This window comes from Streptomyces sp. NPDC002499, assembly GCF_053595415.1.
Genome location: NZ_JBSFXO010000003.1, coordinates 1 through 57671 on the forward strand (window position 1 = coordinate 1; position 57671 = coordinate 57671).

A 57671-nucleotide genomic window follows, 5' to 3' on the forward strand; every position below is an offset into this window, starting at 1 on the left:
GCCCGGTTACATTCCGAACCCGGAAGCTAAGCCTTACAGCGCCGATGGTACTGCAGGGGGGACCCTGTGGGAGAGTAGGACACCGCCGAACAATTATTCAAAGGGTTGGACCCGGAACTTTGGTTCCGGGTCCAACCCTTTTTTGTTGTGCGTTACTTGAAGTTCACGTTGCGCAACAACCATCCGAAGCATGGGTACTGCTGCAATGCTCAGGGCCGCCGGTGTCGGACTCGGTGACGAAGTCGTGGTGCCGGCCTTCGGGAACGTCGAGGTCGCCGAGGCCGTTGCGATGGCCGGAGCGCTGCCGGTGTTCGCCGACATACATCCGGTGACGTACTGCCTCGATGCGTCCGCTGTGGAGGCGGCCGTCACATCGCGGACGGCGGCGATCGTCGTCGTACACCGCTTCGGACGGCCGGCCGACATCGCGCGGCTGCATGGGATCGGGCAGCGGCACGGGCTGTTGGTGCTGGAGCAGGGGGAGTCCGAGGCGCCGTACGACGAGATTGCTCAGCGGCGGGAGCGGGCCTCCTATCTCGATGCGAAGCTGCGGGGGGTGCGCACGCCTGATGGTGGGGACGGGCACACCTACCAGCAGTACGTCGTGCGGGTGCCGGGGAACGGGCGGCCGGATCGGGACGCCTTCGCTCGGGCCGTGCGGGGCAGGGGAGTTGAGTGCCGGGTGCCGGTGAAGACGCCTGTGCATCGGCTGCCGGAGTTCCGGCGGTGCGTGGCTCTGCCGGAGACCGAGCGGGCCGCTGATGAGACGCTCGCGCTGCCCGTGGACGCCTCGTTGACCAAGCGCGAGATGCAGCGGATCGTGTCCGCGTGCAATGCGCTCGGGGGACTGTTGCAGCCCGCTTTCTGACCGAGTCGGGGGCGGACGGCGGCGGTTGGGCGCACGGGCCTGCTCGGGGTATGATCTGTTTCGTCGCCGCGAGGGAAACCTCGAAAAGGTGACAGGCCCTCTTAGCTCAGTCGGTAGAGCGTCTCCATGGTAAGGAGAAGGTCAACGGTTCGATTCCGTTAGAGGGCTCCAGTCAGCAGAAGGCCCCGCCCAATTGGGCGGGGCCTTCTGCGTGTTCGGGGTCAGTCCTTCTGGAGGCCCGGGACGCGCATCGCGAGGATCGCCATGTCGTCGGACGGGGCGTCCGACGCGAAGCGTTCCACCGCGCGCATGATGCGGGCGGCGACCGCGCCGGCTGTGAGGCCCGTGCAGGTCGTGAGGACGTCGGTGAGGCCGTCGTCGCCCAACATGCGGGTGCCTTCTCGGCGTTCGGTGACGCCGTCGGTGACGCAGAGGAGGACGTCGCCCGGGTCGAGGGTGACCGTCTGCTCGTAGAGCTCCAGGTCCTCCATGACGCCGAGGAGCGGCTGGGGTTCGGCGGCCGGTTCGACCGTGCCGTCCTGGCGGAGGCGGAGCGGGAGGGGATGGCCGGCGCAGACCACCTTCAGTTCCGCGCTGCCGTCGGCCTGGGGTCGCAGCTCGCCGTACAAGAGTGTCAGGAAGCGGCTGCGGGCGCCCTCGTCGAGGATCGCGGAGTTGAGGCGCTCCAGGACCGCCGGGCCGCCGAAGCCCTCCCTGGCGAGGAGGCGGAGGGCGTGGCGGGCCAGGCCGGTGACCGCGGCCGCCTCCGGACCCGTACCGCAGACATCGCCGATGGCGAAGCCGTAGACGCCGTCGCTGATCGGGAAGAGGTCGTAGAAGTCGCCGCCGACCTCGTTGCCCTCGCCGGCCGCGCGGTAGATGACCTCGACCTCGACGCCGCCGATCTCGGGCAGCTCGGGCGGCAGGAGGCTGCGCTGGAGGGACTGGCTGATGGCCGTGCGCTCTGAGTAGAGACGGGCGTTGTCGAGGGCGAGGGCGGCCCGGCGGCTCAAGTCCTCGGCCAGTTCCAGGATTTCCTGGCGGAAGTGTTCGTCGGTGGGCTTGCCGAGGGTCAGCATGCCGATGACGCGGTTGCGGGCCACGAGGGGCAGGACGACCGTCTCGCCGCCGACCGCGGAGGCCGTCGCCAGGGTCGGGCCGATGCCCGAGGCGACCTGGCGGTTCGGGCCGCCGTTGAGGCCGAGGCTGCGCATGGAACTGCGCAGGGCGGCCTGGTGGGCGACCTCTCCGGGCTTCGACCAGACGCGTGCACCCGGGGTCGGTACCGGGTCGGGCGGAGAGATCTTCGACAGCAACGACTTGATGCCGTCGATGAGTTCCTCGTCCTCGTGCAGGACGTACGAGAGATACGGCTCGGAGGCCTGGTCCGCGATCGTGTAGACGGCGCACCAGGTGGCCAGGGTCGGGACCGTCATCTGGGCCATCAGCGCGAGGGTCTGGTCGCGGTCCAGGGTGCCGGCGAGGAGGTCGGAGGCCTCGACGAGGAAGCTCAGGGAGCCTCGGCGCAGGCGTTCGAGTTCGCCGAGGCGGGCCGACTCGACGGCCAACGCGATGCGGTCGGCGGCGAATTGGAGGCGCAAGGCCTCTTCGTTGGAGTATCTGCCGGGCGACTCGGCGGCCACGCCGAGGGAGCCGGTGAGGCGGCCTTCGACCTTGAGGGGAACGGTGACGACCGAGCGCATCCCGGTGCCGTTGAGGAGCGGGACGGCGCCTGGTACGGCGGTGAGGTCGTCGTGGACGGCCGGCATGCGGGCCGAGCCGTAGCGGCCGGGGCCGGCCTCGACGGGCACGCGCGCGAAGCGCTGGCGGGCGGAGGGCAGGCCGGTGGAGGCGCGGACCTCCAACTCGGTCTCGTCGTCGGTCGCCAGGAGCAGGAAGGCGGAGTCGGCGTCGAGCATGTCGCGGGCGCGTTCCACCGTGCGCTGGAGCAGACCGTCGAGGTCGTCCGGCGCGGGGGAGCCGATGAACACCTCGAAGGGGTCCGTGCTCTGGCCGTCGGGCGAGGTTCCCGAGTCGGAGGAGGGCATGCGCAACGGGGTCTGCAGGACGGCCCGTTCGTGGTCGCGTACCAGGAGGCAGACCGTGGAGGGCTCGCCGCCCGTGTCGCGGACGCGGAGGTGGGAGGCGTAGACAGGGGTGACGCGGCCGTCGGCGCCCCTTATGCCGTAACTGCCTTCCCAGCGCGAGAGTTGGAGTGCCTCCACGATGCCGGTGCTGGTGCCCGGGGTGTGCGGCCAGGCCGCGAGGTCGGTGAGGGGTTTGCCGGTGACCTGGTCGGACGGGTAGCCGAAGAGTTCCTCGGCGTCCTCGCTCCAGGCGGTGATGGCGCCGCCGCGGTCGATCTGGACGACCGCGACGCGGACCCGGCCGTCGGCGAGGGGGAGGAGGTCGGCGGGCAGGGACGGGCCGGCCGCGCGCGTGCCGACCGCGCGTTCGGGCAGGACGAGTTGGAACCAGACCGTCTTGTGGGTGGGCGTGTACTCGACGCCCCACCGGTTGGCGAGGGCCGCGCACAGCTGGAGTCCGCGGCCGCCCTCGCGGTCGGGGCTGCCCATGGTGGAGGGGTGGCCCTGGAGGGGGATCTCGCGTTCGGGATAGTGGTCGGCGACCTCGATGCGTACGCCTTCGTCACTGCGTAGGCACAGGACGTCGGCGGCGGTGCCGGCGTGCACCACGGCGTTGGTCACCAGCTCGCTGGTGAGGACCACGGCGTCGTCGACGATGTCGGCGAAACCCCAGCCCTGGAGGGTGTCGCGGACGAAGGAGCGGGCGGTCGCTACCGATCGACCGACGGGCTCGAAGCTGGCGGCCGCGCGCGCGGTGATCACAGAACTCCTCAGCCGGTTGTCGACGGGCAGGGCTGCGTGGCCGACCGGCTCGTGCCGCTGATGCGGCAGGCCGCCCGTCGGCCTACGGTCCGGGGGCTGTCCCCCGGGGATCAGTCCGGTGGTCATGTGTTGCGGCCGCCCCTCCGATGCCCGCTCGTTGTCGTGCCACCGCCCAGGCCGGACGGACCGGTGCGGCTGGACAGCCGCATGCAAGGTTACTTACCTTCGCCGTCCGGGCGGATGCCGGTCTGCAGTGTTTCCGCCCAGAGGGTGTGCGGACGCTGTGCGAAGCTGCCGAACTGTTATGGCCGGGTTCAGACAGGGTGAAACACTGGGCAGGCTTCATGTGAAGGTACGGGCACGCTGCGTGTCATATCTGTACGGCGGGCAGCAGCCCTTGGTGTGGCCTGATTACATCGGGCAGAGATATGCAGCAGTAACTGGTACGCCGAACAGTAGTACGCGAGCACAGCAGTAACGGTCGACCCCTTCGGGAGGGACACAGTGGAGTCTGGCGCAGCGACGCGGGGCACTAAGACGCGCGCGAAAGGCGGACAGTCCCTGAAGAACCAGCGCAAACCACGCGCCGGGACGACCGAGGTGGACACGGCCACCCTCGATCGGTTGCTGACGGCACTCGTCTCCATGCGGGACGGGAATTTCCGCAAGCGGCTCACGGTGTCCGGCGACGGCGTGATGTCGGAGATCGCCGCCGTTTTCAATGAGGTCGCCGACCGTAATCTCCATTTGACGGGTGAATTGTCGCGTGTAAGGCGCATGGTGGGCCGTGAGGGCAAGCTCACCGAGCGGCTGGAGGCGGGTGCCGGTGAAGGCTCCTGGGCCGCCGCCGTGGACGCCTCGAACGCGCTCGTGGACGATCTCGTACGACCCGTCTCCGAGGTCGGCCGGGTGCTGTCGGCGGTGGCGGAGGGCGATCTGTCGCCCCGCATGGAGCTGCGGACGCAGGCGCCGGACGGGACCGGGCATCCGCTGCGCGGCGAGTTCCTGAAGGTCGGCCGGACCGTCAACAACCTCGTCGACCAGCTCTCCACGTTCACCGACGAGGTCACACGCGTGGCCAGCGAGGTGGGCACCGAGGGCAAGCTGGGCGGCCAGGCACGCGTGCGTGGCATGTCGGGTTCGTGGAAGGACCTCACGGACTCCGTCAACACGATGGCGTACCGGCTGACGGCTCAGGTGCGGGACATCGCGCTGGTGACGACGGCGGTCGCGAAGGGCGACCTGTCGCGCAAGGTCACGGTTCATGTCGCCGGCGAGATGCTGGAGCTCAAGAACACCGTCAACACGATGGTGGACCAGCTGTCGTCCTTCTCCTCCGAGGTGACGCGAGTCGCGCGCGAGGTGGGCACCGAGGGCGAGCTCGGCGGGCAGGCGCAGGTGCCGGGTGTGGCCGGTGTGTGGAAGGACCTCACCGATTCGGTGAACCTCATGGCCGGCAACCTGACGGCCCAGGTGCGCGGGATCGCCCAGGTGACCACGGCGGTCGCCAACGGTGACCTGTCGCAGAAGGTGACCGTGTCGGCGCGCGGTGAGATCGCGCAGCTCGCGGACACCATCAACCAGATGACCGAGACGCTGCGGATCTTCGCGGACGAGGTCACGCGCGTGGCCAACGAGGTCGGTGCCGCGGGGCAGCTGGGCGGCCAGGCGAACGTGCCGGGCGCGGCCGGTACCTGGAAGGACCTGACGGACTCCGTCAACACGGTCTTCCGCAACCTCACCACGCAGGTGCGGGACATCGCCGCGGTGACGACGGCCGTGGCCAGCGGTGACCTGTCCCAGAAGGTCACGGTCGACGTGGCCGGCGAGATGCTGGAGCTGAAGAACACCGTCAACGGGATGGTGGACCAGCTGTCGTCCTTCGGTTCCGAGGTCACGCGCGTGGCGCGCGAGGTCGGTGTCGAGGGTGAGCTGGGCGGCCAGGCACAGGTGCCGGGCGCGGCCGGTACGTGGAAGGACCTGACGGACTCGGTCAACACCGCGTTCCGCAACCTCACCGGGCAGGTGCGCAACATCGCCCAGGTGACGACGGCGGTGGCCAACGGCGATCTGTCGCAGAAGGTCACCGTGGACGTCTCCGGCGAGATGCTCCAGCTGAAGAACACCGTGAACACGATGGTGGACCAGCTGTCGTCCTTCGCCGACCAGGTGACGCGGATGGCCCGGGACGTGGGCACGGAGGGCCGCCTCGGCGGTCAGGCGGTCGTGCCGGGGGTCGCGGGTACGTGGAAGGAGCTCACCGACTCCGTAAACGGTATGGCGGGCAACCTGACGGCCCAGGTGCGCAACATCGCCCAGGTGACCACCGCGGTCGCTCAGGGTGACCTGTCGCAGAAGATCACCGTGGACGCGCGCGGGGAGATCCTGGAGCTGAAGAACACCGTCAACACGATGGTCGACCAGCTCTCCGGGTTCGCCGAGCAGGTGACCCGGGTGGCCCGTGAGGTGGGCACCGAGGGCCGCCTCGGCGGGCAGGCGCAGGTGCCGGGTGTGGCCGGTGTGTGGCGGGACCTGACCGACTCCGTGAACGGCATGGCCGGGAACCTCACGGCTCAGGTGCGCAACATCGCCCAGGTCGCCACCGCGGTCGCGCGGGGTGACCTGTCGCAGAAGATCACCGTGGACGCGCGCGGGGAGATCCAGGAGCTCAAGAACACCCTGAACACGATGGTCGACCAGCTGTCGTCGTTCGCGGAGGAGGTCACCCGGGTCGCCCGCGAGGTGGGCACGGAGGGCCAACTGGGCGGTCAGGCCGAGGTGCAGGGGGTCTCCGGCACCTGGAAGGACCTCACCCAGTCCGTGAACTTCATGGCGAACAACCTGACCATCCAGGTCCGCAACATCGCCGAGGTCACCACCGCGGTCGCCAAGGGCGACCTGTCGAAGAAGGTCACGGTCGACGCGAAGGGCGAGATCCTCGAACTCGTCACCACCGTCAACACGATGGTCGACCAGCTGTCGTCCTTCGCCGAGCAGGTGACCCGGGTGGCGCGCGAGGTGGGCACCGAGGGCATCCTGGGCGGCCAGGCGCACGTGCCCGGCATCACGGGCATCTGGAAGGACCTCAGCGGCAACGTCAACCTGATGGCCAAGAACCTGACCGTGCAGGTGCGGAACATCTCGCAGGTCGCCGCGGCCGTCGCCAACGGCGACCTGACCCGGACGGTGACGATCGAGGCGCGCGGCGAGGTCGCGCAGCTCGCCGACACCATCAACACCATGGTGAAGACGCTGAGTTCGTTCGCCGAACAGGTCACCAAGGTGGCCCGCGAGGTGGGTACGGACGGCATCCTGGGCGGGCAGGCGCGGGTGCCCGGCGTGGCCGGCACGTGGAAGGACCTCACCGAGTCGGTGAACCAGATGGCGTCCAACCTGACCGGCCAGGTGCGCAACATCGCCATGGTCACCACCGCCATCGCCAAGGGCGATCTCACCAAGAAGATCGACATCGACGCGCGCGGGGAGATCCTCGAACTCAAGACGACCATCAACACGATGGTCGACCAGCTGTCCTCCTTCGCGGAGGAGGTCACCCGAGTCGCACGCGAGGTGGGCACCGAGGGGCAACTGGGCGGTCAGGCACGCGTGCGTGACGTCGACGGCACCTGGCGCGACCTCACCGAGTCGGTGAACGAGATGGCCGGGAACCTGACCCGGCAGGTGCGCGCCATCGCGCGCGTGGCGACCGCGGTGACCCGCGGCGACCTGAACCTGAAGATCGACGTGGACGCGTCCGGGGAGATCCAGGAACTCCAGGACTACATCAACAAGATGATCGCCAACCTGCGCGACACCACCATCGCCAACAAGGAGCAGGACTGGCTCAAGGGCAACCTCGCCCGCATCTCCGCGCTGATGCAGGGCCGCCGCGACATGCAGGACGTGGCCTCGCTGATCATGAGCGAGCTGACGCCGGTGGTCTCCGCCCAGCACGGCGCGTTCTTCGTCGCGATGCCCCTGGCGGACGCGGAGGGCGAGGAGGCGTACGAGCTGCGCATGCTCGGGTCGTACGGCTACTCCATGGGGTCCATGCCGACGTCGTTCAGGCCGGGTGAGGCGCTGATCGGGACGGCCGCGCAGGAGAAGCGCACGATCCTCGTGGAGAACGCGCCCAGCGGCTATCTGAAGATCTCCTCGGGGCTCGGTGAGGCGCCGCCCGCGCAGGTGATCGTCCTTCCGGTGCTGTTCGAGGGCCAGGTGCTCGGCGTCATCGAGCTGGCCTCCTTCACGCCCTTCACGCAGATCCAGAAGGACTTCCTCAACCAGATCGCCGAGATGATCGCGACCAGCGTCAACACGATCTCCGTCAACACCAAGACGGAACAGCTGCTGAAGCAGTCGCAGGAGCTGACCGAGCAACTCCGGGAGCGGTCGGCCGAGTTGGAGAACCGGCAGAAGGCCCTCCAGGCGTCCAACGCCGAACTGGAGGACAAGGCCGAGCTGTTGGCCCAGCAGAACCGCGACATCGAGGTGAAGAACACCGAGATCGAGGAGGCGCGGCAGGTCCTGGAGGAGCGCGCCGAGCAACTCGCGGTCTCCATGCGCTACAAGAGCGAGTTCCTGGCCAACATGTCGCACGAGCTGCGTACGCCGCTCAACTCGCTGCTGATCCTGGCCAAGCTGCTCGCCGACAACGCGGACGCCAACCTCACGCCGAAGCAGGTCGAGTTCGCCGAGACCATCCACGGAGCGGGATCCGACCTGCTCCAGCTGATCAACGACATCCTCGACCTCTCCAAGGTCGAGGCGGGCAAGATGGACGTCTCCCCGACGCGCATCGCCCTGGTCCAGCTCGTCGACTACGTGGAGGCCACCTTCCGGCCGTTGACCGCGGAGAAGGGCCTGGATCTGTCGGTGCGGGTCTCGCCGGAGCTGCCGGCCACGCTGCACACCGACGAGCAGCGCCTGCTCCAGGTGTTGCGCAACCTGCTGTCCAACGCGGTGAAGTTCACCGACTCCGGGGCGGTGGAGCTGGTGATCAGGCCGGCCGGCGCGGACACACCGGCGTCGATCCGGGAGCAGTTGCTGGAGGCCGGTTCGCTGCGGGACGCGGACGCCGACCTGATCGCGTTCTCGGTGACCGACACCGGGATCGGCATCGCGGCCAGCAAGATGCGGGTGATCTTCGAGGCGTTCAAGCAGGCGGACGGCACGACCAGCCGTAAGTACGGCGGTACGGGCCTGGGGTTGTCGATCTCCCGGGAGATCGCCCAGCTGCTCGGCGGCGAGATCCACGCGCAGAGCGAACCGGGCCGCGGTTCCACGTTCACGCTGTATTTGCCGCTGCACCCCAGCGAACTGCCGCCGCAGGGCTACCAGCAGCCGATGCCGGCCCTCGGGGCCAGCGATCTGGTGGCCGCGGCGGACCTGGCCCAGCTCACCGAGTCGGCGATCGAGACGCCGGCCGAGGTGAAGTCGTACCAGGAGACCCAGAACGGGGCCGCCGCGCTCTTCCGGCGCCGCCGGCGGCCGGGGCTCGACACCGAGTACCGCAACGGCGCCCTGGAGCCGCGTACGGCCCTGGAGCCGAGCGCGGTGCTCCAGCCGCACCGCAACATCCGGTTCGCCGGGCAGAAGGTGCTGATCGTCGACGACGACATCCGCAACGTGTTCGCGTTGACCAGCGTGTTGGAGCAGCACGGGTTGTCGGTGCTGTACGCGGAGAACGGGCGCGAGGGCATCGAGGTGCTCGAGCAGCACGACGACGTGGCGGTCGTCCTGATGGACATCATGATGCCGGAGATGGACGGGTACGCCACGACGAATGCCATCCGGCGGATGCCGCAGTTCGCGGGTCTGCCGATCATCGCGCTGACCGCGAAGGCGATGAAGGGCGACCGGGAGAAGGCCATCGAGTCGGGCGCCTCCGACTACGTCACCAAGCCGGTCGATCCCGATCATCTGCTGGCTGTGATGGATCAGTGGATGCGAGGGGAGTGAGGGGAACCTTTGATGTTCACACGGAGTTGCTGACTCAGTGTGCCCGGAGCGGTGTAGAAGTACGGGAAGCGGGGAACCTTCTGGTCTCCCGCTGCGTTTCTGCTACGTGCACAGTGACATCGCGGTGACAGGGTGTGGCGACAGGCGGGGTACGGCTACGATGACCGGCACAAGGACGGGCGGCGAAAGGGAGTCGTCCCCAGGGGCGGCGCCCGGTGCACATCCGGGGCGAGGAGGGCGGGCCATGGTGCAGAAGGCCAAGATCCTCCTGGTCGATGACCGGCCGGAGAATCTGCTGGCGCTGGAGGCCATCCTCTCCGCGCTCGATCAGACACTGGTGCGGGCATCGTCCGGGGAGGAAGCACTCAAGGCACTGCTCACGGACGACTTCGCGGTCATTCTGCTGGACGTGCAGATGCCGGGTATGGACGGTTTCGAGACGGCCGCGCACATCAAGCGGCGGGAGCGGACCCGGGACATCCCGATCATCTTCCTCACCGCGATCAACCATGGGCCGCACCACACCTTCCGCGGATACGCGGCGGGCGCGGTCGACTACATCTCCAAGCCGTTCGACCCGTGGGTGCTGCGTGCGAAGGTCTCGGTCTTCGTCGAGCTGTACATGAAGAACTGCCAACTGCGGGAGCAGGCGGCGCTGCTGCGGCTCCAGTTGGAGGGCGGCGGTGGCAAGGCCGCGGTCGGCGACACGAAGGAGCCGGCGTCTCTGCTCGCCGAGCTGTCGGCGCGGCTCGCGGCGGTCGAGGAGCAGGCCGAGGCGCTGTCCAAGCAGCTCGACGACGAGTCGGCGGACGCGGCGGCGGTGGCCACGGCGGCCCATCTCGAACGCAAACTCACCGGTCTGCGGCGGGCGCTGGACGCCCTGGAGCCGGGTGCCGGGAACACGTCGACGGTGCCTTCGCAGAACTGACGCCGCGCGGGGCACAGTTGCGGATGAGGACGCGTCAGTTCCGAGTATCCCCAAGGGCGACACGAACGGGTGAAGCAGTGGGCACACGTGTCCCTTGTCGTCTCCGACGGTAACCTCACACCTATGGCCTCACGTCCCTCCGCTGCCAAGAAGCAGCCCGCGAAGAAGGCGGCGGCTCCGGCGAAGAAGGCCGCTGCGAAGAAGCCCCCGGCGAAGAAGGCGCCCGCCAGGAAGGCGGCGGCCAAGAAAGCCGCGCCCCCGAAGCCCGCGCCCAGCCCGACCGGGGGCATCTACAAGCTCGTACGCGCCGTCTGGCTGGGCCTGGCGCACTCCGTGGGCGCGGTGTTCCGCGGCATAGGGAACGGCGCGAAGAACCTCGACCCGGCGCACCGCAAGGACGGGGTCGCGCTGCTGCTGCTCGGTATCGCCCTGATCGTCGCCGCAGGCACCTGGGCCGATCTGCGCGGACCGGTCGGCGACCTCGTCGAGATCCTGGTGACCGGCGCCTTCGGCCGCCTCGACCTGCTCGTGCCGATACTGCTCGCGGTCATCGCGGTGCGGTTCATCCGGCACCCCGAGAAGCCCGATGCCAACGGCCGCATCGTGATCGGCCTGTCCGCGCTCGTCATCGGCGTGCTCGGGCAGGTCCACATCGCGTGCGGCGCGCCCGCGCGCAGCGACGGCATGCAGGCCATAAGGGACGCCGGCGGTCTCATCGGCTGGGGCGCGGCGACCCCGCTGACGTACACCATGGGCGAGGTGCTGGCCGTACCGCTGCTCGTGCTGCTGACCGTCTTCGGGCTGCTCGTGGTGACGGCCACGCCGGTCAACGCCATCCCGCAGCGGCTGCGGCTGCTCGGTGTGAAGCTCGGTGTCGTGCACGCGCCGGAGCTCGAAGAGGACGAGTTCACCGAGGACGACGAGCAGCGCTACGACGAGCAGTGGCGCGAGGCGCTGCCGGCACGCGCGCGTAAGCGCGGTTCCGGCCCGGAGGCGTACGACCCCGACAGCGCGGAGCAGGAGGCACTCTCCAAGCGTCGTGGCCGCCCCAGGCGCTCCGCCGTGCAGCAGCCCGACATGAACCGGCCCATGGACGCCGTGGACGTCGCCGCGGCTGCCGCCGCCGCGCTCGACGGGGCCGTGCTGCACGGGATGCCGCCCTCGCCGATCGTCGCCGACCTCACCCAGGGCGTGCGCGTGGGGGACCGCGAGGAGACGACGCCCACCCCGACGCCGGTGCCGGCCGCGCGGCCCAAGCAGGAGAAGCTGAAGGTCGAGGTCGCCGACCTCACCAAGCCCGCGCCCGAGACCCCGGGCGACCTGCCGCCGCGCGCCGAGCAGCTCCAGCTCTCCGGCGACATCACGTACTCCCTGCCCTCCCTCGACCTCCTCACCCGCGGCGGCCCCGGCAAGGCGCGCTCCGCCGCCAACGACGCGGTCGTCGCCTCGCTCACCAACGTCTTCGCCGAGTTCAAGGTCGACGCGGCCGTCACCGGCTTCACGCGCGGGCCGACGGTCACGCGCTACGAGGTGGAGCTGGGCCCCGCCGTGAAGGTCGAGCGGATCACCGCGCTGACCAAGAACATCGCGTACGCCGTCGCCAGCCCCGACGTCCGGATCATCTCGCCGATCCCCGGCAAGTCCGCGGTCGGCATCGAGATCCCGAACACCGACCGCGAGATGGTCAACCTGGGTGACGTGCTCCGCCTGGCGGCCGCCGCCGAGGACGACCACCCCATGCTGGTGGCGCTCGGCAAGGACGTCGAGGGCGGCTATGTGATGGCCAACCTGGCGAAGATGCCGCACGTCCTGGTCGCCGGAGCCACCGGTTCCGGCAAGTCGTCCTGCATCAACTGCCTGATCACCTCGATCATGGTCCGCGCGACTCCCGAGGACGTCCGCATGGTCCTCGTCGACCCCAAGCGCGTCGAGCTGACCGCGTACGAGGGCATCCCGCACCTGATCACGCCGATCATCACCAACCCGAAGCGGGCCGCCGAGGCGCTCCAGTGGGTCGTACGCGAGATGGACCTGCGCTACGACGACCTCGCGGCGTTCGGGTACCGGCACATCGACGACTTCAACCAGGCCATCCGCGACGGCAAGCTCAAGACGCCCGAGGGCAGCGAGCGGGAGCTCAAGACCTATCCGTACCTGCTGGTGATCGTCGACGAGCTCGCCGACCTGATGATGGTGGCCCCGCGCGACGTCGAGGACTCGATCGTGCGCATCACGCAGCTCGCGCGCGCGGCCGGCATCCACCTGGTGCTCGCGACGCAGCGGCCCTCCGTCGACGTCGTCACCGGTCTGATCAAGGCGAACGTGCCTTCCAGGCTCGCGTTCGCCACCTCCTCGCTCGCCGACAGCCGCGTCATCCTGGACCAGCCGGGCGCCGAGAAGCTCATCGGCAAGGGTGACGGGCTGTATCTGCCGATGGGTCAGAACAAGCCCACGCGTATGCAGGGCGCCTTCGTGACCGAGGAGGAGGTCGCGGTCGTCGTCCAGCACTGCAAGGACCAGATGGCGCCCGTCTTCCGGGACGACGTCACCGTGGGCACCAAGCAGAAGAAGGAGATCGACGAGGAGATCGGCGACGACCTCGACCTGCTGTGCCAGGCGGCCGAGCTGGTGGTCTCCACCCAGTTCGGGTCGACGTCCATGCTCCAGCGCAAGCTGCGCGTCGGCTTCGCCAAGGCCGGGCGGCTCATGGATCTGATGGAGTCCCGGGGGATCGTCGGACCGAGCGAGGGCTCCAAGGCACGTGACGTTCTTGTGAAGGGTGATGAGCTGGATGGTGTGCTCGCGGTGATCCGCGGGGAGGCGTAAGGGGAGTCCGGTACGGGTTCCCGGCCGGGTGCGGTCACCGATGTTCGATCGTGATCCACCCGTAAGGGATCATTGAGCAACCGTTTCCCTTCGGCGTACGTCAAGTTGAGGGAAGCAAGCAGGAAGTACCCCCGCCATCGGCGTGTCCGGCCATACCGATGGGCTACAAAGTCCCACCGCCCGGTTGCCCCACCCTTTCGCACCCCCCCTAGACTGAACCTCCAGCACAGGTGGCTTAAACGCTCGAAAGGCGCCCCCGTGTCCATCGGCAACTCTCCTGAAGACGAGCGTCCGTTCGAAGACGATCGCGAGGAAGCCCGCCCCTCCATCGGCCGCGCCCTTCAGCAGGCGCGCATCGCGGCCGGGCTCACCGTCGACGATGTCAGCAACGCCACCCGAGTCCGTATCGCCATCGTGCACGCCATCGAGGCGGACGACTTCGCCCCCTGTGGCGGAGACGTCTACGCGCGCGGGCACATCCGGACCCTGGCCAAGGCCGTCCACATCGACCCCGCACCGCTGCTCGAGCAGTTCAGCGAGGCGCACGGCGGTGGCCGTCCGGCCCCGACGCCGGCGGCCCCGCTCTTCGAGGCGGAGCGCATCCGCCCCGAGCGGCGCGGGCCCAACTGGACCGCGGCGATGGTCGCCGCGATCGTCGCCGTGATCGGCTTCGTCGGCTTCACCGCCTTCAAGGGCGGCGACGACGACGGTGCCAAGACGCAGGTGGCCGAGGGCTCCACGCCCACGGTCAGCAAGTCGGCTTCGCCCACTCCCAAGAAGACCCCCTCCGAGAACCCCAAGAGCGACCCCTCCGACAGTGCCATCGCGGCCGCGCCCCAGGACAAGGTGACCGTCCAGGTCAGCGCCGCCGACGGACGCAGCTGGATCTCGGCCAAGGACCACAACGGCCGGCTGCTCTTCGACGGCCTGCTGGAGCAGGGCGACTCCAAGACCTTCCAGGACAGCGACAAGATCAACCTCGTCCTCGGTGACGCGGGCGCGATCCAGCTGTTCGTCAACGGCAAGAAGATCGAGGACGACTTCCAGCCGGGCGCGGTGGAGCGCCTGACGTATACGAAGGGCGATCCGCAGGTCGGTTAGAACGGCGGTCCTGCCGTCGAGCGTGACCTGATGCGTGTTCTTGCGGGGCTGGCGATGATCGCCAGCCCCGTCGACGTGGGGTGTCGGTGGGACGAAGTAGTCTTGAGCCCATGCCTGAACGCCGTACCGTCGCACTCGTCACCCTTGGCTGCGCCCGTAACGAGGTGGACTCGGAGGAGCTCGCAGGCCGCTTGGAGGCGGACGGCTGGGACCTCGTCGAGGACGCCGCGGACGCGGACGTGGCCGTCGTCAACACGTGCGGCTTCGTCGACGCCGCCAAGAAGGACTCCGTCGACGCCCTCCTGGAGGCCAACGACCTCAAGGGGCACGGCAGAACCCAGGCCGTGGTGGCGGTGGGCTGCATGGCCGAGCGGTACGGCAAGGACCTCGCCGAAGCCCTCCCCGAGGCCGACGGCGTGCTCGGCTTCGACGACTACGCGGACATCTCCGACCGCCTCCAGACCATCCTGAACGGCGGCATCCACGCCTCCCACACCCCGCGCGACCGCCGCAAGCTGCTCCCGATCAGCCCGGCACAGCGTCAGGAATCGGCCGCCGACGTCGCGCTGCCCGGACACGGCCCGGCCGCGCCGGTGGCCCCCGCCGACCTTCCGGAGGGCCTCGCCCCGGCGTCCGGCCCGCGCGCGCCCCTGCGCCGCCGCCTGGACGGCGCCCCGGTCGCCTCGGTGAAGCTCGCCTCCGGCTGCGACCGGCGCTGCTCCTTCTGCGCCATCCCGTCCTTCCGCGGCTCCTTCATCTCCCGCCGCCCCAGCGACGTGCTCAACGAGACGCGCTGGCTGGCCGAGCAGGGCGTCAAGGAGGTCATGCTGGTCTCCGAGAACAACACGTCGTACGGCAAGGACCTGGGCGACATCCGCCTCCTGGAGTCCCTCCTGCCCGAACTCGCCGAGGTCGACGGCATCGAGCGCGTGCGCGTCAGCTACCTCCAGCCGGCCGAGATGCGGCCCGGCCTCATCGACGTACTGACCTCGACGCCCAAGGTCGCCCCGTACTTCGACCTCTCCTTCCAGCACTCCGCCCCGGGCGTGCTGCGCGCCATGCGCCGCTTCGGCGACACCGACCGCTTCCTGGAGCTGCTCGGCACGATCCGCTCCAAGGCCCCGCAGGCCGGCGTGCGCTCCAACTTCATCGTGGGCTTCCCCGGCGAGTCCGAGGCCGACCTGGCCGAGCTGGAGCGGTTCCTGAACGGCGCGCGGCTGGACGCCATCGGCGTCTTCGGCTACTCCGACGAGGACGGCACGGAGGCCGCCGGCTACGAGAACAAGCTCCACGAGGACGTCGTCGCCGAGCGGCTGGCCCGTGTCTCGCGGCTCGCCGAGGAACTCGTCTCGCAGCGCGCCGAGGAGCGCCTGGGCGAGACCGTGCACGTGCTCGTGGAGTCCGTGGACGACGAGGGCGTGTACGGGCGCGGCACGCACCAGGCGCCCGAGACGGACGGCCAGGTGCTGCTCACGAGCGGCGCGGGGCTGAGCGTCGGCCGTATCGTCGAGGCCAAGGTGGTCGGTACGGAAGGTGTCGACCTCGTGGCCGAGCCGCTGGCGGGCTCGCTCGACTGTAGTGAGGAGGCGGACAGATGACCGGAGTGCCGGCATCGGCGGCGAACGGCTCCTCCGGCGCGCAGGGTGCGCCGGTGAGCGCGGCGTCCGGCGCCCTCTCCGATCCCGAATCCGTGTCCGTCTCCCCATCGGTGCCCGAGTCGCTGCCCGAGGCCGTGGCGTACGCCGTGTCCGACGGCAAGCCCGCGATCGCGTCCGAGACCGGTGCCTCGTCCGAGTCCGACGTGAAGCCGGTGCGGGGCGGGAAGCTGGCCGCCGCGGCCGTCAACGAGGCCAGCGTCTGGAACATCGCCAACCTGTTGACCATGCTCCGGCTGGTCCTCGTCCCCGGCTTCGTCGCCCTGATGCTGGCCGACGGCGGGTACGACCCGGCATGGCGGGCGTTCGCCTGGGCGGCGTTCGCCATCGCCATGATCACCGACCTGTTCGACGGTCACATCGCCCGGACGTACGACCTCGTCACCGACTTCGGGAAGATCGCCGACCCCATCGCCGACAAGGCGATCATGGGGGCGGCGCTGATCTGTCTCTCCTCGCTGGGCGATCTGCCCTGGTGGGTCACGATCGTCATCCTCGGCCGGGAACTCGGGATCACCCTGCTGCGGTTCCTGGTCATCCGCTACGGCGTCATTCCCGCGAGCCGGGGCGGCAAGCTCAAGACCCTCACCCAGGGCGTGGCCGTCGGGATGTACGTCCTCGCGCTGACGGGCTGGCTGGCCACCCTGCGGTTCTGGGTGATGGCCGCGGCGGTCGTCCTGACCGTGGCGACCGGGCTCGACTATGTGAGACAGGCCATTGTGCTGCGCCGGCAGGGAATCGCCGAGCGCAAGGCCGCGTTGGAGGAGGCGGAAGCGTGAGTTCTCCGGCCGCCGACGTGGTGCGACTACTGACAGTGAAGGGCTGGACCCTCGCGGTCGCCGAGTCGCTGACCGGTGGGCTGGTCGCGGCGGACATCACATCCGTCCCCGGAGCGTCCAAGGCCTTCCGCGGCTCGGTGACGGCCTACGCCACCGAGCTGAAGCACGAAGTACTGGGTGTCGACGCCACCCTGCTGGCACAGCGCGGGGCGGTGGATCCGCAGGTCGCGGCCCAGATGGCGGCCGGAGTGCGCAAGGCGCTCGGCGCCGACTGGGGCATCGCGACCACCGGTGTCGCGGGGCCTCAGCCGCAGGACGGCAAGCCCGTCGGGACGGTTTTCGTGGCCGTGGACGGGCCTTTCGCGGACGATTCCGGTTCCGCCGGTGGCGGAAAAGTAGAGGCCCTGCGGTTGAACGGCGACCGTGAGGAAATTCGTAGAGAGAGTGTACGGAGCGTACTCGCACTGCTTCTGGCGGAGCTCGTGAGCGAACACACCGGGAATGAGCGGGCACAGGATACGGAACAGAACGGGGGGTTTTGATGTTTGCAGCCCTGAGTGAACACGACATCGCTCCCCGCACGGCCGCGGCGCAAGGCGGTACGGTGGGGCGTGAAGGATGCGGCTACGCGGTCCGAGGAGGGAGCCACCGATGATTCTGCTCCGTCGCCTGCTGGGTGACGTGCTGCGTCGGCAGCGCCAGCGCCAGGGCCGTACTCTGCGCGAAGTCTCCTCGTCCGCCCGAGTCTCACTCGGCTATCTCTCCGAGGTGGAGCGGGGGCAGAAGGAGGCGTCTTCCGAGCTGCTCTCCGCCATCTGCGACGCGTTGGACGTACGGATGTCCGAACTCATGCGGGAAGTGAGCGACGAGCTCGCTCTCGCCGAACTGGCCCGGTCCGCCGCGGCCCCCGAGCCCGTACCCACGCCGGTTCGCCCGAGGCTGGGTTCCGTCTCGGTGGCGGGTGTGCCACCGGAACGGGTCACCATCAAGGCGCCCGCCGAGGCGGTCGACGTCGTCGCCGCGTGACGCTCGCGCTGGTGCACGGCTGATCAGGCGCTGACCGGCGCCGAAGAAGTGTGCGAGCCCCGACCAGAGGCTTCTCCGGAGAAATTCGGAGAGGCGCGGTCGGGGTTTTCGCGTTTCCGGGATCTGCGCGGTGCTGTGCGCGGCCGTGGCGGTCCGTTTGCCGGGGTGGTCCGGTGCGGTCATGGTTGAGGCGTGTGATGCGTCCGTGTGCCGTCGATGCGCCCTTCTGGCGGGTGGCGGCGCGGGTCTAGCGTCGGGCTGGAGGTGGCGGCCATGGCGGGGCGGATAGTGCGCTGGGGGGCTGCGCTGGGACTCGGCGCGCTGTGGTGGTGGGCCGTGCTGCGGCTCGTGCTGGCGCCCGATGCCGGGGTACTGGAAGGGGCGGTCGCCGCCGGCGGGTGGGGGCTGAGCCTGCTGCCGGTGCACTGTGTGCCCAAGGCGCGGGCCGCGGGAGCGCTCGGGGCGGGCCGGTGGCGGGCGGCCTGGCGGGGAGCTCAGGTCACCACGGCATCGCCACTCCGCCGTTCGGACGCAGGATCTGGCCCGTTGTGAAGGCCGACGCGTCACAGGCCAGGTAGAGCACCGTGTGCGCGACGTCCTCCGCCTCGCCGACCCGGCCGAGCGGCGCCATCCGGGCCATCACGGCCTCGGTCTGCGCCTGTTCCTCGGCCTCGTGGCGCGCGGTCATCGGCGTGCGGATGAAGCCCGGAGCGACCGCGTTGACGCGGATGCCGTGCCGGCCGACCTCGTTGGCGAGGGTCTTCGTCAGCTGGACCACGGCCGCCTTGGCCGCGCCGTAGCAGAGCAGGCCGGGGCGGCCGGTGTCGACGGCGCCCGAGGCCATGGTGACGATGCTGCCGCCGTTCTTCCCGTCGAGCATCCGGCGGGCCGCCTCCTGGCACGCGTACAGCACGCCCTTGAAGTTGACGGCGAGCACGCGGTCGAGATCCTCGTCCAGGGTCTCCAGGACCGTGCTGCTGTGCATGATCCCGGCGATCGCGGCCATCACGTCCAGCCGCTCGCAGGACTCGACGGCCTGCCGCAACTGCGCCCGGTCGGTGACGTCGAGGTGGTGGGTGCGGGCGGTGCCGCCGGCGTCCTTGATCAGGGTCGCCGTCTCGTGCAGGCCGTGTTCGTCACGGTCCGCGCAGTGGACGACGGCGCCCGCCTCGGCGAGCAGCACGGCCGAGGCGCGGCCGATACCGCCGGCGGCCCCGGTGACGAATGCGGTGCGTCCGGTGAGGTCGTACGCCTTGAGGGGCATGAAGGGACGGTACGAGGGTTTCTGACGGGTCGTCAATTGGCTGTGCGGCGTGGAATTCCGCGGGACGCGGTGGCGGTCGGCGCCGGGCCCGTCTGGCAGGTGGGGCACCAGTAGGTGGGGCGCTCGCGGGAGCCGTCGCCCTGGTCAGCCACGCGGACCGAGGTGCCGCAGCGCAGGCAGGGGCGGGGTGCGCGGCCGTAGACGTACAGGTCCTGGCCGCGGCGGCCCGTCGTGCTGCGGACCGGGCGGTCGCGGTTGAACTCAAGCAGCTTCTTGGCGAGCGCGGGGAGCTTCGCGGCGCGGTCGGCGGGCAGCGCGCCGACGGGGAGCCAGGGGGTGGCGCCGAGCAAGAAGCAGAGCTCGCTCTTGTAGACGTTGCCGATGCCGGCGAGATTGCGCTGGTCCAGGAGGGCCTCGCCGAGGGGGCGGGCGGGGTCCGCGAGGAGGTTGGCGAGAGCCAGGTCCGGGTTCCAGTCGGGGCCCAGGAGGTCGGGGCCGAGGTGGCCGACGGCGCGCTGCTCGTCGGCGGTGCGCAGGAGCTCCAGGACGGGGAGGCGGTAGCCGACGGCCGCGTTCTCGGCGGTGCCGAGGATCACGCGGATCTGGTGGGCGGGGCCGCCGCTCCAGCGCCGGCCGTTCTCGAAGACCTTCCAGGAGCCGTCCATCCGCAGGTGCGTGTGGAGGGTCAGGCCGCCTTCGACGCGGGTGAGGAGGTGTTTGCCGCGCGGGGTGACGTCCAGGACGGTACGGCCGGTGAGATCGGCCGTGGCGTACTTGGGGACGCGGAGGTCGCTACGGGTCAGCACCCTGCCCGCGAGGGCGGTGTGCAGCCGCCTCGCGGTCTGCCAGACCGTGTCTCCTTCGGGCATGGGTCCAGGGTGGCACGGGTGCGTGGTGACGGGGCGGGGCGGTGACGGGGAGGGGCCAGGGGTGCGGGTCCGAGTGGGGCTGGGTGATCACGCGCATAGCCGCTGGGGTGTTCACGCGCGGAGGCGCAGGCCGCGTGGGGTCGCGATGAAGCCGGCTCCTTCCAGGAGCGTGCCGATGGGGGAGGTGAGGGCGGAGGCGCCGTTGATCCGCTCCACGGTGACCGTGCCCAGGGAGCCCGCGCGGGCGGCCTCGGCCAGGGCTGTCGCGGCTTGCTGGAGGCGTGGGTCCTCGGTGGCCGTGCCGTCCGGTTCGGTCGGCCAGGCCAGCAGGGTCTTGCCGCCGCGCTCCATGTAGAGCGTCAGCTCGCCGTCGACCAGAACGACCAGGGAACCCGCCTTGCGGCCGGCCTTGTGGCTCGCACCGGTCGGAGGCTCCGGCCAGGGGAGGGCCGCGCCGTACGCGTTCGCGGGGTCGGCGGCGGCCAGGACGACGGCGCGGGAGTCGGGAGCGGCGGGGCGGGAGCGGTGGCCCGGGAAGGCCGATCCGCCTGGGCCGTGCGAGCCGTAGGAGCCCTGTGCGGCGTACGGGGAGCCGGTGCCGCCTCGGGGGCCTCCTGCGCCGGGGGCGGCCAGGTCGCGGGGGGAGACGTACTCGTCGCGGGACCTGGGGGTGGGAGTGGGTGGGAAGGCGAAGTTGTCGTCGAAGCCGTCCTTGCCGCCGTCCTTGCCGCCGTCCTTGGAGTCGGCACTGAAGCCGTCGTCGAGGTCGGAGAGGTCGAAGGCGGCGTCCTGCGCGTCGAAGGGCTGGGGGAAGCCGTCCGACTGCGGTGACTGTGGTGACGGCAGCGACGGTGGCCAGTCCGGGGAGGGGAAATCGTCGGCGATAGGACGTGGCGGCACGGGCTCGCCCCGGTCGCGGGCGTTCGACACCGCGCGGAGGCGGTCCACCGCGCCGTCCATCGCGAACTGGGCCGCGCCCAGCCCCTCCACCACATAGCCGCGCCGGGCCTGACCGCTCTCCTCGAAGACGGACAGGATGCGGTACGTCGCCGAGAAGCCGCCCTCGACGCCCTCCGCGGCGACGGCGCCCCGGGTGACCACGCCGTGCCGATCGAGGAGGGTGCGGGCCAGGGCGTGTGCGCGGACCGTCGGGTCGGCATCGCGCGCGGGGAGCAGGGACCAGCGGCCGGCGACCGTGGGCGGGCCGCTGCGGGAGGCCGGGCGGGCGGCGGCCGTGAGCGAGCCGTAACGGCCGCGCGGGACCGTGCGCTTGGCGCGGTGGGCCGTGGAGCCCGCCGTGCGGCCCGAGCCCAGCAGGGAGCGCATGGGTGCCAGCGTGTCGTTCGTGAGCCGTCCGGACCAGGCCAGGTCCCAGACGACGTCCGCCAGTTGGGGATCGGTGACGTCCGGGTGGGTCGTCGCGCGGACCTGGTCGGCGATCTGGCGGAAGAACAGGCCGTAGCCCCCGGAGAGGATGTCCAGGACGGACTGGTGCAGTGCCGTCAGCTCCAGGGGGTGGGGCGGCGGGAGGAGCAGCGGGGCCGCGTCCGCCACGTACAGGGAGATCCAGCCGTCCTTGCCGGGGAGGGCGCCGGCGCCGGCCCAGACGACCTCGCCCGCGGCGGTCAGCTCGTCCAGCATCGCGGGCGTGTAGTTCGCGACGCGGGACGGCAGGACCAGCTTCTCCAGGGCGGAGGCGGGCACGGAGGCGCCCTGCAACTGCTCGAGCGCGCGCACCAGTCCGTCGATGCCGCGCAGCCCGTGTCCCTTGCCGATGTGCTGCCACTGCGGGAGGAACTGGGCGAGCGCGGCGGGTGCCACCGGCTCCAGCTCGTGCCGCAGCGCGGCCAGCGAGCGGCGGCGCAGTCGGCGCAGCACGGTCGCGTCGCACCACTCCTGGCCGATGCCGGCCGGATGGAACTCGCCCTGGACGACCCGCCCGGCCGCCGCCAGCCGCTGGAGGGCGCCGTCGGTGACCGCCACGCCCAGGCCGAAGCGGGCCGCCGCGGTGGCCGACGTGAACGGGCCGTGGGTGCGCGCGTGCCGGGCGAGGAGGTCGCCGAGGGGGTCCTTGACCGGTTCCGTGAAGGCTTCCGGGACGCCGACCGGCAGCGCCGTGCCGAGGGCGTCGCGCAGGCGGCCCGCGTCCTCGATCGCCGCCCAGTGGTCGGTGCCGGCGATCCGGACCTTGATCACTCGGCGGGCGCCGGCCAGGTCCTGCGCCCACTGCGGCTCGGCGCCCCGCTCGGCCAGTTCGGCGTCGGTCAGCGGGCCGAGCATCCGGAGCAGGTCCGCGACGCCCTCGGCGTCCTTGATGCGCCGGTCCTCGGTGAGCCACTGGAGCTCGCGCTCCAGCTCGGTCAGCACCTCGGCGTCCAGCAGCTCGCGCAGCTCCGCCTGGCCCAGCAGCTCGGCCAGCAGCCGGGAGTCCAGTGACAGGGCGGCGGCGCGGCGCTCGGCGAGCGGCGAGTCGCCCTCGTACAGGAACTGGGCGACGTAGCCGAAGAGGAGGGAGCGGGCGAACGGGGACGGTTCGGGGGTGGTGACCTCGACCAGGCGGACCTTGCGGGACTCCAGGTCGCCCATCAGCTCGACGAGTCCGGGGACGTCGAAGACGTCCTGGAGGCACTCGCGGACCGCCTCCAGGACGATCGGGAAGGAGCCGAACTCGCTGGCCACCTGGAGCAGTTGGGAGGCGCGCTGGCGCTGCTGCCACAGCGGGGTGCGCTTGCCGGGGCTGCGGCGCGGGAGCAGCAACGCGCGCGCGGCGCACTCGCGGAAGCGGGCCGCGAACAGGGCCGAGCCGCCGACCTGGTCGGTGACGATCTGGTCGACCTCGCCCTTGTCGAAGACGACGTCCGCCGCGCCGACGGGGGCCTGTTCGGCGTCGTACTCCGTGCCTGCCTTCATGGGCTCCTGGTCGAGGAGGTCCAGGCTCATCAGGTCGGCGTCCGGCAGGCGCAGGACGATGCCGTCGTCGGCGTGCATGACCTGGGCGTCCATGCCGTAGCGCTCGGAGAGCTTGGCGCCGAGGGCGAGGGCCCACGGGGCGTGGACCTGGGCGCCGAAGGGGGAGTGCACGACGACGCGCCAGTCACCCAGCTCGTCACGGAAGCGCTCGACGACGATCGTGCGGTCGTCCGGGATGTGACCGCAGGCCTCGCGCTGCTCGTCGAGGTACGAGATGACGTTGTCCGACGCCCAGGTGTCCAGGCCCGCGGCGAGGAGGCGCAGACGGGCGTCGTCCTTGGGCAGCGAGCCGACCTCGCGCAGGAACTGGCCCACCGCGCGGCCCAGTTCGAGCGGGCGGCCGAGCTGGTCGCCCTTCCAGAAGGGGAGCCGGCCGGGGACGCCGGGTGCGGGGGAGACCAGGACACGGTCGCGGGTGATGTCCTCGATGCGCCAGGAACTCGTGCCGAGGGTGAAGACGTCGCCCACGCGCGACTCGTAGACCATCTCCTCGTCGAGCTCGCCGACCCGGCCGCCGCCCTTCTTGGGGTCCGAGCCGGCCAGGAAGACGCCGAACAGGCCGCGGTCCGGGATCGTGCCCCCGGAGGTCACCGCGAGCCGCTGGGCGCCGGGGCGGCCGGTGACCGTGCCGGCGACGCGGTCCCACACCACGCGCGGGCGCAGCTCGGCGAACGCGTCGGACGGGTAGCGGCCCGCGAGCATGTCCAGTACGGCGGTGAAGGCGGACTCGGGGAGCGAGGCGAAGGGCGCGGCACGGCGGACCGTGGCGAGGAGGTCGTCGACCTGCCAGGTGTCCAGGGCGGTCATCGCGACGAGTTGCTGGGCCAGGACGTCCAGGGGGTTGGCGGGGACCCTCAGGGACTCGATGGAGCCGGTGCGCATGCGTTCGGTGACGACGGCGGCCTGGACGAGGTCGCCGCGGTACTTGGGGAAGACCACGCCGGTGGAGACCGCGCCGACCTGGTGGCCCGCGCGGCCCACGCGCTGCAGGCCGGAGGCGACCGAGGGCGGGGACTCGACCTGGATCACCAGGTCCACGGCGCCCATGTCGATGCCGAGTTCGAGGCTGGAGGTGGCGACCACGGCCGGGAGGCGGCCCGCCTTGAGGTCCTCCTCCACCAGGGCGCGCTGCTCCTTGGAGACCGAGCCGTGGTGGGCGCGTGCGATGACCGGCGGGGCCCCCTGCGCCGCGCCCGAGCCGCCCATCAGCTCGGCGGGGGAGTGGTGCTCGTCCAGGGACTCGCCGGTGGCACGCTCGTACGCGATCTCGTTGAGGCGGTTGCACAGGCGCTCCGCCAGGCGGCGGGAGTTCGCGAAGACGATCGTCGAGCGGTGGGCCTGGACCAGGTCGGTGATGCGCTCCTCGACATGCGGCCAGATCGAGGGGCGCTCGGCTGCACCGGAACTGTCGGAGGCGTCGGCCACCGGGGAGCCGCCCAGCTCGCCCAGGTCCTCGACCGGGACGACCACCGAGAGGTCGAACTCCTTGCCCGACTTCGGCTGGACGATCTCCACCTTGCGCTGGGGAGAGAGATAGCGGGCGACCTCGTCCACCGGGCGGACCGTCGCCGAGAGGCCGATGCGGCGGGCCGGCTTCGGGAGGATCTCGTCCAGACGCTCCAGGGTGAGTGCCAGGTGGGCGCCTCGCTTGGTGCCGGCCACCGCGTGGACCTCGTCCAGGATCACCGTCTCGATGCCGGTCAGCGCGTCGCGGGTGGCCGACGTCAGCATCAGGAACAGGGATTCCGGAGTGGTGATCAGAATGTCCGGGGGGCGGGTGGCCAGGGACCGGCGCTCGGCGGGCGGGGTGTCGCCGGACCGGATGCCGACCTTGACCTCCGGCTCGGGCAGGCCCAGGCGTACGGATTCCTGGCGGATGCCGGTCAGGGGGCTGCGGAGGTTGCGCTCCACGTCCACCGCGAGGGCCTTGAGGGGGGAGACGTACAGGACGCGACAGCGTTTTCTGGGGTCGGCGGGCGGGGGCGTGGAGGTCAGCTGGTCCAGGGCGGCCAGGAAGGCGGCCAGGGTCTTGCCGGAGCCGGTGGGGGCCACCACCAGCACGTCCGAGCCTTCCCGGATGGCCTGCCACGCGCCCGCCTGGGCCGCGGTCGGCGCGCTGAAGGCCCCCGTGAACCAGCCGCGGGTCGCGGGGGAGAAGCCGTCCAGGGCTCGGTGTGCGGAGCTGACCATGCGTCCATCCTGCACCCAGGGACTGACAATGCCTCTGAGCAGGGGAAACGAGTCCGGGGAGGGTGGCGTCGGGCCATGGGCGGAGAATGGGGGCATGGCTGGATCGGGTGAGGTGGCGCGGCACTGGCGGTACGGCGAGCTGCCCGGTGTCGATCTGCTGCGGGCTCGGTATGTGCGCAAGACCTTCGTGCGGCACACGCACGAGCACTTCGTGATCGCCGCCATCGCCGACGGGGTGGATGTCTTTCAGCACGGCGGGGGCGAGGTGGCCGCGGGGGCCGGGGCGCTCGCGCTGGTCAATCCCGATACGACGCACACCGGGCGGGCGGGGGTGCCCGAGGGGTGGCGGTACGGGGCTGTCTATCCGTCGATCGAGGTGGTGGCCGCGATCGCGGCCGAGACGACGTCGTTGCGGGGTACGCCCGGGTTCGTTCGGCCCGTGCTCGACGACCCGTACGCCGTGGGGCTGGTGCATCAGGTGTTGCGGGCCGCCGACGAGGGCAACGCGCTGGCCGCCGATACATTGCTCCGGGTCGCCGTGACGCGGTTGTTGCGGTCGAACGGCGGGACCTTGCCGCAGCGGGAGGTGCGGTCGGCCGGGGCTCGGGTCGCCGTACGCGCGCGTGCCGTTCTGGAGGAGCGGATGGCGGAGCCGCCCACGCTGGAGGCGCTCGCGGGGGAGTTGGGGGTCGGGCCGTTCTCCTTGTTGCGGGCGTTCCGGGATGTCTACGGGATGCCGCCGCACGCCTGGTTGACGGATGCCCGGGTGCGGCGGGCGCGGAGACTGCTGGACGCGGGGACGGCGCCCTCGGAGACGGCCGTCGCCGTGGGGTTCACGGATCAGCCGCACCTGAACCGGCATTTCGCGCGGATCGTCGGGGTGCCACCGGGTGCCTATCAGCGGGAGCGCAAGAACGTACAAGACGCGGGCGGGCCGCTGCTCCTAGCGTCTGGGGCGTGGCAGAACAGACAGCTGCAGAACAGACAGCTTCCGTAGACATGCGTTCGAAAGAGGGAGGGAAGCCGGATGCGGCCGTCATTCGGGACGCCCTCGGGGTCGGCGTCGCCGTCGGGCTCTCCGGGTTCGCCTTCGGGGTGACCTCGGCCGGCAGTGGGCTCAGCGTGCTGCAGAGCTGTGCGCTGAGTCTGTTGGTGTTCACCGGTGCGTCGCAGTTCGCGCTCGTGGGGGCGCTCGCGGCCGGCGGAAATCCGTTCACTGCCGCTGCGGGTGCCTTCTTCCTGGGGGTGCGCAACGCCTTCTACGGGCTGCGGCTGTCGCAGTTGCTGGCACTTCCGCGGGTGCTGCGGCCCTTTGCCGCTCAGTGGGTCATCGACGAGACGACCGCCGTCGCGCTGGCGCAGCCCACGCGGCGTGCCGTGCGGATCGGGTTCGGCGTCACCGGACTCACCCTGTACGTGCTGTGGAACCTGACCACCCTGGTGGGCGCGCTGGGCGCCGAGGCCATCGGGGACACTGACGCCTGGGGGCTCGATGCTGCCGGGCCCGCCGTCTTTCTGGCGCTGCTCGCGCCGATGCTCACCTCTGCCACGGAGCGTGCCGTGGCCGGGCTCGCCGTGCTGCTGGGGCTCGGGCTGCTGCCTGTGCTGCCGGCCGGGGTGCCCGTCCTGGTGGCCGCGCTCGCCGCACCGGTCGCCCTCTTTGTGAAGGGGTCGTTGGAGGGGCGCCGCGGTGGTCGTGAGCGTCGTGGTGACACGAACGATGGGTCAGGGGGAGAGCGTTGAACACCTGGATCGCGATCGGGGCGACCGCGCTCGGTTGTTATGCCGTCAAGCTGGCCGGGCTGCTTGTGCCCGCGAGCGCTCTGGAGCGGCCGCTGGTCAGGCGGCTGGCGGCGCTGCTGCCGGTGGCCCTGCTCGCCGCGCTCACGGCCCAGCAGACCTTCGCCGACGGGCATGCCCTGGTGCTCGACGCGCGGGCCGCGGGGGTGGCCGCGGCCGGCGTGGCGCTGCTGCTGCGGGCTCCGTTCCTGCTTGTCGTGGCGGTGGCCGTCGCGGTGACGGCGGGCGTGCGGGCGGTGGGCGGCTGAGAGACGGGTGGGTGAGCGGCCCGGGTCAGCCGATGGGGCGGCCGTGCGCCCTCAGGGTGCGTAGTGCCTCGATCGTCACCATGGGGCGTGCCTCCAGGGCGACCACCGGTGTCCACTGGCGCCAGCGGACGGGCCAGCCGCCGTCCTCCTGCTGCATGCCGGCGAGGTGGTCCAGGGAGCGGGTCATCTCCTCGTCCGTGAACCACGCGCGCGCGAGCGAGCTCGGGGTCTTCGCGTAGTCGTGCGGGAAGTGGTGCTCGCCGGGGGCGTAACCAGGCGCGACCGGATACTCGTCGAGGCGGTCCGGGTCCAGGGCCGCGAGCCGGTGTTCGCGCACCAGGCGGCCGAGGCGGTCGGCGGCAGCCTCCGCGCGCGGGCGGTCGGGAGCGGAGTCCAGGAAGGCGACGGCGGCCTCGACCTCGTAGGGATGGGACTTCTCCAGGGACTCGACCGCCTGCCAGCAGAAGTCCGTGGCCCGGAACAGCCAGGCGTGCCACACCTCGTTGCGGTGCAGCAGGCCCACCACCGGTCCGGTGGCGAGGAGTTCGCTCGGCGGGTCGTCCACGATCGGGACGAAGGGGGCCGCCGGATAGCCGCGCTGGCCGGGATGGACCGCCGGCAGCGCGCCGTCGGACGTGGAGACCGAGGTCAGATAACGGCACACGCGTTCCACCCGCTGGCCGCCGCAGCGCCCGATCCAGTCCAGGACGCGCAGCGCGTGAGCGGTGGGCAGCGGCTGGCTGACCGGACCGCGCAGATCGGGCTCCAGCGCGTGACCGTACCCGCCGTCCTCGTTGCGGTAGGCGTCCAGCGCGGTCTCCACCGGATCCGCGCCGCCGTTGAGGAAGTCGTGCGCGAAGAGGCGTTGTTCCAGCACGCGCGCGGTGAGCCACACGAAGTGCTCGGCGCGGAAGAGCGGGGAGCGCGCCGGTGGCGTGGCAGGGAGTGGGGAAGCTCCTGTTTCGGACATGCGTCAGACCGTAGGACGGAAAGCGGTCTCGGCAAGGGGTCCCGGCTCAGGCCCACCCTCAGGGGCGGGATACTGGAGTCATGCGGTTGACGGTCTTCTGGGAGCGGATGACGGATCACTTCGGTCCGGGCTACGCCGACACCTTCGCGCGCGACCACGTGATGACGGAGCTCGGCGGGCGCACGGTGAACGAGGCGCTGGACTCGGGCTGGGCGGCCAAGGACGTGTGGCGTGTGGTCTGTACGGTCATGGACGTTCCGGGAGAAAAGCGCTGACCTGTCACGAAGATCGCAGGACGGCAGCCGATTGTCGGTCCTGTGGGCGAGACTTGCACCGTGGCACCCACTGACGACACCGGGCAGGTCGCCCAGCACGCATCACCGTTCGGCACGACGCCGCCCGAGCGGCCCCCTGCCGACGGGCCGGGCACGCGCATGCCGCGCTGGCTGCCGCGTGCCGTCGTGCTCGTGCTCACCCTCTACGCCACCTTCCAGCTGGGCACTTGGGCCTTCCATCAGCTGACCGGCCTGCTGATCAACATCCTCATCGCGTTCTTCCTGGCGCTCGCCATCGAGCCCGCGGTGAGCTGGATGGCCTCGCGCGGCATGCGTCGCGGGCTGGCCACCGGTCTCGTCTTCCTCGGCGTGATGATCGCGGCGGCGGGCTTCGTCACCCTCCTCGGCTCCATGCTCGCGGGCCAGATCATCAAGATCGTCGAGGACTTCCCGGACTACCTCGACTCCGTCATCAACTGGGTCAACACCCATTTCAACACCGACCTGAAGCGGGTCGACGTCCAGGAGGGCCTGCTCCGCTCCGACTGGCTGCGCAACTACGTGCAGAACAGCGCCACCGGCGTGCTCGACGTGTCCGCGCAGGTCCTCGGCGGCCTCTTCCAGTTGCTGACCATCACGCTGTTCTCGTTCTACTTCGCCGCGGACGGCCCGCGACTGCGCCGCGCGATCTGCTCCGTCCTGCCGCCCGCGCGCCAGGCCGAGGTGCTGCGCGCCTGGGAGATCGCCGTCGACAAGACCGGCGGCTACATCTACTCGCGCGGTCTGATGGCGCTCATCTCCGGCATCGCGCACTACATCCTGCTGGAGGCCCTGGGCGTGCCCTACGCGCCCGTGCTCGCCGTCTGGGTGGGCCTGGTGTCGCAGTTCATCCCCACCATCGGCACGTATCTGGCGGGCGCCCTGCCGATGCTGATCGCCTTCACCGTCGATCCTTGGTACGCGCTGTGGGTGCTCGTCTTCGTCGTGATCTACCAGCAGTTCGAGAACTATGTGCTGCAACCGAAGCTGACGTCCAAGACCGTCGACATCCACCCCGCCGTCGCCTTCGGCTCGGTCATCGCCGGCACCGCGCTCCTCGGCGCGGTCGGCGCGCTGATCGCCATCCCCGCGGTCGCCACGCTTCAGGCCTTCCTCGGGGCGTACGTGAAGCGGTACGCCGTCACGGACGACCCCCGCGTGCAGGGGCACCGGCGTGGCTCGCGCAGATCGGGGCCGGGCCTGTTCACGCGCGCGCGGCTCCTGTGGGAACGGCGGCCGGGGGAGCGGGAGCAGGGACAGGAACGGGAACAGGGTGGGGGCGACGGAGGGGCGTGAGTGCGTCCGTGCGCGATCAGTACGTGAGCACGGCCCACACCCCGGCGCCGGCGACCGCCGCCACGTAGCAGCCGGTCGCCGTGGCCACGATCCGTCGGCGGGTCGTCTCGCTCCAGGACGTGTACGACAGCAGCCGGGCCAGTGCCGGCAGGACCAGGACGGCGTGCAGGCTGACCCCGTGCAGAGGCTTGAGCGGGGCCGTCGAGTGATAGGCGGCCTCCTGGTGGCCGGTACGGGTGAGGACGACACCGCGCGCGATCATCGCGGCGCCCGAGGCGAGCCCGACGAGCAGGATCGCGAAGCCGGAACGCACGGCGAGCGCCATCCCGGCGGGACCGGTGGGGCGGTGCCGGAACGAGGCGACCGCGAACACGGTGAGCAGTACCACGAGGACGCCGCCGCCCACCGCGAGCGTCATCGACACCACGGTGTCGAAGGGCGTCTCCATGTCGAGGTGCGACGGCACCCGGCGCCACGCCTGGAGGGTGATGCCCCCGACCTCCACGACGCAGTCGGCGGCGAACACGGTGAGCAGCAGGGCGCGCAGTCGCGGTCGGACGTACAGATACGACGTGACCCAGGTGACCGCGATCAGGGTCGCCCCGAAGGACAGCCCGAACGTCACCGGCTTGCGCCAGGAGACGGGTCCGTCCCAGGGGCCACCGTCGACGGCGAACACCACCAGGTGCACGAGTCCGGAGAGGACGAGGAGGAGACCGGTCAGGTGGCAGAGGCGCTCGGCGGGGTGCGTTCCGGGCGGCGGCAGCTGTCTCCGCGCGGCAGACAACTGCGTCATCGTGCCCGCGCCGGCGTCCGCGGCTGCGTCCTCAGCGTGGCCAGTGCTCCGGCGACCACCAGGCCGGCGAGAGCCACGAGTTCGGCGACGGTCGAGACGACGAGCACGGTGTCCCCCGACGAGAGATGGTCACCGGTGTCGGGGGTCAGGAACGCGCCCGTGCCGATGAACACGCCGATCGCGAGGGCGAGCCCGGTCGTCCACCGGTTCGTGCGCCACAGCAGCAGGCCCGCCGCCACGAGCGGGATGACGAGGCCCGGCGGCACGGTGGGATAGTCCGCGCCGGCGACGATCTGGACGACGACGGACACGGCCAGCAGAAGCAGTGCGGCCAGGGTCGCGGCGGTCGCGGGGGCACGCGTCGTGCCGTCCGCTCGGGTGATGTTCTCGGGCTCCATGCCCTCAGCCTCGCGGGACGGCTCCGATCGGTCGTCGTCCTGCTGAAGACACCCGTCGTACGCCGACGGAAGTAGCCACAGGCCTTGCGGGAGCGGCCGCGCGGCTCGTGGAAGTCGCTGTACGTGCAGGGAAGGTGGCCGGAGTCCGCAGGGTCGGTGGGGCGCGAAACCCGTCACTGGGGTGCCGCGTGGTGCGCTTGACACGAAAATCGAACATCCATTCTTATGGGGGTTCCGGCGAGGTTCTCGACAGGGATCCCGACGGGGGTTTCGACACGCTTTCGATGCAGAAGTCCCCGAGTTATCCACAGGCTGGACGGGCGTCGGGACGCATTGTCAGTGGCAGGCGTTAGCGTCTTTGACGTGAAGCGATCGACTCAAGCAAATCGGGTGGAACCCATGGCAGGAACCGACCGCGAGAAGGCACTGGACGCCGCGCTCGCACAGATTGAACGGCAGTTCGGCAAGGGCGCGGTGATGCGCCTCGGTGAGCGGCCGAACGAGCCCATCGAGGTCATCCCCACCGGGTCGACCGCACTCGACGTCGCCCTCGGTGTCGGCGGTCTGCCGCGCGGCCGAGTGGTGGAGGTCTACGGCCCGGAGTCCTCCGGCAAGACGACCCTGACCCTGCACGCGGTGGCGAACGCCCAGCGGGCCGGCGGCCAGGTCGCGTTCGTGGACGCGGAGCACGCCCTCGACCCCGAGTACGCGAAGAAGCTCGGCGTCGACATCGACAACCTGATCCTCTCCCAGCCGGACAACGGCGAGCAGGCTCTGGAGATCGTGGACATGCTGGTCCGCTCCGGCGCCCTCGACCTCATCGTCATCGACTCCGTCGCGGCGCTCGTCCCGCGCGCGGAGATCGAGGGCGAGATGGGCGACAGCCACGTCGGTCTGCAGGCCCGGCTGATGAGCCAGGCCCTGCGGAAGATCACCAGCGCGCTCAACCAGTCCAAGACCACGGCGATCTTCATCAACCAGCTCCGCGAGAAGATCGGCGTGATGTTCGGCTCCCCGGAGACCACGACCGGTGGCCGGGCGCTGAAGTTCTACGCCTCGGTGCGGCTCGACATCCGTCGTATCGAGACCCTGAAGGACGGCACCGACGCGGTCGGCAACCGCACCCGCGTCAAGGTCGTCAAGAACAAGGTCGCGCCGCCCTTCAAGCAGGCCGAGTTCGACATCCTCTACGGCCACGGCATCAGCCGCGAGGGCGGCCTGATCGACATGGGCGTGGAGAACGGCTTCGTGCGCAAGGCCGGCGCCTGGTACACGTACGAGGGCGACCAGCTCGGCCAGGGCAAGGAGAACGCGCGCAACTTCCTGAAGGACAACCCCGACCTGGCCAACGAGATCGAGAAGAAGATCCTCGAGAAGCTGGGCGTCGGTGTGCGGCCGGAGGAGCCGAAGCCGACCGCGGCACCGGGTGCGGACGCCGCCACGGTCACCGCCGGTGGCACCGCGGACGACGCCGCGAAGGTGCCCGCTCCGGCGGCCGCCAAGACGGCCAAGGCCAAGGCCCCGGCCGCCAAGAGCTGACCCGTACCGTGCGTGATGCAGAAGCATGGCTGGCCGACTTGGCCGAGCGCGCCAACCCCGGCGCTCCGCGTGAGCGGGGACGGGCAGGGGACGGCGACGGGGGCTCTGCCGAGCCGGACGGCGATGCGTACGGGAACGGTTCGGGGCAGGGCGCGGACGGGGGACACGGCCGCGCGGCGAAGGACGGCAACGGCAGGTCGGACGGCACGGGCAGGTCCGACGGCGAGGGCAAGGGGTCCGGCGCGGGCAGGTGGTCGTACGGCAGCGGCGGATCCGATGCCGACGAGCCGGGCCACGGCGCGGACGAGGGCTTTGGCCGCGCTGTCGGCCACGGCTCCGAGGCCTCGCGCGGCACCGGAGCCTCGTACGGCAGTGACGGGCCGTATGAGGGTGGCAGGTCGTTCGGCGAAGGCGGCGGCGCGTCGGGTCGTGGGGCGTGGGCGTCTCGTGGTGGTTCCCGCAGTGGTGGCACCCGGGGGCGGCAGCGACGGCGTCGTGGTGAATCCGCCGGTGAGGACGGAGGCTCCCCCTCTTCGTCGAGGGCCGAGCAGGAGGGGCCTTCAGGGGACCCGGTCGAGCGGGCGCGGGCGATCTGTCTGCGTCTGCTCACCGGGACCCCGCGCACGCGCAAGCAACTCGCGGACGCCCTGCGCAAGCGGGAGATCCCGGACGAGGCCGCCGAGGAGGTGCTGTCGCGGTTCGAGGAGGTCGGACTGATCAACGACGGCGCGTTCGCGGAGGCCTGGGTGGAGTCCCGGCATCACGGCCGGGGTCTGGCCCGGCGCGCGCTCGCCCGGGAGCTGCGGACCAAGGGAGTCGACTCGACGCTGATCGACGAGGCCGTCGGGCAGCTCGACTCCGAGCAGGAAGAGGAGACCGCGCGCGAACTCGTCGCCCGCAAGCTGCGCGCCACGCGTGGCCTCGACCGCGACAAGCGGCTGCGCCGCCTCGCCGGGATGCTCGCCCGCAAGGGCTACCCCGAGGGCATGGCCCTGCGGGTGGTCCGGCAGGCGCTGGAGGAAGAGGGCGAGGACACGGAGTCCCTGGGGGACGAGGGGTTCTGAGCCGAGGAGTTCTGAGGCAGGGGCTTCTGCGGTTCTGAGGCAAGGGGTTCTGAGCCCGGAGGGACGACCGGTGTGACCGACGTGATCGGTGAGACCGGTGCACCCCGGACCGGGGTCAGGGACGGGCCCGGCCCTGGACACGGTGGACGCGCGGGGGCGCCGATCGCGTTCAAGGGCCGGGCGGAGACGCGGGGTTCGCGTTCACGACGTTCCTGCTCGGCATGACAGGCAACGCTCCGACAGATAACGCTCCGACAGGACACGCCCACTCCCTGGGCGCGTCGGCCAGGGCTGACGAGTCGTCAACCAAGGCCTGTCTTCCGGTCGTTGAGCGGCACCGTCCTGGACGGCTCCGGAAGACAGGCCCTGGGCTCTCCCCCCGAGTTGTCCGACGCTAGGGCCTTGTGGCCGGGTTCGAGCATGCCGAGGTGCGCAGCATTAAGTTGCGCGCCTCGAAGGGTTGAGGTGCGCCGGTCCCGGGTACCGTCTGCTGCCGTCGCGGGCCCGGGCCCTTTCGCCGCAACCGCACGTGCCCGCCCGCACTCCCCGCGCACAGCCTCCGTACGCCATGAAAGGCGGCCCCGCCGTGTCCGAACCTCTCCGCTTACGAAGAACGCCCGCGGTGACGGCCCTGAGCATGGTGCTGCTGCTGAGCGGGTGCGGGCTGGTGCCCGGCGACGGGGACACCGGCGCGACGGTGGAGGGCACCATCACGCTCGGCTTCGTCAACGGCGGCACCACCAAGTTCCACACGTGTCTGGAGGAGTCCGTCGAGCAGGCGACCAGGAGCAACTTCGCCCGGATCCGCACCGCCAACTCCCGTCAGAAGGCGGCCACGGAGCTTGCCAACATCGACGACATGATCGCCGCCAAGGTGAGCGCGCTGATCGTGCAGACCGTCGATGTGAGGGCGCTCGCGGACGACATCGCGCGGGCCAGGAGCGCGAAGATACCGATCTTCCTCACCTCGGTCGTGCCGGCCGACACCTCTCACATCCTGGGAGCCGTCGTCGTGGACCTGAAGAAGGTCGGTGGCCTGGACGCAGACTGGATCGAGCAGGACGCGGGCGGCAAGCACGTGCAGGTCGGGATCGTCGCGGGCGCCCCCGGTGCCGCCTCCGACCTGCTGGTCGGCGGCTTCACGGCCGAGCTGCCCGCCACCGCGAAGGTGGTCGCGAACCAGCCCGGCATGTTCGACCCGGTGAAGGCGGGCACGGTCGCCAAGGGCATGATCGAGGCCCACCCCGACCTGGACTACGCCTTCGTCGCCAACGAGGAGATGGGCTTCGCCGTCCGCAAGGCCTTCGACGCGGCCGGCGCCAAGAGGGTGAAGATCGTGACCGTCAACGGTACCGACGAGGGGTTGGCGGCCCTGAAGGACGGCAGGTTCGCGGCGACGGTCTCCAACTCGGCGGCGGACACCGGGGAGTTGGCGGTCTCCAACGCCATCGACCTGTTGCGCGGCCGTAAGGCGGAGAAGATCGCCAAGACCCCCGCCGAGCTGATCACCAAGGACAACGCGGACACCGCACCGCTGTACTGCCCGCCCGACCTCTACTGACGGGACCCGGGCCGGCCCGACCCGAGGTCGGCACGACCGGCCCCGCCGAGCCGCTACGCCTCGCTGGACACCGTCACCGGCAGCCCCGCCGCCTTCCACGCCTGGAACCCCCCGACCAGGTCGGTGGCCCGGCGCAGCCCCAGCTGGTGCAGCGACGCGGCTGCCAGGCTCGACGCGTAGCCCTCGTTGCAGATCACCACGACCCGCAGGTCATGGCCCGTGGCCTCGGGGAGTCGGTGGCTGCCCTGCGGGTCGAGCCGCCACTCCAGCTCGTTGCGTTCGACGACCACGGCACCGGGGATCACGCCGTCCCGCTCGCGCAGGGCGGCGTACCGGATGTCGACCAGAAGCGCTTCGTCGGCGCGGGCGGCCTCGTACGCCCGCGCCGGTTCGATCCGTTCGTATCCCTCGCGCACCCGCTCCAGCAACTCGTCGATCCCGAGCGGGTGTTGGGTCGTGTCGCTCACTGCCAGTCCTCCGGGCGCTCCACGTGCTCCAGGCGCAGGACCTGGCCCGTGCGGCTGTAGCGGCGGATCTGGGGGAGGGGCGGGTAGTAGGCGTGGACGGAGATCGCGTGCTGCTCGGTCGACTCGTTGAGGACCTCGTGGACGTGGTGGTGGCCGAAGGCGCGGCCCTTGCCGGCCGGCAGCCTGCGCTCGCGGTCCACGCCCTCGGTGAGTTCCAGGGTCTTCCAGCCGTCGGCGGGCAGCCGGGCGGCGAGCGAGTGCTCCTTGAGTTCACCGGCCGCGGTGATGAACGCGCCGACGGACTCGGCGTGGTCGTGCCAGCCGGTGCCCGTGCCGGGCGGCCAGCCGATCAGCCAGGCCTCGCTGCCGCCGGGGCCCTCCAGCCGGATCCAGGTGCGGCCCTCCGGGTCGAGCGGGAGGGAGGAGATCAGCTCGGTGTCGGCGGCGGTGCGCCGTACGAAGTCGAGGAGGTCGGCCTGGGTCGGCGCGGCGACGGCAGGGGAGGCGGAGGGGGAGACAGACACGGGTACCGTCCTGATGTGCGTTCGCGGAACGCGCGCGGCGGCTACGACGGCGGCGCGCGCGGGAGAAAGGGATGCGAATTCAGCAGGACGGGCGACACACGCAGCCCGCATAGCGGATCAGGTCCATATGGACCCTCCGCGACAGGCGCACACAGGTGTCGGTCACGATCCGGAGTACACCATGGTGGTGTCGGCCGGTCAACTCACTGTCACTATGTGGACCGCACAGTGACAGTGAGTACGACCATCCCAGCGGGACGCGGACATCTCAGCGGGACTCCGGCAGGACTCCTCGCGAGACTCCTCAGCGCGATCCGGCCGCCGCGCCCGCCTCCGTCGTCGAGGTCTGCGCCTTGGCCGGTCCGCCCAGGGCCGCCTCCGCGGCCGCGTACAGATCGGCCGGGCGGACCCCGTTCAGCGAGGTCACGAGGTGGCCGTCGGGCCGGACGAGGAGCACGGTGTGCGCGGCGGCGCCCGGGTAGCTCTCGGCGACCAGCAGCTCGGCGGGGTGCGGCAGCGCGGCCACCGCGGCCGCGAGGCGGGGCATGATCCCGGCGGTCACCCAGTGCTTGCGGTCCCACACGCCGGTGCCCGGCGCGACCAGGACGACCAGCAGCGCGCCGCGCCCGAGCCGCTCCCGCAGCCCCACGAACGTGCCGTCCTCCGCGGTCACCCGCACGTCGTCGACCGGCGCCCCGAAGGGTGTGTCCACCGGCACCTCGCCTTCGAGGTGCCGGGGCGCGAGCGGCGAGGCGGCGTACGCCCCCGGCGCGCCGAGTACCCCGTGCCCCAGGTGACCGTCCGTGAGCAGCGCGTCGTTCCCGCGGGCCGCGCCGGGGACGTACGCGCGCAGTCCGCCGCCCCCGCGCAGCAGCGGCAGCACCTGGTCGGCGGCGCGCAGCCGGGTGGCGACCGCTCCGCGCCGCTCCGCCTGGTAGCTGTCGAGGAGCGCCTCGTGCGGTCCGTGGTGCCAGGCCAGCGCCAGCTTCCAGGCGAGGTTGTCGGCGTCCCTGAGGCCCTCGTCGAGCCCCTGCGTGCCGAGCGCGCCGAGCAGGTGCGCGGCGTCCCCGGCGAGGAGGATCCGGCCCTTGCGCCAGCGCCGGGCCAGCCGGTGGTGGACCGTGTGGACGCCGGTGTCGAGGAGTTCGTACGACGGGGTGCCGCCGCCCGTCCAGCCGGACAGGGTCTCGCGGATGCGGGCCAGCAGCAGCTCGGGTGTGACCAGGTCCTTGCCCGGTGGCAGCAGCCAGTCCAGGCGCCACGCCCCGTCCGGGAGCGGGCGTCCGGTCACCTCCCCGCCCGAGGGGCCCGACGTCCGCCACGGCGGCATCCGATGGAGCAACGCCTCACCGCCCCACGGAAGTTCCGTGCGCAGCGCGGCCACGGCGTGTCGCTCCACGGCGGTGCGGCCCGGGAAGCGGATGTCCTGGAGTTTGCGGACCGTGGAGCGGGGGCCGTCGCAGCCGACCAGGTAACTGCCGCGCCACCAGGTGCCCTTCGGGCCGCGGGTGTGGGCGGTGACGCCCGAGGGCTCCTGCTCGATGCCGTCGAGCCTGCTGTCCACGGCGATCCTGACGAGACGCTCACCGGCCAGTGCCTGGCGCAGGGCGCCGGTCAGCACGTGCTGGGCGATGTGCAGGGGGGCCGGCTCGTCAGGGGTGCCGAACGTGACCTCGCGCATCACCTGCTTGCGCCGCAGCGACCGCCATCCGGCCCAGTGGACGCCCAGGTCGGCGAGGTCGGTGCCGGTGAGCCGCTCGACGAGGGCGGTGGTGTCCTCCCGCAGGACGACGGTGCGCGCGGGGCGGGGTTCGTCCTTGCCGGGGCCCTCGTCGAGCACGACCGAGGGGACTTCCTGACGCGCCAGGGCAAGGGCGAGGGTGAGCCCGACGGGCCCCGCCCCGACGATGATCACCGGGTCCACGGCGCGGCGCCCCCTGCCCGCGACGGTGTCCCGAGGGACGCATGTGAACAGGAAGGTTGAGCAGGGTGCACGATCACAGAACGTATGCAACCCATTGCCGGTGCTTGCGTCAAGTGACGGAGGCAGTGGCGATCATGCCACTGCCTCCGTGTGGGTCAAGGGAGTTGACCGATCATCAGATCCTTTCGGTGCCGGCCCCGTAGGAGCCGGACACCCCCGCGGGGTTGAGGTCCTCGATCTGGTCGGCGCCCAGGACCGCGCCCGTGCTGCGCTTGCTGCGGCGCAGCCTGCCCTCCAGCCAGCTCGCGAAGCTGGTGAGGATGAAGTTGACGACGATGAAGACGATCGCGACCACGATGAAGCTCTGGATGACGTTGGCGTAGTTGGCCGCCAGCGTGCTGCGCGCGGTGAGCAGTTCGGAGTAGCCGATCATCACGCCGCCGAGCGCGGTGTCCTTCACGATGACCACGAGCTGGCTGACGATGGCCGGCAGCATCGCCGTGACGGACTGCGGCAGCAGGATGCTGGTCATCGTCTGGCCCTTGCGCAGGCCGATCGCGTAGGCCGCCTCCGTCTGCCCCTTGGGCAGCGCGAGGATGCCGGCCCGGACGATCTCGGCGAGGACCGAGGCGTTGTACAGCACCAGGCCCGTCACGACCGCGTACATCGGCCGGTCCTCGCTGCTCACGCCGGAGGAGCGGGCGTAGACCTCGTTGGCGAACAGCATCAGCAGCAGGACCGGGATCGAGCGGAAGAACTCGACGATCACGCCGGCCGGTACCCGCACCCACCGGTGCTCGGACAGGCGCGAGATGCCGAAGAACGCACCCAGGGGCAGTGCGATGACCATGGAGAGCGCGGCGGCCTTCATGGTGTTGCCGAGGCCCGGCAGCAGATACGTGTTCCAGGCTTCCGAGGTGGTGAAGGGCTCCCACAGGTCCCAGTCCAGCTGCTTCTTGTCGTCCATCTTCTGCCAGACCCACCACAGGGCCAGGGCGAGCAGGACGAGGAAGACCACCGAGAGGACGACGTTGCGCCGTCTGGCGCGGGGGCCGGGGGAGTCGTAGAGGACGGAACTCATCGCTTCACCGCCAGTCGCTTGCCCAGCCAGCCCAGGATGAGGCCGGTGGGCAGGGTCAGGACCACGAACCCGAAGGCGAACACCGCACCGATGAGCAGCGTCTGTGCCTCGTTCTCGATCATCTTCTTCATCAGGTAGGCCGCCTCGGCCACGCCGATCGCGGCCGCCACGGTGGTGTTCTTGGTGAGTGCGATCAGTACGTTGGCCAGCGGGCCGATGACCGAACGGAACGCCTGCGGCAGCACGACGAGCCGCAGTGTCTGACTGAAGCTCAGCCCGATGGCGCGGGCCGCCTCGGCCTGCCCCATGGGCACGGTGTTGATGCCGGAGCGGATCGCCTCGCAGACGAAGGCCGCGTGGTAGGCGACGAGGCTGAGGACCGCGAGGCGGAATCCCTGCGCGGCGAAGTCGTCGGACGCGCCCAGCGTCATGCCGAAGACGTCGGCGAGACCGAGCGAGGAGAAGACGATGAGGACCGTCAGGGGGATGTTGCGGACGATGTTGACGTAGGCGGTGCCGAACCCGCGCATCAGCGGGACCGGGCTGACCCGCATCGCGGCCAGCAGGGTGCCCCAGACCAGGGAGCCGAGGGCGGACAGAGCGGTGAGTTTCACCGTCATCCAGAACGCCCCGAGGACGTCGTAACCTTCAAGAAAGTCGAACACGATCTCCCGCGCTTCCGGGTGTGTGGCGTACGAAGAGGGCGGGGCGCGCCGCCGCCGCGAGCACGGCGACGGCGCGCCCCGGGAACCCTGCGGTGCCCGGACCTATGGCCTGTCCGGGACTACTTGACGATGTCGCCGATCTTCGGGGCGGGGTCGTTCTTGTAGCCGGCCGGGCCGAAGTTGGCGTCGACCGCCTTCTGCCAGGAGCCGTCGCTGACCATCTTCGTCAGGGCGTCGTTGATCTTGCCGAGGGTCGCGGAGTCGCCCTTCTTCAGACCGATGCCGTAGTTCTCGTTGCTGAGCTTGAGGCCGGCGAGCTTGAACTGGCCCTTGTACTTGTCCTGCGCGGCGAAGCCCGCGAGGATCGAGTCGTCGGTGGTCACCGCGTCGACGGCGCCGTTCTGCAGGGCGGCGATGCACTCGGAGTAGCCGGCGAGCTCCTTCAGCTGGGCCTTCGGGGCGATCGACTCCTGGACGTTCTGCGCCGAGGTCGAGCCGGTCACGGAACACAGCTTCTTGCCGTTGAGGTCCGTGCCCTTGGCGATGTCCGAGTCGCTCTTGACCAGCAGGTCCTGGTGGGCCAGCAGGTAGGGGCCGGCGAAGTCGACCTTCTGCTTGCGCTCGTCGTTGATCGAGTAGCTGGCCGCGATGAACTTGACGTCGCCGCGGGAGATCGCGTTCTCCCGGTCGGCGCTCTTGGTCTCGGTCCACTCGATCTGGTTCGGCTCGTAACCGAGCTGCTTGGCCACGTACGTCGCCACGTCCACGTCGAAGCCGGAGAAGGAGCCGTCCGGCTCCTTGAGGCCGATACCGGGCTGGTCGAACTTGATGCCGACCTTGATCTTGCCGCCGCCCCCGCTGCCGCTGCTGGCGGAGGAGCCGCTGTCGTCGCCGTCGTCGCTGGACCCGCACGCGGTGGCGGCGAGGCCCAGGGCGAGCACGGCGGCCGTGGCGGCGGTGATCTTGCGAAGCTTCATGGAGAACATCCTTTGGCTGGTGAGGAGAAGGGCTGAGGGCCGTCCGGGACGGTATGGCGGTACGTCGGGTGACGGTGCGTCAGGTGAGGGTGCGTCAGTGGTGCAGGATCTTCGACAGGAAGTCCTTGGCGCGGTCGCTGCGCGGGTTGCTGAAGAACTGGTCGGGCGCAGCCTCCTCGACGATCCGGCCGTCGGCCATGAAGACCACGCGGTTCGCCGCCGATCGGGCGAACCCCATCTCGTGGGTGACGACGATCATGGTCATGCCGTCGCGGGCGAGCTGCTGCATGACCTCCAGGACCTCGTTGATCATCTCCGGGTCGAGCGCGGAGGTCGGCTCGTCGAAGAGCATCACCTTCGGGTCCATGGCCAGGGCGCGCGCGATGGCGACGCGCTGCTGCTGGCCGCCGGAGAGCTGCGCCGGGTACTTGTCGGCCTGGGTGCTCACGCCGACCCGGTCGAGCAGCGCGCGGGCCTTCTCCTCGGCCTGCTTGCGGTCCGCCTTGCGGACCTTGACCTGGCCCAGCACCACGTTCTCGAGCACGGTCTTGTGCGCGAAGAGGTTGAAGGACTGGAAGACCATCCCGACGTCGGCCCGCAGCCGGGCCAGCTCCTTGCCCTCCTGGGGCAGCGGCTTGCCGTCGATCGCGATCGCGCCGGAGTCGACGGTCTCCAGACGGTTGATGGTGCGGCACAGGGTGGACTTACCGGACCCGGAGGGCCCGATCACGACGACGACCTCGCCGCGGGCGATCGTCAGGTCGATGTCCTGGAGTACGTGCAACGCGCCGAAGTGCTTGTTGACGCTCTTCAGGACGACCAGTTCGCCGGTTGGGACCAGGTCTTCCTTGGCCACCGATACTTCGGTCATCGCTATCGGGCTCCGTCCTCCTCGGTTGCGGAGGACAGTAATGAGGAGGTAATGCCAGCGTCAGTAGATCTGAGCGGAATCTGAGCATCACGATCCGATAGCAATCGGACACGTGTCGTAGCACTTGCCGTCCACTTGCCGCGGTGGCTCGTATCGGCCGGGTAACGGAAGGGCCCCGCAACCGGAACCGGCTTGACGGCGTCCTCGTCCATCAGCGTGACTGCGTTGGTGCACGCGCGCGTACGCACGCGTTTTGTACCCATCCTGTTCGTACGGCTGGTGAACCGAAGGGGGCCCGGATGAGACTGCTCCTCGTCGAGGACGACAACCATGTCGCTGCCGCTCTGTCCGCGGTCCTCGCGCGGCACGGCTTCGACGTCACGCACGCGCGCAGCGGCGAGGAGGCCTTGCAGGCACTCGTCCCCGAGGTGGACGGCTTCGGCGTCGTCCTGCTCGACCTCGGCCTGCCCGACCAGGACGGCTACGAGGTCTGCGGCAAGATCCGGAAACGCACCAGCACCCCGGTGATCATGGTCACCGCGCGCGCGGACGTCCGCTCCCGCATCCACGGCCTCAACCTCGGCGCCGACGACTACGTGGTGAAGCCCTACGACACCGGGGAACTGCTCGCCCGGATCCACGCCGTCAGCCGGCGCACCGTCCACGAGGACGCCGGCGGGGGCGCCGACACCTCGCTGCGCCTGGGCCCGGTCCTCATCGAACTGCCCACCCGCCAGGTCAGCGTGGACGGTTCGGTCGTCCAACTGACCCGCAAGGAGTTCGATCTGCTGGCCCTGCTGGCGCAGCGCCCCGGAGTCGTCTTCCGCCGGGAGCAGATCATCAGCGAGGTGTGGCGCACCAGTTGGGAAGGGACCGGGCGCACCCTGGAGGTGCATGTGGCGTCCCTGCGCGCGAAGTTGCGCATGCCGGCGCTGATCGAGACCGTGCGCGGGGTCGGTTACCGGCTCGTCGCGCCCGGCGCGTAGCGGGCACGGGTGCGTACACGTCTCCTCCCGCTGCTCATCGTCCTGATGGCGGCGATGCTGCTCGCGCTCGGCGTCCCGCTCGCCGTGAGCGTGGCCGCCGGCGAGCAGCAGGACGTGGTCGTCGACCGGATCGACGACACCGCGCGCTTCGCCTCGCTCGCCCAGTTCGTCACCGACGCGTGCAGCTCCACGGCCACGTCCTCGGACGAGCGCCTCGACACGCTCAGCAGCGAACTCGCCAGCTACTACGGCGTCTACGGCATCCGCGCCGCGGTCTTCTGCCGTACCGACATCCCCATGGCGAAGGCGCCGCCGACGTTCTACCTGCCCGAAGCGGGCGTGATCCGCGACGCGTTCGAGGAGGCGAAGCTCAGCCGCCGCAGCCACGACCCCAAGCAGGTGTGGCCCTGGCAGCGGAACCGTCTCGTCGTGGCCTCACCGGTGATCCGGGACGGCGACGTCGTCGCGGTCGTCGTCACCGACTCGCCCACGGGGCACATGCGTTCGCGGATCCTGCACGGGTGGCTGATCATCGGGGCGGGCGAGATCGCGGCGATGCTGCTGGCCGTCGGTGCCGCGCTTCGGCTGACGGGGTGGGTGCTGCGGCCGGTGCGGGTGCTGGACGCCACCACGCACGCGATCGCGAGCGGACGGCTGAAGTCCAGGGTCGCGGCGGCCGGCGGGCCGCCGGAACTCCGGCGCCTGGCTGGGGCGTTCAACGAGATGGCGGACAACGTGGAGGAGGTGCTGGAGCAGCAGCGGGCGTTCGTCGCCGACGCCTCTCACCAGTTGCGCAATCCGCTCGCGGCGCTGCTGCTGCGCATCGAGCTGCTTGCCCTCGAACTGCCCGAGGGCAACGAGGAGATCGCCTCGGTCCGCACCGAGGGCAAGCGGCTCGCCGAGGTCCTCGACGACCTGCTCGACCTCGCGCTCGCCGAGCACACCGAGGCGGATCTGAGGATCACCGACATCGGTGCGTTGACCGCGGAGCGGGTCGCCGCCTGGACGCCGACCGCCGATGCGAAGGGGGTACGGCTGGTCTCGGACTGTCCGGCCACCACCGCGTGGGCCGATCCGATCACCCTCTCCAGCGCGCTGGACGCGGTGATCGACAACGCGATCAAGTTCACGCCGGAGGACGAGACCGTGGAGGTCGTGGTCGCGGTCGACGGGGCCGTCTCGAAGGTCGTGGTGACCGACGACGGGCCTGGCCTGACAGAGGAGGAACTCGCGCGGGTCGGAGACCGTTTCTGGCGCAGTGGGCGGCATCAGAACGTGAAGGGGTCGGGGCTCGGGCTGTCCATCTCGCGCGCGCTGCTCGCGGCGGGCGGGGGCGACATCTCGTACGGTCCGCATGAGCCGCACGGGTTGACGGTGACGGTGTCGGTGCCGAGGAGCGGGCCTACGGCTTGACCGACTCGTAGTAGCGCCGGGCGCCGTCGTGCAGGGTCAGGGGGTCCGTGTAGATCGCCGTGCGCAGGTCCACCAGCTGCGCCGAGTGGACTTTCTCGCCGATCTTGTCCCGGCTCTTGAGCACGGCGCGGGTCACCCACTCGGTGAGCCGTGCGTCGACGTCCGAGCGGGTCATCAGCAGGTTGGACACCGCGATCGTCGCTACGGCGACGCCGTTCTGGATGCTGGGGTAGGCCGACTCCGGCATGTTGGTGGCGCGGTAGTAGCGGGTGGCGCCGCCCTGCTCGTGCAGCTTGGCCACGAGGGTGGCCGGGATCGGCACGAAGCGGAAGATGAACCGGTCGGCGAGGCTCGCCACGCCCTGGGTCGGCAGGCCGCCCGACCAGAAGAACGCGTCGATGTCGCCCTTCCTCAGCTGTTCGGGGCCGGTGTCGATGCCGTCGTCGAACGGGGTGATGTCGTGCTTCGCGTCGAGACCCGCGGCCTTGAGCACCCGGTTGGCGATCAGGCGGACGCCCGAGCGGGAGCGGCCGATGGCCACGCGTTTGCCCCGCAGGTCCGCGACGGAGCGGATGTCCGAGTCCCGCGGGACGATCAGCTGTACGTAGTCGTCGTACAGGCGGGCCACTCCGCGCAGTTGGTCGGCGCCGGGCTGGTCGGCGAGTTCGTAGGTGTCGACCGCGTCCGCCGCGGCGATGGTGAAGTCGGCTCCGCCGGTCGCCAGGCGTCGGACGTTGTCCTGGGAGCCGTCGCTGGTCTTGAGCGTGACGCGCAGGTTCGGCATGTCCTTGTCGAACTCGTTGCGCAGGAGTTTGCCGTACTGCTGGTACACGCCGGCCTTCGTGCCCGTGCTGAACGTGATCGTTCCGCTCGGTGGGGCCTCGCCCAGGGGGAGCAGCCACCACAGGAGCAGGCCGAGGGCTACGACGCCGGCGGCTGCGGCTTGCAGGGCGCGGCGGCTGCTGATCCTCGGTCGCGTGGGTGGCATGCGCGCGATCCTGCCAGGCGGGTGGGGTGCTGGCCAGGGCCGGGCGGTGCGGTGCGGTGCGCTGCGCTGTGCTGTGCGGGGCGCGTGGCGTGTGTGGGTGGTCGGGGTCGTGGCGGTGCGGCGAACCCGCCGCCGACGGGGCGTCTGCCTGTTTGTTGAGTTGAACGTGTGCCGGAAGCGTAAGCGGCGGGTTGCGCCGCACCGCCACGACCCGCTCCCGGTGCGTCGGCGGCCGCGGGAGGGTGGGGCGCGGCGGCCCGAGAAAGGGGGGCGGTGGGGTGTCAGTGGTGGTCGGTAGGGTCGGGGGATGAGTTCTTCGCCTGCTGAGTTGGTTCGTGTGTTTCATGCTGCTGTGGGGCTGGATGCCCGTACTACGCCTACTGAGGTGTCTGCTCAACTGGCTGCTCATCGGCGGGAGTTGCTCGTTGAGGAGGCTGCTGAGGTGGCGGAGGTCTCTGTTGAGGGGCCGCTCGACAGGCTTGCTCATGAGTTGGCCGATGTTGTGTACGTGGCTTATGGGACTGCTCTTGTGCACGGTATTGATCTCGATGCCGTGATCGCCGAGATTCATCGGTCGAACATGACGAAGCTGGGGCCCGACGGGCGCGTGGTGCGGCGGGACGACGGCAAGGTGTTGAAGGGGGAGCACTACGAGGCTCCCGATGTGTCGGCCGTGCTGCGCCGCCAGGGGTGGGTGCCCGGCGGCGCGTGACGGGGGCGGTCGCTGTCAGGGAGTGCCGGCCAGTTTCCATTCGCGGTGCAGGGCGCCCAGGGGGATGTCCTGGCGGAACACCGGGGTGCCGAAGATCGAGAGCTGGAGGCGGAGGGTGCCGGTGAGGTCCACGCCGCCGTAGACCGCCCAGGCGGCCGTGGGGGCGGGGAAGGTCGCTGAGGCTTCGCCGCGTACGTAGGGGGCGAGGTCGGCCACGACTCCTACGGCGCCGTAGAGGCCCACGGAGGCCTCCGCGCCGAGTGCCGCCTTGACGTTGCCGGCGGTGGAGAGGGATGTCCGGACCGGGGTGCTCGTCATGTCGGAGGAGTTGACCGGCGTCCAGCCCTGCGCGATCCCGAAGGTGCCGCCCGCCTTGAAGTCGCCCTTGATGTCCTGCTGGACGTCCACGGTGACGCTGCCGTCGCCGCTGATCTGGAGGTAGCAGGTCAGGTCGAGGTTGACGACGACCGGGACCGGGCCGACCTGGAGCACCGGGTCGGCGTGCAGCTTCGCGAACGGGATGCGGAGCGGGGCGCCCGTGGTGGCGGCCGCCCGGCCCTTCAGGGCCCAGCCCGAGGTCCAGTCGCCGGAGACGCCTAGGTACGCCGAGGCGGGCGCGGTGCCGGTGCCCTCGCCGCCGTACTTGAAGTCGACCTGCGGGGCGATCTGCGCGTAGCCGGAGACCGAGGCCTTGGCCGATACGGGGGCGTCCGCGGGGGAGGGGATCTCGGCGTGCACGTCGAGGCGCAGGCTGCCGAGGGGGACGGTCGCGCCCTCCGGGCCCACGTGGACGTCGGCGGTCCTGGACCAGGACACGTCCACGTCGGGCAGGAGCTTGTCGACGTCGAAGGCGGCCGGGGCCACCGGCACGCTGCCCTTCGCCGTCTCGTCGCCCAGTACGGAGTCCAGGGCGGCCGGCTCGGTCTGCACCTCGGTGCCCTCGTCGGTCTCGCCGAGCACCTTGGTGACCTTGGCCAGCAGCCCGTTCGGGGCGCCGGGCGCCGGGGCGCTGGCTATGACGTCACCGACGGCGGTGGGTTCGGGCGGGGCGCTCGGGGATGTCGTCGTCTCCGGCGGTGAACTCGCCTTCGGCTTCGTGGAGATGACGGCTCGTCGGGTCTTCGCGTCGTACGCGTGCACTGCGAGTGTCGTTCGGTGCGCCTTCGTGCCGGAGGCGGAGCCCGGGTGTGCTGCCGCGGTCGCGGTGTCGGCCGGGGCCGCCGCCACCGCGAGCGGACGGTCCGCGGCCGTTGTCGTCTCGGTGGTGTCGGTCGAGCGGCTGGGCTTCGCGTCGGCGTGGTCGGTCGCCGGTGCCGAGGAACAGCCGACCGCCAGGAGCAGCGTGGCGGTGGCGAGGGCGGGCAGCACGGCACGCGTGTGCCGCTTGCGTCTCTGCAAGGTCAGTCCTGGGGAGGGTGGGGGGTGGCCAGAGGTTACTTACTCACGGGTACTACTGGTGAGTAGTAGTGCATGAGCATGCCAGTGCCACCGCACCGGAATTCCGCACTCCGGCCACCTCGTGATGTGACGTGAGCCACCTCTCCCCTGGGCGCCCGCGTCAGTCGCCCACCGTCACCTCCGCCTCCACCGGTTCCGCCGTACGCCTGCGGGCGGCCGCGCGGTCCGTGAAGAAGCGGGCCAGAGGTTCCGTGTAGCGCGCGGTGAGGGGGCCGATGACGACCAGGATCAGGACGTACGCCGTGGCCAGCGGGCCCAGGGACGGTTCGATGCCGGCGGTGACCGCCAGGCCCGCGATGACGATGGAGAACTCGCCGCGTGCCACCAACGCACCGCCCGCGCGCCAGCGGCCCTTGACCGAGATGCCCGCCCGGCGGGCCGCCCAGTAGCCGGTGGCGATCTTCGTCGCCGCGGTGACCACGGCCAGGGCCAGGGCGGGGAGCAGGACCGGGGGGATGCTCGCCGGGTCCGTGTGCAGGCCGAAGAAGACGAAGAAGACGGCCGCGAAGAGGTCGCGCAGCGGGCTGAGGAGGGTGTGGGCCCCTTCCGCCACCTCGCCGGACAGGGCTATGCCGACCAGGAACGCGCCGACCGCCGCCGAGACCTGGAGCTGTTGGGCCACGCCCGCCACGAGGATCGTCAGGCCGAGGACCACCAGGAGCAGTTTCTCCGGGTCGTCGCTGGAGACGAAGCGGGAGATCAGCCGGCCGTAGCGGACCGCGACGAACAGGACCAGGCCCGCCGCGCCCAGGGCGATCGCGAGGGTGAGACTGCCCGCCATCAGGCCGGCGCCGGCCACCAGGGCGGTCACTATCGGCAGGTACACCGCCATCGCCAGGTCCTCCAGGACCAGGACGCTGAGGATGACCGGCGTCTCGCGGTTGCCGACGCGGCCCAGGTCGCCGAGGACCTTGGCGATGACACCGGACGAGGAGATCCAGGTGACGCCCGCCAGGACGACCGCCGCCACCGGGCCCCAGCCGAGGAGGAGGGCCGCGGCTGCGCCCGGGAGGGCGTTGAGCGCGCCGTCGACCAGGCCCGCGGGGTAGTGCGACTTGAGGTTGGTGACCAGATCGCCGGCCGAGTACTCCAGGCCGAGCATCAGGAGCAGGAGGATGACGCCGATCTCGGCGCCCGTGGCCACGAACTCCTCGCTCGCCCCGAGCGGGAGCAGACCGCCCTCGCCGAAGGCCAGGCCGGCCAGGAGGTAGAGGGGGATGGGCGAGAGCCGGAACCGGCCGGCGAACCGGCCCAGCAGGCCCAGGGCCAGCAGGATGGAGCCGAACTCGATCAGCAGGACCGCGGAGTGCACCGGTTCACTCCCGCCCGAGTATCGCCGCGGCGGCGTCGACGCCTTCGCGGGTGCCGACGACGATCAGGATGTCACCGCCCGCCAGCCGGAAGTCCGGCGTCGGGGAGGGGATGGCCTCCGCCCGGCGCAGCGCCGCCACGATCGAGGCGCCCGTGGCGGTACGCATCTTGGTCTCGCCCAGCACGCGTCCGTTCCAGTGCGAGGTCGCCCGGATCTCGATCCGTTCGGCGACCAGGCCCAGGTCGGAGGTGTAGAGCAGGCTCGCGCTGTGGTGGGACGGCTTCAGCGCGTCGATCAGCGCGCCCGCCTCGGAGCCGGTCAGGCGCAGCGAGTGGGCGCAGGAGTCGGGGTCGTCGGCCCGGTAGACGTTCACCGTGCGGGCGCCGTCGCGGTGGGCGACCACGGACAGGTGGCGCTGGTCGCGCGTGACCAGGTCGTACTGGACTCCGATGCCCGGCAGAGGCGTCGCCCTCAGGCGTGGCGCAGACACGTTTCTCCCCTTGAATCGGCAGCTTTGGATCGGCAACCGGGTGGTTGGCGGGTGGTGAGTGGGCAGCGGCTTGATCGGCGGTGATCATGCGGGCCCCCTCGCATGCTGTCACTCCGCCGTACCGTGGCGACATGGGTGACGTCACGGATATACGCGGGCCGGCGGCTCGGGAGAGGCTGGTCGCTTCGGGGTCCGACGCCAGGAGAAGGGCAGGGAGAGGGAGCACCGTGTCCTTGTTCTGGCGGATCTTCTCGTTCAACGCGGCCGGGCTGGTGCTGGCCGCCGCCCTGCTGCTGGGACCCGTCACCGTGTCGACCCCGGTCGCGCCCGCCGAGGCGCTGGTCGTCGTCGTGGGCCTCGCCCTGCTGCTGGTCGGCAACGCGATCGTGCTGCGCCTCGGGCTCGCGCCGCTGCGCCGGCTGGGGAGCGCCATGGCCACCGCCGATCTGCTGCGGCCCGGCGCCCGCGCGGTCGTCGCCGGTCCCGCGGAGGCGGCCGAGCTGATCCGGACGTACAACACGATGCTCGACCGGCTGGAGGGCGAGCGCGCCGCGGGTGCGGGGCGGGCGCTGTCCGCTCAGGAGCGGGAGCGGCACCGGATCGCCCGCGAACTGCACGACGAGGTCGGGCAGACGCTGACCGCCGTGCTGCTGCAACTGAAGCGGGTCGCCGACCGCGCTCCGGAGGGACTGAGGCAGGACGTGGAGCAGGCTCAGGAGGCCACGCGGGCGGGACTCGACGAGATCCGCCGTATCGCCCGGCGGCTGCGGCCGGGGGTGCTGGAGGAGCTCGGGCTGTCCAGCGCGCTGCGGTCGCTCGCCGCCGAGTTCACCACCCACGGACTCACCGTGCGCCATGACGTATCCGGCGAACTGCCGCCGCTGACCGAGGAGTCGGAGCTCGTGGTCTACCGCGTGGCCCAGGAAGGGCTCACCAACACCGCACGGCACGCGTCCGCCGACCGCGCCGAGGTCCGCCTCCGCGCCGTCGCCGACGGTCTCGAACTCCTCGTACGGGACAACGGCAAAGGCATCGGTACGGCGGTGGACGGGGCCGGCATCAGCGGGATGCGGGAGCGGGCGCTGCTGATCGGCGCCCGGTTCTCGCTCGCGCCCGCTCCCGGCAAGGGCACGGACGTGCGCCTGCTCATTCCGGTCGCCGTCGCCGAGGGAGGCCGCTGATGGCACTCCCCGCGCGCGTGCTGCTCGCCGACGACCACGCGCTCGTACGGCAGGGGGTGCGGCTCATCCTCGACGGCGAGCCGGATCTGACGGTGGTCGCCGAGGCCGGTGACGGTGCCGAGGCGGTCGAGCGGGCCCGGGCCGGTGACATCGACCTCGCGGTCCTCGACATCGCCATGCCCCGCATGACCGGGCTCCAGGCGGCCCGCGAGCTGTCCCGCCGGCTGCCCGACCTGCGGATCCTGATCCTCACGATGTACGACAACGAGCAGTACTTCTTCGAGGCCCTCAAGGCCGGGGCCAGCGGTTACGTCCTCAAGTCCGTCGCCGACCGCGACCTGGTCGCGGCCTGCCGGGCGGCCGTACGCGACGAGCCCTTCGTCTATCCGGGTGCCGAACGGGCCCTCGTCCGCTCCTACGTCGACCGCCTCCACCGCGGCGACGACCTGCCCACGCGGGCCGTCACCGAGCGCGAGGAGGAGATCCTCAAGCTCGTCGCCGAGGGCCACACCTCCAAGGAGATCGGCGAACTCCTCTTCATCAGCACGAAGACGGTCGAACGCCATCGCGCCAATCTGCTGCAGAAGTTGGGGCTGCGGGACCGGCTGGAACTCACGCGTTACGCGATCCGAGTCGGGCTGATCGATCCCTGAAGTCGCAGGGTTCTAGGCCGCGTTGCGCCAGACCTTCACGTCCAGGACGGCGTACGTCGTCCCGGAGGAGGAGCGGTACGTCACCAGGCCCACGTGTCCCGTGCCGCTGATCACGCACATCTGCTGACCGACCGTCAGATCCTTCACCCAGACGTAACTCCGGTAGCCCGTCGCTCCCTTGCACGCGTCCAGGCTGCCCGGCCGGCTCGTCGGCAGCAGGGCCAGGGAGCTGCCCGAGTCGGTGCCGGGGGCCAGGACCGCGCCGGAGGAGTAGACCGCGTAGGTCAGGTCCTCGTCGGAGGTACCGGTGTCCGCCTTGGACCGTACCGGGGTGTCGGCCAGGTAGATGTCGTGGCTCTTGGTCATCTGGATTCCGGTGTACGTCACCGGGAGGGGTGCCGTCGGCGCGGTGGGCTTGCTGGACGCGGCGGTCGGGGTGGCCGCGATCACGCTCCGCGTGGGCGTCGGGGGGCCCGAAGGGCTGGGCGGCAGCGCCGACTTGGCGGCCTTCGGCTTCTTCGACGCGGAGGTGGAGGGCGACGGGGAGGGGGAGTTCGGGGACGAGTCGGCGGTGGGTGCGGCGGACCGGGACGCGGCCACGTCCTGGGTGCGGCCCTCGGCCTTGTCGCCGGGGGCGAGCAGGAGGGCCGCACCGGCTCCGGAGGCTACGAGGGCCACGGCGGCTGCGGCCAGGATCCAGGTTCGCTTGCCGCGCTTCCTGCCGTCCGTGGCGTCCGCGGCGTTCGTACCGACCGAGGAGGTGTGTGCGGTGGACGGGTTCTGGACCTGGGGTTGCTGCCAGGCGGGTGGGGCTTGGCCCAGGAGGACGGGGTCCGGGAGGGAGGCAGGGACGGGGGCTGAGGAGTAGGCGGGTGACGGGGTGGCCGCGGCCGGGGTGGCGGGGCCGTACGGCGTGGGGATCGGGGGGCCGAAGGCGCCGGGAGGGGGCGGCGGGCCGTAGCCGGTCGGTGTGGGTGTGGGTGTGGGTGCGGGTGTGGCGGGGCCGTACGCCTCAGGTGTCGGGTCCGTGGCATGGGGCGTGCCCGACGTGCCCGGCGTCGGTCCCGTGCGGGGCACGCGGGTCGCGTCCTCGGTCCGGGCCGCTATGCCCGCGGCCAGTTCGCCGGGGAGCCAGGCGCCGGACGCGTGGTGGGCCTCGTCGCCGCGGTGGGTCTGGAGGGTCTGGACGGTGCGGATGACCTCCTCGACGGAGGGGCGTTCGGCGGCGGGCTTGCGCAGACAGGCGGCCACCAAGTCCCGTATCTCGTCCGGTACTTGGCTGAGGTCGGGCTCCTCGTGCACCACCCGGTACAGCACCGCGTGCGGGTCTCCGGTGCCGAAGGCGGCGCCGCCCGTCGCCGCGAAGACCGCGGTCTGGCCCAGTGCGAACACGTCGGCCGAGGCGGTGGCCTCCGCGCCGAGCACCTGCTCCGGGGCCATGTAGGCGACGGTGCCGAGGGCTGTGCCGCTCTGGGTGACCGAGGTGGCGTCCGCGGCGCGTGCGATGCCGAAGTCGATGACGCGGGGGCCGTCGGCGGCGAGCAGGACGTTCGACGGCTTGAGGTCGCGGTGCACGATGCCCTCGCGGTGCACGGCCTGCAAGGCCTCCGCGACACCGGCGATCAGCCGCAGCACGGTGTCGACGGGCAGCGGGCCGTGCTCGCGCACCGCGTCCTCGAGGGACGGGCCCGGTACGTACGCGGTCGCGCACCACGGCACGGGTCCCTCGGTGTCGCTGTCCACGACCGGGGCCGTGTAGAGGCCGTGCACGCGGCCGGCCGCCGCCACCTCGGCGCGGAACCGCCTGCGGAACTCGGGGTTCTCGGCCAGCTCCGGCCGGATCACCTTGACCGCGACGGCGCGCCCGCCCGGCGTGTGCGACAGGTAGACCCGCCCCATGCCGCCGGAACCGAGCCGTGCCGTCAGCCGATAGCCGCCCACGACCCGCGGATCGCCGTCCTCCAGCGGCCGCGGACCGCCCCCACCGTTGCCCAACACACTCACTCCACCCCGAGACCACTCTGTGGTGGCCCATTGCATCACGGGCCCCTGTGGGACCGTGGGGCACTTCCGGCTCGGCGCACCCAACACCGGTCCCGCAAGGGCGCGTTCACCGGCGCAGCGCCGCCAGCGGCTCGATACGGGCGGCCCGCAGCGCCGGGTACAGCCCCGCGAGCAGGCCGGTGACCGTGCCGACGAGCGGGGCCGGGAGCACCGCGGCGGGTTGCAGTACGGCCGTCCAGTCGCGGAGCACCGCCGTGCCGAGCACCGTGGCGACCCCCAGACAGGTGCCGACCAGTCCGCCGAGGGTGCCCAGGACCGTCGACTCGGAGAGGAACTGCGCGGTGATGTGCCGGGGGCGTGCGCCCAGCGCCCGGCGCAGTCCGATCTCGGCGGTGCGTTCCAGCACCGCGACCAAGGTCGTGTTGGCGATGCCGAACGCGCCGACGACCAGGCAGATGACCGCGAGTCCGAGGAACAGTCCGGACAGGTCCGTGCCGACCTGGTCCCGCAGGCTGTGCGGGTCGGGCGGCGGGGTGGCCTTGAGCAGCTCGGGGCGGTCCGGGCGCAACGCGAGCGGTGCCTGGCGGGCGACCAGCCGGGCGGCGCCGGGGCGGGTCCTGATCAGCGCCTGGGCCGCCGTGTCGACGGGCGGTCCGTACTCCCGCAGCGCCGTGGTGGAGGGGATGACCACGCCCAGCAGGGTCTGCGGCAGCCGCTCGGTGTCCGAGACGATGCCCACGACCGTGTAGGAGAGGCCGTCGACGAAGACGGCGGGGGCGCCGTCCAGCCGGCTGATGCCCAGCAGCCGGGCGGCCGAGACGCCGAGCAGGCACACCCGCTCGCCGCGGGACTGGTGGAAGGCGTCGTAGAGCGTGCCGGTGGCCAGGGCGGGCCGCATCGCGTCGAGGGCGCCGGGCGACGCGGCGTACACCCCGATGCCGTCGCCGTCGGTCCCGGCGCCCGCGCTCGTGACGTCCGGTCGTGCCGAGACGACCGGGGAGCGGACCGGGACCGCCCACCAGACCCCGCCCGCCACCACGCCGTTGAGCCGTCGCAGGCGGGCGTCCGCGTCGGCCGGGAAACTGGTGGCCGGGCCGCTGCCGGAGGCCGCGTCGTCCACCGTCACGGTGGTCTCCGCCAGCAGGCTGAAGGACTTGCCGATCTGCCCGGTCGCGGTGGACGTCAGCCCCAGTACCGCCACGAAGGCCCACACCCCGAGGACCGTGCCCAGCATGGTCAGGGTCGACCGGCCCGGACGCTGGACCAGCCCGGTCAACGCCTCGGCCAGCAGATCACGCACGTGCAGCCGGGTCGGGGCGGCAGGGGCGGGGGTGCGGGCGCGGCCCGGCAGAAGGACGCTCACTCGGCACCGGGCCCTTCGCGGGTGACGGTGTCGTCCTGGTCGGAGGTCAGGAGGCGGCCGTCGAGGATGGTGACCCGGCGGTGGGCGCGGGCGGCCACCGTGGGGTCGTGGGTGATGACGACGACGGTGACGCCCGCGGTGTTGAGCCGCCCGAGCAGGTCCATCACGGTGGCGGCCGTGGCCGAGTCGAGGTTGCCGGTCGGCTCGTCGCACAGCAGCAGCTCCGGCTCGTTGACCAGCGCCCGGGCGATGGCCACCCGCTGCCGCTCACCGCCGGACAGCGTGGTCGGCAGGGCGTGCAGCCGGTGCCCCAGACCCACCCGCTCCAGAGCGTCGGCGGCGGCGCGGGTGCGGTCGGCGGCGCGCCGGGTGACGTAGAGCTGGGCGAGGGCGACGTTCTCGAGGGCCGTGCGGTAGGGCAGGAGGTGGAACTCCTGGAACACGAAGCCGATACGGCGGCCGCGCAGGGCGGTGCGTTCTCCCTCGGACAGTCGTGCCACGTCCACACCGGCGAGCGTGAAGCTGCCCGAGGTGGGCCGGTCCAGGAGGCCGAGCAGGTTCAGGAGGGTGGACTTCCCCGAGCCCGACGGCCCGACCACGGTCAGATAGTCCCCGGCCCGCACGGTCAGGTCGGCCGGGTGCAGCGCCTCGACGGGAGGAGAGCCCGGGTACGTCTTCGCGCAGTCCGTCAGCCGCAGCACCACGGGCGGCTCCCCGGTGACGACGGGTGCGGTCATTTTCCGACCACGACCCGCTCGCCCGCCGCCAGTCGCGCGCCGACCGGCGTGACCTGCACCATGCCGTCCGCGGACACTCCGGCCGTCACCCGCACGGTGTGCCGGGTGCCGGCCGCGCCGACGACCGTGATCGACGTGTGCGTGTCGGCGCCGGCCGTGACCGCGGCCTCCGGCACCGCGAGCACCGCCTTCGCGGTCGCCGCGGCGGTCACCGTGATCCGTACGTCCTGGCCGCCGAGGGCCGTGCTCCAGGTCTTGTCGGGCTTCACGGTCAGGGGCCGGTAGGCCCCGCCCCCGGCGCTGCCGGTGCTGTCCGCCGCCTCGGTGCCGTCCTTGCCGTCGCCCGGGGTGACGAGGGCGCCGACCGACTCGACCGTGCCCCGCGCCCGGGTGCCGGTGGCCTCGGACAGGACGGACACCTTCATCCCGGGGGTGACGAGGCCCGCCTGCGCCGGGTCCAGCTGCCCGGTGAGCGTCAGGCCGCCGCGGGCGAGCGTGAGCAGCGGGCCCTTGACCGGATCGCCGACGTGCACCGGCACGGACACCACGCGGGCGGGCAGCGAGGGCACGAACACCACCTCCGAGGCGGGCACCATGGCGTGCGCGACGGACGAGGTGCCCTCGTCGACGGGGGCGGCTCCGGCTCCGGTGCCGGTATCGGTATTGGTATCGGCGGGGGAGGGGGATGCGTCCGTGCCGGTGCCGGTCGTGGCCGCCGTGCCGGTCGTCTCCGCGTCGTGGGTCACGGGGACCGGGTAGCCGAGGTGCCGGTAGAGGGCGCGCACCGCCTGTTCGGTGCCGGTGCCGAAGACGCCCTCGGTGTCCGCGCCGGCGCCGTAGCCGAGCGAGGCGAGCGCGTGCTGCAACTGCCTTACGTCCCCGCCCTGTTCGCCGTAGACCAGATCGCGGTAGGCGGGCACGGCGCCGGGCAGGGCGAACACCGGGCGGCCGGAGTACGCGGCGAGCGCGGTGGCGGCGCGCACCTGGTCGCCGACCCGGGTGAACACGCCCGTCACGACCAACTGCGCGGGTCTGGAGGGGGCTTCGGTCTCGGCCACCGACGTCGGCTGGGCGGAGACCGTCCGCCCGTTGGCGAAGGTGCCGCGCAGCACCACGGTCGAGCGCAGGACCTGGCGCACCACCGGCGCGGTGATCACGCTCGGCGGCGGCGGGCGGGTGTCGGCCGCCGCCTGGGAGGGCGACCGCACCAGCCCGGATCCCGCGAGGCCGCCGACCGACACTAGCCCGGCCGTGGCCGCGACACCCACGATGGCCCGGCGCCTTCGGGATATGGGCGATCCCATGGAGGGTGAATTACCTTTCGTTTGGTGATAGCGCTTACTGCTGTTTTGCGGACTCCGACGCTCAAGTGATGAATTGCATGGCAAATGCGTCACCGATCAACGAGCAGTTCCGCCCGTAAACAGTGCACAAAGTGATTGCAAGGTCGGTTTATTTACGCCCGAGCACCGTCGTGGCCGCCTTTACCTCGCTTGCGATCTGTTGTTTGAGCTGGGTCAGCGGCAGCTGGTTCTGTTCGATCTGCCGGCGCTGGAGTGCGGACTCCACGGTGAACCAGGTCTTGACCAGGCCGGTGCTGCGCTTGCAGGCGATGTCGGCGAGCGCCGTGGTGATGTCGGCCCGGGTGGCCTGGCCGTGGTCGGTGTCCGGCGTGAGCTTCGCGGCGTTCAGCGGGTTGTCCACGGTGTAGCCCTTCGCCTTCATGCACCGCGACCAGGCGTCGACCGCGGCCAGCACCCGAGGGTCGCTCTGCGACCGGCGCAGGCTCTCGTAGTCCAGCCTGCTCGGCAGGCTCGCGTCGATCCGCGGCCCGATCCTGCGGGTCGCCTCCCCGACGCACCCGTCCTCGGGGATCGTCTTCCCACCCGCCTTGGCCGGAGCCTTCGCCGCTCCCCGGGCGATGGCCAGCCGGCCGGTGAGCACGGCCGTCTCCGCCGAGGTGAGCCTCTGCGCGGGCGGCGGCGTCTGCTCCGAGTCGCCGAGGAAGTAGCCGAACCGGGAGGCCAGGTCCTGGTCCGTGATGCCGTAGCGCCGCGTCATGTTGGAGTCGTCGCTGCTCGGCGGCGGGGTCAGGCCCCGGACCGGCGCGGTGTAGTCGTAGCCGTACCGCTTCATGCACAGCGCGGCCAGCCGGTCGACGGCCTGCTGGACGACCACCGTGTCCGCGTACGGCTCCATGTAGCTCTCCATCGGCAGCACCAGGCCCTTGGCGAGACCCGACGCGGGCACCGCCGCGGGCCAGGCGGGAGCGCCGCTCCCCGAGGGGGCGGCACCCCCCGCCACCGACGCGCCGGACCCGCCGTGCGGGGAACAGCCGACCAGGGCGAGCACCCCGCCCGTCACGACGGCCACCAGGGCCGTCCCGGGCCGTACGGCCCACCAAGTGCGTGTCATCTCTCCCCCGTCACGCCGACTCGTCCGGTCGCGTCCGCCGTCAGGACCAGTGCTCCGAGGCGTCCTCGTTCTTCAGCGTGGAGTCGAAGTTGAAGTCCCCGTCGCAGTACACGTCGTTGCCGAAGTACTGGGAGTGGCCGGTGTAGCCGGAGCTGTAGTAGATCCGGTAGCTGTCCGG

At 71.2% G+C, this 57671-nt stretch carries 48 protein-coding genes, 1 tRNA gene and 1 rRNA gene (1 of these 50 running past the window's edge); 25 read left to right on the forward strand and 25 right to left on the reverse strand.

The window, feature by feature from the left end:
• From rrf to ACWD5F_RS08170, 3 genes are all read left to right on the forward strand, one after another.
• Window positions 1-91 (forward strand): 5S ribosomal RNA (gene rrf, locus ACWD5F_RS08160); the annotation flags it as partial.
• A gap of 114 nt (window positions 92-205) precedes the next feature.
• Window positions 206-868, forward strand: coding sequence for a DegT/DnrJ/EryC1/StrS family aminotransferase (locus ACWD5F_RS08165; protein ID WP_401722375.1), 663 nt, complete (start codon window positions 206-208; stop codon window positions 866-868).
• A gap of 95 nt (window positions 869-963) precedes the next feature.
• A tRNA-Thr gene (locus ACWD5F_RS08170) sits at window positions 964-1039 on the forward strand.
• Between the two features lie 50 nt (window positions 1040-1089).
• Here ACWD5F_RS08170 and ACWD5F_RS08175 read toward each other — a convergent pair.
• Window positions 1090-3843: a SpoIIE family protein phosphatase gene (locus ACWD5F_RS08175; RefSeq protein ID WP_451252315.1), complete on the reverse strand. Its 2754-nt coding sequence runs from the start codon at window positions 3841-3843 to the stop codon at window positions 1090-1092.
• Window positions 3844-4221: 378 nt separating this feature from the next.
• Here ACWD5F_RS08175 and ACWD5F_RS08180 point away from each other — a divergent pair, with 378 nt between their 5' ends.
• The 9 genes from ACWD5F_RS08180 to ACWD5F_RS08220 all read left to right on the forward strand — a co-directional run bounded on the left by ACWD5F_RS08180 (window position 4222) and on the right by ACWD5F_RS08220 (window position 18545).
• Window positions 4222-9678: a HAMP domain-containing protein gene (locus ACWD5F_RS08180; RefSeq protein WP_401722330.1), complete on the forward strand. Its 5457-nt coding sequence runs from the start codon at window positions 4222-4224 to the stop codon at window positions 9676-9678.
• Between the two features lie 244 nt (window positions 9679-9922).
• Window positions 9923-10606: a response regulator gene (locus ACWD5F_RS08185; protein WP_451252317.1), complete on the forward strand. Its 684-nt coding sequence runs from the start codon at window positions 9923-9925 to the stop codon at window positions 10604-10606.
• 123 nt (window positions 10607-10729) lie between these two features.
• Window positions 10730-13432, forward strand: a complete 2703-nt coding sequence (locus ACWD5F_RS08190) for a DNA translocase FtsK (RefSeq protein WP_451252319.1) — start codon at window positions 10730-10732, stop codon at window positions 13430-13432.
• A 258-nt stretch (window positions 13433-13690) separates the two neighbouring features.
• Window positions 13691-14533: a helix-turn-helix domain-containing protein gene (locus tag ACWD5F_RS08195; protein ID WP_401722322.1), complete on the forward strand. Its 843-nt coding sequence runs from the start codon at window positions 13691-13693 to the stop codon at window positions 14531-14533.
• 110 nt (window positions 14534-14643) lie between these two features.
• A complete protein-coding gene (rimO, locus tag ACWD5F_RS08200; RefSeq protein WP_451252322.1) occupies window positions 14644-16131 on the forward strand; it encodes a 30S ribosomal protein S12 methylthiotransferase RimO in 1488 nt (495 codons plus the stop codon).
• Window positions 16128-16967, forward strand: a complete 840-nt coding sequence (gene pgsA / locus ACWD5F_RS08205; RefSeq protein WP_451252324.1) for a CDP-diacylglycerol--glycerol-3-phosphate 3-phosphatidyltransferase — start codon at window positions 16128-16130, stop codon at window positions 16965-16967. Before rimO ends, pgsA begins: the two co-directional genes overlap by 4 nt.
• Window positions 16964-17509, forward strand: a complete 546-nt coding sequence (locus ACWD5F_RS08210) for a CinA family protein (RefSeq protein WP_451252325.1) — start codon at window positions 16964-16966, stop codon at window positions 17507-17509. Before pgsA ends, ACWD5F_RS08210 begins: the two co-directional genes overlap by 4 nt.
• Window positions 17510-17618: 109 nt before the next feature.
• Complete coding sequence (locus ACWD5F_RS08215) at window positions 17619-17993, forward strand: helix-turn-helix domain-containing protein (protein ID WP_123997328.1); 375 nt, start codon at window positions 17619-17621, stop codon at window positions 17991-17993.
• Between the two features lie 273 nt (window positions 17994-18266).
• The gene (locus tag ACWD5F_RS08220) at window positions 18267-18545 is read left to right on the forward strand and encodes a hypothetical protein (protein WP_451252328.1); all 279 of its coding nucleotides are present in this window, start codon (window positions 18267-18269) and stop codon (window positions 18543-18545) included.
• On the opposite strand, the gene ACWD5F_RS08225 is transcribed toward ACWD5F_RS08220, so the two are convergent.
• The 3 genes from ACWD5F_RS08225 to ACWD5F_RS08235 all read right to left on the reverse strand — a co-directional run bounded on the left by ACWD5F_RS08225 (window position 18493) and on the right by ACWD5F_RS08235 (window position 25286).
• Window positions 18493-19257: an SDR family NAD(P)-dependent oxidoreductase gene (locus tag ACWD5F_RS08225; protein WP_401722307.1), complete on the reverse strand. Its 765-nt coding sequence runs from the start codon at window positions 19255-19257 to the stop codon at window positions 18493-18495. The two genes, ACWD5F_RS08220 and ACWD5F_RS08225, sit on opposite strands and share 53 nt — an antisense overlap.
• 32 nt (window positions 19258-19289) lie before the next feature.
• Window positions 19290-20126 (reverse strand): Fpg/Nei family DNA glycosylase, encoded by an 837-nt coding sequence (locus ACWD5F_RS08230; protein WP_451252330.1) that lies wholly within the window; start codon window positions 20124-20126, stop codon window positions 19290-19292.
• A gap of 111 nt (window positions 20127-20237) precedes the next feature.
• Complete coding sequence (locus ACWD5F_RS08235) at window positions 20238-25286, reverse strand: ATP-dependent helicase (RefSeq protein WP_451252332.1); 5049 nt, start codon at window positions 25284-25286, stop codon at window positions 20238-20240.
• Window positions 25287-25380: 94 nt separating this feature from the next.
• On the opposite strand from ACWD5F_RS08235, the gene ACWD5F_RS08240 reads away from it, so the two are divergent.
• Genes ACWD5F_RS08240 through ACWD5F_RS08250 form a run of 3 tightly spaced genes read left to right on the forward strand, consistent with a single transcriptional unit; the run spans window position 25381 to window position 27334 of the window.
• Window positions 25381-26283 (forward strand): AraC family transcriptional regulator, encoded by a 903-nt coding sequence (locus ACWD5F_RS08240; protein ID WP_451252334.1) that lies wholly within the window; start codon window positions 25381-25383, stop codon window positions 26281-26283.
• A 2-nt stretch (window positions 26284-26285) separates the two neighbouring features.
• The gene (locus ACWD5F_RS08245; RefSeq protein ID WP_451253152.1) at window positions 26286-27029 is read left to right on the forward strand and encodes an AzlC family ABC transporter permease; all 744 of its coding nucleotides are present in this window, start codon (window positions 26286-26288) and stop codon (window positions 27027-27029) included.
• Window positions 27026-27334 (forward strand): AzlD domain-containing protein, encoded by a 309-nt coding sequence (locus tag ACWD5F_RS08250; protein ID WP_451252336.1) that lies wholly within the window; start codon window positions 27026-27028, stop codon window positions 27332-27334. The genes ACWD5F_RS08245 and ACWD5F_RS08250 overlap by 4 nt, the downstream gene beginning before the upstream one ends.
• A 25-nt stretch (window positions 27335-27359) precedes the next feature.
• Here the strand turns inward: ACWD5F_RS08250 and ACWD5F_RS08255 are convergent, their stop codons facing one another.
• Window positions 27360-28304: a hypothetical protein gene (locus ACWD5F_RS08255; protein WP_451252338.1), complete on the reverse strand. Its 945-nt coding sequence runs from the start codon at window positions 28302-28304 to the stop codon at window positions 27360-27362.
• Between the two features lie 80 nt (window positions 28305-28384).
• Here ACWD5F_RS08255 and ACWD5F_RS08260 point away from each other — a divergent pair, with 80 nt between their 5' ends.
• A complete protein-coding gene (locus ACWD5F_RS08260; RefSeq protein ID WP_401722289.1) occupies window positions 28385-28579 on the forward strand; it encodes a DUF3046 domain-containing protein in 195 nt (64 codons plus the stop codon).
• Between the two features lie 60 nt (window positions 28580-28639).
• Window positions 28640-29914, forward strand: coding sequence for an AI-2E family transporter (locus ACWD5F_RS08265; protein WP_451252340.1), 1275 nt, complete (start codon window positions 28640-28642; stop codon window positions 29912-29914).
• 16 nt (window positions 29915-29930) lie between these two features.
• Here the strand turns inward: ACWD5F_RS08265 and ACWD5F_RS08270 are convergent, their stop codons facing one another.
• The gene (locus ACWD5F_RS08270; RefSeq protein WP_451252342.1) at window positions 29931-30701 is read right to left on the reverse strand and encodes a hypothetical protein; all 771 of its coding nucleotides are present in this window, start codon (window positions 30699-30701) and stop codon (window positions 29931-29933) included.
• Between the two features lie 5 nt (window positions 30702-30706).
• Entirely contained in the window at window positions 30707-31108 is a 402-nt protein-coding gene (locus ACWD5F_RS08275) for a hypothetical protein (RefSeq protein ID WP_451252344.1), read from the reverse strand.
• Between the two features lie 399 nt (window positions 31109-31507).
• Between ACWD5F_RS08275 and recA the strand changes: the two genes are divergently transcribed.
• The 3 genes from recA to ACWD5F_RS08290 all read left to right on the forward strand — a co-directional run bounded on the left by recA (window position 31508) and on the right by ACWD5F_RS08290 (window position 35272).
• Window positions 31508-32647, forward strand: coding sequence for a recombinase RecA (gene recA, locus ACWD5F_RS08280; protein ID WP_401722280.1), 1140 nt, complete (start codon window positions 31508-31510; stop codon window positions 32645-32647).
• A gap of 29 nt (window positions 32648-32676) precedes the next feature.
• Window positions 32677-33711: a recombination regulator RecX gene (gene recX / locus ACWD5F_RS08285; protein ID WP_451253154.1), complete on the forward strand. Its 1035-nt coding sequence runs from the start codon at window positions 32677-32679 to the stop codon at window positions 33709-33711.
• 637 nt (window positions 33712-34348) lie between these two features.
• Window positions 34349-35272: a sugar ABC transporter substrate-binding protein gene (locus tag ACWD5F_RS08290; RefSeq protein ID WP_451253156.1), complete on the forward strand. Its 924-nt coding sequence runs from the start codon at window positions 34349-34351 to the stop codon at window positions 35270-35272.
• A gap of 53 nt (window positions 35273-35325) precedes the next feature.
• On the opposite strand, the gene ACWD5F_RS08295 is transcribed toward ACWD5F_RS08290, so the two are convergent.
• The 8 genes from ACWD5F_RS08295 to ACWD5F_RS08330 form a co-directional block, all read right to left on the reverse strand.
• Entirely contained in the window at window positions 35326-35739 is a 414-nt protein-coding gene (locus tag ACWD5F_RS08295; RefSeq protein ID WP_451252346.1) for a rhodanese-like domain-containing protein, read from the reverse strand.
• Window positions 35736-36263 carry a cysteine dioxygenase gene (locus ACWD5F_RS08300; protein ID WP_451252348.1) on the reverse strand — a complete coding sequence of 176 codons (528 nt, stop codon included), beginning with the start codon at window positions 36261-36263 and terminating at the stop codon, window positions 35736-35738. The genes ACWD5F_RS08295 and ACWD5F_RS08300 overlap by 4 nt, the downstream gene beginning before the upstream one ends.
• Window positions 36264-36342: 79 nt before the next feature.
• Window positions 36343-36429, reverse strand: coding sequence for a putative leader peptide (locus ACWD5F_RS08305; protein WP_451253158.1), 87 nt, complete (start codon window positions 36427-36429; stop codon window positions 36343-36345).
• A 138-nt stretch (window positions 36430-36567) separates the two neighbouring features.
• Window positions 36568-38187 (reverse strand): FAD-dependent monooxygenase, encoded by a 1620-nt coding sequence (locus ACWD5F_RS08310; protein WP_451252350.1) that lies wholly within the window; start codon window positions 38185-38187, stop codon window positions 36568-36570.
• 175 nt (window positions 38188-38362) lie between these two features.
• The gene (locus tag ACWD5F_RS08315) at window positions 38363-39268 is read right to left on the reverse strand and encodes an amino acid ABC transporter permease (RefSeq protein WP_451252352.1); all 906 of its coding nucleotides are present in this window, start codon (window positions 39266-39268) and stop codon (window positions 38363-38365) included.
• Window positions 39265-39933, reverse strand: a complete 669-nt coding sequence (locus ACWD5F_RS08320; protein ID WP_123997311.1) for an amino acid ABC transporter permease — start codon at window positions 39931-39933, stop codon at window positions 39265-39267. The genes ACWD5F_RS08315 and ACWD5F_RS08320 overlap by 4 nt, the downstream gene beginning before the upstream one ends.
• Before the next feature lie 119 nt (window positions 39934-40052).
• On the reverse strand, window positions 40053-40910 hold the full coding sequence (locus ACWD5F_RS08325; protein ID WP_401722266.1) for a glutamate ABC transporter substrate-binding protein: 858 nt from the start codon (window positions 40908-40910) through the stop codon (window positions 40053-40055).
• Between the two features lie 94 nt (window positions 40911-41004).
• Window positions 41005-41781: an amino acid ABC transporter ATP-binding protein gene (locus tag ACWD5F_RS08330; RefSeq protein ID WP_451252354.1), complete on the reverse strand. Its 777-nt coding sequence runs from the start codon at window positions 41779-41781 to the stop codon at window positions 41005-41007.
• Window positions 41782-42080: 299 nt separating this feature from the next.
• On the opposite strand from ACWD5F_RS08330, the gene ACWD5F_RS08335 reads away from it, so the two are divergent.
• Both ACWD5F_RS08335 and ACWD5F_RS08340 read left to right on the forward strand, forming a co-directional pair.
• A complete protein-coding gene (locus ACWD5F_RS08335) occupies window positions 42081-42767 on the forward strand; it encodes a response regulator transcription factor (RefSeq protein WP_451252356.1) in 687 nt (228 codons plus the stop codon).
• A 9-nt stretch (window positions 42768-42776) separates the two neighbouring features.
• Complete coding sequence (locus ACWD5F_RS08340) at window positions 42777-44180, forward strand: sensor histidine kinase (RefSeq protein ID WP_451252358.1); 1404 nt, start codon at window positions 42777-42779, stop codon at window positions 44178-44180.
• Here the strand turns inward: ACWD5F_RS08340 and ACWD5F_RS08345 are convergent.
• The gene (locus ACWD5F_RS08345) at window positions 44170-45168 is read right to left on the reverse strand and encodes a TAXI family TRAP transporter solute-binding subunit (protein ID WP_451252360.1); all 999 of its coding nucleotides are present in this window, start codon (window positions 45166-45168) and stop codon (window positions 44170-44172) included. The genes ACWD5F_RS08340 and ACWD5F_RS08345 overlap by 11 nt on opposite strands.
• Window positions 45169-45475: 307 nt before the next feature.
• Here ACWD5F_RS08345 and ACWD5F_RS08350 point away from each other — a divergent pair, with 307 nt between their 5' ends.
• On the forward strand, window positions 45476-45880 hold the full coding sequence (locus tag ACWD5F_RS08350) for a pyrophosphohydrolase domain-containing protein (protein ID WP_451252362.1): 405 nt from the start codon (window positions 45476-45478) through the stop codon (window positions 45878-45880).
• Window positions 45881-45895: 15 nt separating this feature from the next.
• Here ACWD5F_RS08350 and ACWD5F_RS08355 read toward each other — a convergent pair whose 3' ends face one another.
• The 3 genes from ACWD5F_RS08355 to ACWD5F_RS08365 form a co-directional block, all read right to left on the reverse strand.
• Entirely contained in the window at window positions 45896-47278 is a 1383-nt protein-coding gene (locus ACWD5F_RS08355) for a hypothetical protein (protein WP_451252364.1), read from the reverse strand.
• Window positions 47279-47438: 160 nt separating this feature from the next.
• On the reverse strand, window positions 47439-48650 hold the full coding sequence (locus tag ACWD5F_RS08360) for a cation:proton antiporter (RefSeq protein ID WP_451252366.1): 1212 nt from the start codon (window positions 48648-48650) through the stop codon (window positions 47439-47441).
• Between the two features lie 4 nt (window positions 48651-48654).
• The gene (locus ACWD5F_RS08365) at window positions 48655-49140 is read right to left on the reverse strand and encodes a cation:proton antiporter regulatory subunit (protein ID WP_401722248.1); all 486 of its coding nucleotides are present in this window, start codon (window positions 49138-49140) and stop codon (window positions 48655-48657) included.
• A 227-nt stretch (window positions 49141-49367) separates the two neighbouring features.
• Here ACWD5F_RS08365 and ACWD5F_RS08370 point away from each other — a divergent pair, with 227 nt between their 5' ends.
• Both ACWD5F_RS08370 and ACWD5F_RS08375 read left to right on the forward strand, forming a co-directional pair.
• Window positions 49368-50321, forward strand: coding sequence for a sensor histidine kinase (locus ACWD5F_RS08370; RefSeq protein ID WP_401722246.1), 954 nt, complete (start codon window positions 49368-49370; stop codon window positions 50319-50321).
• Window positions 50321-50974: a response regulator gene (locus ACWD5F_RS08375; RefSeq protein WP_401722243.1), complete on the forward strand. Its 654-nt coding sequence runs from the start codon at window positions 50321-50323 to the stop codon at window positions 50972-50974. Before ACWD5F_RS08370 ends, ACWD5F_RS08375 begins: the two co-directional genes overlap by 1 nt.
• Window positions 50975-50986: 12 nt before the next feature.
• Here the strand turns inward: ACWD5F_RS08375 and ACWD5F_RS08380 are convergent, their stop codons facing one another.
• The 6 genes from ACWD5F_RS08380 to ACWD5F_RS08405 all read right to left on the reverse strand — a co-directional run.
• Window positions 50987-52969: a protein kinase domain-containing protein gene (locus tag ACWD5F_RS08380; RefSeq protein WP_451252369.1), complete on the reverse strand. Its 1983-nt coding sequence runs from the start codon at window positions 52967-52969 to the stop codon at window positions 50987-50989.
• 115 nt (window positions 52970-53084) lie between these two features.
• Window positions 53085-54341 (reverse strand): ABC transporter permease, encoded by a 1257-nt coding sequence (locus ACWD5F_RS08385; protein WP_451252371.1) that lies wholly within the window; start codon window positions 54339-54341, stop codon window positions 53085-53087.
• Window positions 54338-55078, reverse strand: a complete 741-nt coding sequence (locus ACWD5F_RS08390) for an ABC transporter ATP-binding protein (protein WP_401722237.1) — start codon at window positions 55076-55078, stop codon at window positions 54338-54340. Before ACWD5F_RS08390 ends, ACWD5F_RS08385 begins: the two co-directional genes overlap by 4 nt.
• The gene (locus ACWD5F_RS08395; protein WP_451252374.1) at window positions 55075-56382 is read right to left on the reverse strand and encodes a peptidoglycan-binding protein; all 1308 of its coding nucleotides are present in this window, start codon (window positions 56380-56382) and stop codon (window positions 55075-55077) included. The genes ACWD5F_RS08390 and ACWD5F_RS08395 overlap by 4 nt, the downstream gene beginning before the upstream one ends.
• A gap of 148 nt (window positions 56383-56530) precedes the next feature.
• Window positions 56531-57493 carry a hypothetical protein gene (locus tag ACWD5F_RS08400; protein WP_451252376.1) on the reverse strand — a complete coding sequence of 321 codons (963 nt, stop codon included), beginning with the start codon at window positions 57491-57493 and terminating at the stop codon, window positions 56531-56533.
• A 40-nt stretch (window positions 57494-57533) separates the two neighbouring features.
• Window positions 57534-57671 carry the end of a hypothetical protein gene (locus ACWD5F_RS08405; RefSeq protein WP_451252378.1) on the reverse strand. It continues 396 nt past the right edge of the window, so only the last 138 of its 534 coding nucleotides appear in the window; its start codon lies off the right edge, out of view; its stop codon occupies window positions 57534-57536.

Coding starts and splice junctions, on each gene's coding strand:
- ACWD5F_RS08165 (WP_401722375.1), top strand. CDS start 206: ATGCTCAGGGCCGCCGGTGTCGGACTCGGTGACGAAGTCGTGGTGCCG.
- ACWD5F_RS08185 (WP_451252317.1), top strand. CDS start 9,923: ATGGTGCAGAAGGCCAAGATCCTCCTGGTCGATGACCGGCCGGAGAAT.
- ACWD5F_RS08225 (WP_401722307.1), bottom strand. CDS start 19,257: ATGCCCCTCAAGGCGTACGACCTCACCGGACGCACCGCATTCGTCACC.
- ACWD5F_RS08255 (WP_451252338.1), bottom strand. CDS start 28,304: ATGTCCGAAACAGGAGCTTCCCCACTCCCTGCCACGCCACCGGCGCGC.
- ACWD5F_RS08190 (WP_451252319.1), top strand. CDS start 10,730: ATGGCCTCACGTCCCTCCGCTGCCAAGAAGCAGCCCGCGAAGAAGGCG.
- ACWD5F_RS08290 (WP_451253156.1), top strand. CDS start 34,349: ATGGTGCTGCTGCTGAGCGGGTGCGGGCTGGTGCCCGGCGACGGGGAC.
- ACWD5F_RS08175 (WP_451252315.1), bottom strand. CDS start 3,843: ATGACCACCGGACTGATCCCCGGGGGACAGCCCCCGGACCGTAGGCCG.
- ACWD5F_RS08350 (WP_451252362.1), top strand. CDS start 45,476: ATGAGTTCTTCGCCTGCTGAGTTGGTTCGTGTGTTTCATGCTGCTGTG.
- ACWD5F_RS08375 (WP_401722243.1), top strand. CDS start 50,321: ATGGCACTCCCCGCGCGCGTGCTGCTCGCCGACGACCACGCGCTCGTA.
- ACWD5F_RS08345 (WP_451252360.1), bottom strand. CDS start 45,168: ATGCCACCCACGCGACCGAGGATCAGCAGCCGCCGCGCCCTGCAAGCC.
- ACWD5F_RS08230 (WP_451252330.1), bottom strand. CDS start 20,126: ATGCCCGAAGGAGACACGGTCTGGCAGACCGCGAGGCGGCTGCACACC.
- ACWD5F_RS08260 (WP_401722289.1), top strand. CDS start 28,385: ATGCGGTTGACGGTCTTCTGGGAGCGGATGACGGATCACTTCGGTCCG.
- ACWD5F_RS08245 (WP_451253152.1), top strand. CDS start 26,286: ATGCGTTCGAAAGAGGGAGGGAAGCCGGATGCGGCCGTCATTCGGGAC.
- pgsA (WP_451252324.1), top strand. CDS start 16,128: ATGACCGGAGTGCCGGCATCGGCGGCGAACGGCTCCTCCGGCGCGCAG.
- ACWD5F_RS08335 (WP_451252356.1), top strand. CDS start 42,081: ATGAGACTGCTCCTCGTCGAGGACGACAACCATGTCGCTGCCGCTCTG.
- ACWD5F_RS08395 (WP_451252374.1), bottom strand. CDS start 56,382: ATGGGATCGCCCATATCCCGAAGGCGCCGGGCCATCGTGGGTGTCGCG.
- ACWD5F_RS08330 (WP_451252354.1), bottom strand. CDS start 41,781: ATGACCGAAGTATCGGTGGCCAAGGAAGACCTGGTCCCAACCGGCGAA.
- ACWD5F_RS08390 (WP_401722237.1), bottom strand. CDS start 55,078: ATGACCGCACCCGTCGTCACCGGGGAGCCGCCCGTGGTGCTGCGGCTG.
- recA (WP_401722280.1), top strand. CDS start 31,508: ATGGCAGGAACCGACCGCGAGAAGGCACTGGACGCCGCGCTCGCACAG.
- ACWD5F_RS08325 (WP_401722266.1), bottom strand. CDS start 40,910: ATGAAGCTTCGCAAGATCACCGCCGCCACGGCCGCCGTGCTCGCCCTG.
- ACWD5F_RS08275 (WP_451252344.1), bottom strand. CDS start 31,108: ATGGAGCCCGAGAACATCACCCGAGCGGACGGCACGACGCGTGCCCCC.
- ACWD5F_RS08215 (WP_123997328.1), top strand. CDS start 17,619: ATGATTCTGCTCCGTCGCCTGCTGGGTGACGTGCTGCGTCGGCAGCGC.
- ACWD5F_RS08220 (WP_451252328.1), top strand. CDS start 18,267: ATGGCGGGGCGGATAGTGCGCTGGGGGGCTGCGCTGGGACTCGGCGCG.
- ACWD5F_RS08240 (WP_451252334.1), top strand. CDS start 25,381: ATGGCTGGATCGGGTGAGGTGGCGCGGCACTGGCGGTACGGCGAGCTG.
- ACWD5F_RS08235 (WP_451252332.1), bottom strand. CDS start 25,286: ATGGTCAGCTCCGCACACCGAGCCCTGGACGGCTTCTCCCCCGCGACC.
- rimO (WP_451252322.1), top strand. CDS start 14,644: ATGCCTGAACGCCGTACCGTCGCACTCGTCACCCTTGGCTGCGCCCGT.
- ACWD5F_RS08315 (WP_451252352.1), bottom strand. CDS start 39,268: ATGAGTTCCGTCCTCTACGACTCCCCCGGCCCCCGCGCCAGACGGCGC.
- ACWD5F_RS08400 (WP_451252376.1), bottom strand. CDS start 57,493: ATGACACGCACTTGGTGGGCCGTACGGCCCGGGACGGCCCTGGTGGCC.